Annotated in this window: 48 protein-coding genes (1 of these 48 running past the window's edge); 36 read left to right on the top strand and 12 right to left on the bottom strand. The window is 52.2% G+C overall.

From position 1 onward, the window contains the following. The 23 genes from flhB to ACVB80_RS19505 form a co-directional block, all read left to right on the top strand. Positions 1-400 carry the end of a flagellar biosynthesis protein FlhB gene (gene flhB / locus ACVB80_RS19615; RefSeq protein ID WP_481082973.1) on the top strand. Its footprint begins 731 nt before the window's first position, so the window shows 400 of its 1,131 coding nt (coding positions 732-1,131); its start codon lies off the left edge, out of view; it ends in the stop codon at positions 398-400. A gap of 251 nt (positions 401-651) precedes the next feature. Further along, positions 652-2,745 (top strand): flagellar biosynthesis protein FlhA, encoded by a 2,094-nt coding sequence (flhA, locus tag ACVB80_RS19610; protein WP_481082972.1) that lies wholly within the window; start codon positions 652-654, stop codon positions 2,743-2,745. A 27-nt stretch (positions 2,746-2,772) separates the two neighbouring features. Continuing rightward, complete coding sequence (gene flhF, locus ACVB80_RS19605; protein ID WP_481082971.1) at positions 2,773-4,272, top strand: flagellar biosynthesis GTPase FlhF; 1,500 nt, start codon at positions 2,773-2,775, stop codon at positions 4,270-4,272. A gap of 13 nt (positions 4,273-4,285) precedes the next feature. Continuing rightward, positions 4,286-5,173: a MinD/ParA family protein gene (locus tag ACVB80_RS19600; RefSeq protein WP_481082970.1), complete on the top strand. Its 888-nt coding sequence runs from the start codon at positions 4,286-4,288 to the stop codon at positions 5,171-5,173. Next, positions 5,166-5,900, top strand: coding sequence for an RNA polymerase sigma factor FliA (locus tag ACVB80_RS19595; RefSeq protein WP_481082969.1), 735 nt, complete (start codon positions 5,166-5,168; stop codon positions 5,898-5,900). The genes ACVB80_RS19600 and ACVB80_RS19595 overlap by 8 nt, the downstream gene beginning before the upstream one ends. A 44-nt stretch (positions 5,901-5,944) precedes the next feature. Further along, positions 5,945-6,313: a chemotaxis response regulator CheY gene (gene cheY, locus ACVB80_RS19590; protein WP_232767174.1), complete on the top strand. Its 369-nt coding sequence runs from the start codon at positions 5,945-5,947 to the stop codon at positions 6,311-6,313. Positions 6,314-6,372: 59 nt separating this feature from the next. Beyond that, positions 6,373-7,095: a protein phosphatase CheZ gene (locus ACVB80_RS19585; RefSeq protein WP_481082968.1), complete on the top strand. Its 723-nt coding sequence runs from the start codon at positions 6,373-6,375 to the stop codon at positions 7,093-7,095. 9 nt (positions 7,096-7,104) lie between these two features. Next, positions 7,105-9,366 (top strand): chemotaxis protein CheA, encoded by a 2,262-nt coding sequence (locus tag ACVB80_RS19580; RefSeq protein WP_481082967.1) that lies wholly within the window; start codon positions 7,105-7,107, stop codon positions 9,364-9,366. A gap of 12 nt (positions 9,367-9,378) precedes the next feature. Further along, positions 9,379-10,515 (top strand): protein-glutamate methylesterase/protein-glutamine glutaminase, encoded by a 1,137-nt coding sequence (locus ACVB80_RS19575; RefSeq protein WP_481082966.1) that lies wholly within the window; start codon positions 9,379-9,381, stop codon positions 10,513-10,515. A 9-nt stretch (positions 10,516-10,524) separates the two neighbouring features. Next, entirely contained in the window at positions 10,525-11,301 is a 777-nt protein-coding gene (locus ACVB80_RS19570; protein WP_481082965.1) for a ParA family protein, read from the top strand. After that, entirely contained in the window at positions 11,294-12,451 is a 1,158-nt protein-coding gene (locus ACVB80_RS19565) for a chemotaxis protein CheW (RefSeq protein WP_481082964.1), read from the top strand. Before ACVB80_RS19570 ends, ACVB80_RS19565 begins: the two co-directional genes overlap by 8 nt. Before the next feature lie 64 nt (positions 12,452-12,515). Next, a complete protein-coding gene (locus ACVB80_RS19560) occupies positions 12,516-13,010 on the top strand; it encodes a chemotaxis protein CheW (protein WP_481082963.1) in 495 nt (164 codons plus the stop codon). Then, positions 13,010-13,516, top strand: a complete 507-nt coding sequence (locus ACVB80_RS19555; protein WP_481082962.1) for a DUF2802 domain-containing protein — start codon at positions 13,010-13,012, stop codon at positions 13,514-13,516. Before ACVB80_RS19560 ends, ACVB80_RS19555 begins: the two co-directional genes overlap by 1 nt. Before the next feature lie 217 nt (positions 13,517-13,733). Next, positions 13,734-14,351 carry a cytochrome c biogenesis heme-transporting ATPase CcmA gene (ccmA, locus tag ACVB80_RS19550; RefSeq protein ID WP_481082961.1) on the top strand — a complete coding sequence of 206 codons (618 nt, stop codon included), beginning with the start codon at positions 13,734-13,736 and terminating at the stop codon, positions 14,349-14,351. After that, entirely contained in the window at positions 14,352-15,020 is a 669-nt protein-coding gene (gene ccmB / locus ACVB80_RS19545) for a heme exporter protein CcmB (protein ID WP_481082960.1), read from the top strand. It abuts the gene before it with no gap. A gap of 60 nt (positions 15,021-15,080) precedes the next feature. Continuing rightward, positions 15,081-15,827 (top strand): heme ABC transporter permease, encoded by a 747-nt coding sequence (locus ACVB80_RS19540; RefSeq protein ID WP_481082959.1) that lies wholly within the window; start codon positions 15,081-15,083, stop codon positions 15,825-15,827. Between the two features lie 3 nt (positions 15,828-15,830). Next, a complete protein-coding gene (ccmD, locus tag ACVB80_RS19535; protein WP_481082958.1) occupies positions 15,831-16,037 on the top strand; it encodes a heme exporter protein CcmD in 207 nt (68 codons plus the stop codon). Next, on the top strand, positions 16,034-16,519 hold the full coding sequence (ccmE, locus tag ACVB80_RS19530; RefSeq protein WP_481082957.1) for a cytochrome c maturation protein CcmE: 486 nt from the start codon (positions 16,034-16,036) through the stop codon (positions 16,517-16,519). Before ccmD ends, ccmE begins: the two co-directional genes overlap by 4 nt. Further along, the gene (locus tag ACVB80_RS19525) at positions 16,516-18,501 is read left to right on the top strand and encodes a heme lyase CcmF/NrfE family subunit (RefSeq protein ID WP_481082956.1); all 1,986 of its coding nucleotides are present in this window, start codon (positions 16,516-16,518) and stop codon (positions 18,499-18,501) included. The genes ccmE and ACVB80_RS19525 overlap by 4 nt, the downstream gene beginning before the upstream one ends. Beyond that, the gene (locus ACVB80_RS19520; RefSeq protein WP_481082955.1) at positions 18,491-19,045 is read left to right on the top strand and encodes a DsbE family thiol:disulfide interchange protein; all 555 of its coding nucleotides are present in this window, start codon (positions 18,491-18,493) and stop codon (positions 19,043-19,045) included. Before ACVB80_RS19525 ends, ACVB80_RS19520 begins: the two co-directional genes overlap by 11 nt. Then, positions 19,042-19,527 carry a cytochrome c-type biogenesis protein gene (locus ACVB80_RS19515; protein WP_481082954.1) on the top strand — a complete coding sequence of 162 codons (486 nt, stop codon included), beginning with the start codon at positions 19,042-19,044 and terminating at the stop codon, positions 19,525-19,527. The genes ACVB80_RS19520 and ACVB80_RS19515 overlap by 4 nt, the downstream gene beginning before the upstream one ends. Beyond that, positions 19,520-20,734, top strand: a complete 1,215-nt coding sequence (gene ccmI / locus ACVB80_RS19510) for a c-type cytochrome biogenesis protein CcmI (RefSeq protein ID WP_481082953.1) — start codon at positions 19,520-19,522, stop codon at positions 20,732-20,734. The genes ACVB80_RS19515 and ccmI overlap by 8 nt, the downstream gene beginning before the upstream one ends. Positions 20,735-20,811: 77 nt before the next feature. Further along, on the top strand, positions 20,812-21,564 hold the full coding sequence (locus ACVB80_RS19505) for an MlaA family lipoprotein (protein ID WP_481082952.1): 753 nt from the start codon (positions 20,812-20,814) through the stop codon (positions 21,562-21,564). Positions 21,565-22,658: 1,094 nt separating this feature from the next. Here ACVB80_RS19505 and ACVB80_RS19500 read toward each other — a convergent pair. The 3 genes from ACVB80_RS19500 to ACVB80_RS19490 form a co-directional block, all read right to left on the bottom strand. Continuing rightward, a complete protein-coding gene (locus tag ACVB80_RS19500; RefSeq protein ID WP_481082951.1) occupies positions 22,659-23,927 on the bottom strand; it encodes an outer membrane protein transport protein in 1,269 nt (422 codons plus the stop codon). Between the two features lie 264 nt (positions 23,928-24,191). Continuing rightward, positions 24,192-24,926, bottom strand: a complete 735-nt coding sequence (locus ACVB80_RS19495) for a DUF3379 domain-containing protein (RefSeq protein WP_481082950.1) — start codon at positions 24,924-24,926, stop codon at positions 24,192-24,194. After that, a complete protein-coding gene (locus tag ACVB80_RS19490; protein ID WP_481082949.1) occupies positions 24,919-25,494 on the bottom strand; it encodes a sigma-70 family RNA polymerase sigma factor in 576 nt (191 codons plus the stop codon). The genes ACVB80_RS19495 and ACVB80_RS19490 overlap by 8 nt, the downstream gene beginning before the upstream one ends. A 564-nt stretch (positions 25,495-26,058) precedes the next feature. Here ACVB80_RS19490 and fadI point away from each other — a divergent pair. Both fadI and fadJ read left to right on the top strand, forming a co-directional pair. Beyond that, the gene (gene fadI / locus ACVB80_RS19485; protein WP_481082948.1) at positions 26,059-27,366 is read left to right on the top strand and encodes an acetyl-CoA C-acyltransferase FadI; all 1,308 of its coding nucleotides are present in this window, start codon (positions 26,059-26,061) and stop codon (positions 27,364-27,366) included. Further along, on the top strand, positions 27,366-29,477 hold the full coding sequence (gene fadJ, locus ACVB80_RS19480; RefSeq protein WP_481082947.1) for a fatty acid oxidation complex subunit alpha FadJ: 2,112 nt from the start codon (positions 27,366-27,368) through the stop codon (positions 29,475-29,477). Before fadI ends, fadJ begins: the two co-directional genes overlap by 1 nt. 206 nt (positions 29,478-29,683) lie before the next feature. Here the strand turns inward: fadJ and ACVB80_RS19475 are convergent, their stop codons facing one another. Beyond that, entirely contained in the window at positions 29,684-32,461 is a 2,778-nt protein-coding gene (locus ACVB80_RS19475; RefSeq protein WP_481082946.1) for an insulinase family protein, read from the bottom strand. Between the two features lie 215 nt (positions 32,462-32,676). Here ACVB80_RS19475 and sixA point away from each other — a divergent pair, with 215 nt between their 5' ends. After that, positions 32,677-33,147: a phosphohistidine phosphatase SixA gene (gene sixA / locus ACVB80_RS19470; RefSeq protein ID WP_481082945.1), complete on the top strand. Its 471-nt coding sequence runs from the start codon at positions 32,677-32,679 to the stop codon at positions 33,145-33,147. Positions 33,148-33,154: 7 nt separating this feature from the next. Here sixA and smrB read toward each other — a convergent pair whose 3' ends face one another. Continuing rightward, positions 33,155-33,682, bottom strand: a complete 528-nt coding sequence (gene smrB, locus ACVB80_RS19465; RefSeq protein WP_481082944.1) for an endonuclease SmrB — start codon at positions 33,680-33,682, stop codon at positions 33,155-33,157. A gap of 52 nt (positions 33,683-33,734) precedes the next feature. On the opposite strand from smrB, the gene prmB reads away from it, so the two are divergent. Together prmB and aroC are read left to right on the top strand one after the other, a co-directional pair. Then, positions 33,735-34,667 carry a 50S ribosomal protein L3 N(5)-glutamine methyltransferase gene (gene prmB, locus ACVB80_RS19460; protein WP_481082943.1) on the top strand — a complete coding sequence of 311 codons (933 nt, stop codon included), beginning with the start codon at positions 33,735-33,737 and terminating at the stop codon, positions 34,665-34,667. 155 nt (positions 34,668-34,822) lie between these two features. Continuing rightward, entirely contained in the window at positions 34,823-35,908 is a 1,086-nt protein-coding gene (gene aroC / locus ACVB80_RS19455) for a chorismate synthase (protein WP_481082942.1), read from the top strand. A gap of 46 nt (positions 35,909-35,954) precedes the next feature. Here aroC and ACVB80_RS19450 read toward each other — a convergent pair whose 3' ends face one another. Then, positions 35,955-36,581, bottom strand: coding sequence for a DUF3592 domain-containing protein (locus ACVB80_RS19450; protein WP_481082941.1), 627 nt, complete (start codon positions 36,579-36,581; stop codon positions 35,955-35,957). 478 nt (positions 36,582-37,059) lie between these two features. On the opposite strand from ACVB80_RS19450, the gene ACVB80_RS19445 reads away from it, so the two are divergent. Beyond that, positions 37,060-38,130, top strand: a complete 1,071-nt coding sequence (locus ACVB80_RS19445) for a formylglycine-generating enzyme family protein (protein WP_481082940.1) — start codon at positions 37,060-37,062, stop codon at positions 38,128-38,130. 33 nt (positions 38,131-38,163) lie between these two features. Here the strand turns inward: ACVB80_RS19445 and ACVB80_RS19440 are convergent, their stop codons facing one another. Then, entirely contained in the window at positions 38,164-39,003 is an 840-nt protein-coding gene (locus tag ACVB80_RS19440; protein ID WP_481082939.1) for a hypothetical protein, read from the bottom strand. Positions 39,004-39,512: 509 nt separating this feature from the next. On the opposite strand from ACVB80_RS19440, the gene ACVB80_RS19435 reads away from it, so the two are divergent. Further along, entirely contained in the window at positions 39,513-40,586 is a 1,074-nt protein-coding gene (locus ACVB80_RS19435) for a formylglycine-generating enzyme family protein (protein ID WP_481082938.1), read from the top strand. 33 nt (positions 40,587-40,619) lie between these two features. On the opposite strand, the gene ACVB80_RS19430 is transcribed toward ACVB80_RS19435, so the two are convergent. The 4 genes from ACVB80_RS19430 to ACVB80_RS19415 form a co-directional block, all read right to left on the bottom strand. Continuing rightward, positions 40,620-43,148 (bottom strand): LysM peptidoglycan-binding domain-containing protein, encoded by a 2,529-nt coding sequence (locus ACVB80_RS19430; protein WP_481082937.1) that lies wholly within the window; start codon positions 43,146-43,148, stop codon positions 40,620-40,622. Further along, positions 43,145-43,747 (bottom strand): DUF4123 domain-containing protein, encoded by a 603-nt coding sequence (locus ACVB80_RS19425; RefSeq protein ID WP_481080365.1) that lies wholly within the window; start codon positions 43,745-43,747, stop codon positions 43,145-43,147. Before ACVB80_RS19425 ends, ACVB80_RS19430 begins: the two co-directional genes overlap by 4 nt. Then, positions 43,729-45,957, bottom strand: a complete 2,229-nt coding sequence (locus ACVB80_RS19420; protein ID WP_481080364.1) for a type VI secretion system Vgr family protein — start codon at positions 45,955-45,957, stop codon at positions 43,729-43,731. Before ACVB80_RS19420 ends, ACVB80_RS19425 begins: the two co-directional genes overlap by 19 nt. 331 nt (positions 45,958-46,288) lie before the next feature. Continuing rightward, positions 46,289-46,912 (bottom strand): trimeric intracellular cation channel family protein, encoded by a 624-nt coding sequence (locus tag ACVB80_RS19415; protein WP_481080363.1) that lies wholly within the window; start codon positions 46,910-46,912, stop codon positions 46,289-46,291. Positions 46,913-47,082: 170 nt separating this feature from the next. Between ACVB80_RS19415 and ACVB80_RS19410 the strand changes: the two genes are divergently transcribed. Both ACVB80_RS19410 and ACVB80_RS19405 read left to right on the top strand, forming a co-directional pair. Beyond that, the gene (locus ACVB80_RS19410) at positions 47,083-47,613 is read left to right on the top strand and encodes an elongation factor P hydroxylase (protein WP_481080362.1); all 531 of its coding nucleotides are present in this window, start codon (positions 47,083-47,085) and stop codon (positions 47,611-47,613) included. A 9-nt stretch (positions 47,614-47,622) separates the two neighbouring features. After that, a complete protein-coding gene (locus ACVB80_RS19405) occupies positions 47,623-47,886 on the top strand; it encodes a YfcL family protein (protein WP_481080361.1) in 264 nt (87 codons plus the stop codon). 244 nt (positions 47,887-48,130) lie between these two features. On the opposite strand, the gene mnmC is transcribed toward ACVB80_RS19405, so the two are convergent. After that, positions 48,131-50,146 (bottom strand): bifunctional tRNA (5-methylaminomethyl-2-thiouridine)(34)-methyltransferase MnmC2/FAD-dependent 5-carboxymethylaminomethyl-2-thiouridine(34) oxidoreductase MnmC1, encoded by a 2,016-nt coding sequence (mnmC, locus tag ACVB80_RS19400; protein WP_481080360.1) that lies wholly within the window; start codon positions 50,144-50,146, stop codon positions 48,131-48,133. Positions 50,147-50,275: 129 nt separating this feature from the next. On the opposite strand from mnmC, the gene fabB reads away from it, so the two are divergent. From fabB to ACVB80_RS19380, 4 genes are all read left to right on the top strand, one after another. Continuing rightward, the gene (fabB, locus tag ACVB80_RS19395; RefSeq protein WP_481080359.1) at positions 50,276-51,487 is read left to right on the top strand and encodes a beta-ketoacyl-ACP synthase I; all 1,212 of its coding nucleotides are present in this window, start codon (positions 50,276-50,278) and stop codon (positions 51,485-51,487) included. Positions 51,488-51,686: 199 nt separating this feature from the next. After that, the gene (locus tag ACVB80_RS19390; protein WP_481080358.1) at positions 51,687-52,832 is read left to right on the top strand and encodes a 4-phosphoerythronate dehydrogenase; all 1,146 of its coding nucleotides are present in this window, start codon (positions 51,687-51,689) and stop codon (positions 52,830-52,832) included. Beyond that, positions 52,816-53,829 (top strand): aspartate-semialdehyde dehydrogenase, encoded by a 1,014-nt coding sequence (locus ACVB80_RS19385; RefSeq protein WP_481080357.1) that lies wholly within the window; start codon positions 52,816-52,818, stop codon positions 53,827-53,829. The genes ACVB80_RS19390 and ACVB80_RS19385 overlap by 17 nt, the downstream gene beginning before the upstream one ends. Positions 53,830-54,052: 223 nt before the next feature. Further along, a partial coding sequence (locus ACVB80_RS19380; RefSeq protein WP_481082936.1) for a FimV/HubP family polar landmark protein occupies positions 54,053-57,671 on the top strand: 3,619 nt, incomplete at its 3' end.

Below are 57,671 nucleotides of genomic sequence, written 5' to 3'. Positions count from 1 at the left end.
CCGTATGCTCCAGCGTGAAGCTGCCCAGCGCCGGATGATGGCAGACGTACCCCAGGCAGATGTTATCGTCACCAACCCGGAACACTTCTCGGTTGCGCTGCGTTATGACCAGAAAAAAGACCGGGCACCAATCGTGGTTGCCAAGGGTACCGACCATATTGCGCTTAAAATCCGTGAAATCGCCCGGGAACACGATATCTATGTTGTCCCGGCACCGCCTTTGGCCCGTGCTCTTTACCACACCACCGAGCTGGAACAGGAAATCCCTGACGGCCTGTTCGTTGCTGTGGCTCAGGTCCTCGCCTATGTCTTCCAGCTTAAACAGTTCCGCCGCCGCGGAGGCGAACGTCCAACCCTGAAACCGGAGAACATGCAGATCCCGCCGGAGATGAGGTACTAACGGAGTTCGGGGTAAGAGATGATGTTCAAGGCAAGGTGTGGCTTGACACATGGCCTGGGGTATCAGACTTCGGGCTCTGGGCTCTGGGCTCTGGGCTCTGGGCTCTGGGCTCTGGGCTCTTGGCCCAGCGCCGCGTGCCCAGTGCCCAGGGCCTTTCCCACCCGCCACTTTTTTGACTCGCTATTGGGCTCAAAAATTGCATAATTAAGCCCAATGTGATTTTCTCCCAATAAATCTGATACTTAAGACGTATGAAACTGAGCCTGCCTTTTGCGGATAAGCTGCCAAAACTGCCCGGACGTTCGATGCCGGCGATTGGTGCTCCGGTAACCGTACTTGCGACCCTGGCAATGGTGGTATTGCCAATGCCGCCGTTCCTGCTCGATTTGATGTTTACCTTCAACATCGCGCTGGCGATGGTGGTGCTGCTGGTCACCGTGTATACCCGCCGTCCGCTCGACTTTGCGGCTTTCCCGACGGTACTGCTGATTGCGACGCTGCTGCGTCTGGCGCTGAACGTGGCTTCAACCCGTGTGGTACTGCTGTATGGTCACGAAGGGGGCAACGCCGCCGGTAACGTGATTGAAGCGTTTGGTAGCGTGGTGATAGGTGGTAACTACGCCGTTGGTCTGGTGGTGTTCCTTATCCTGATGATCATCAACTTCATGGTGGTTACCAAAGGTGCCGGCCGTATTTCTGAAGTAAGTGCCCGCTTTACCCTTGATGCCCTTCCAGGTAAGCAGATGGCGATCGATGCTGACCTGAACGCCGGTCTTATTGACCAGGAGCAGGCGCGTACCCGCCGCTTTGAGGTAACCAAGGAAGCGGATTTCTACGGTTCGATGGATGGTGCGTCCAAGTTCGTAAAAGGGGATGCCATTGCCGGTATCCTTATTCTGTTTATCAACATTCTCGGTGGCCTTTCTATCGGTATGATCCAGCATGATGTCGGTTTTGGGGACGCGGTGCAGATCTATACCCTTCTGACCATCGGTGATGGTCTGGTTGCTCAGATCCCGTCACTGCTGCTCTCTATCGGCGCAGCGATCATGGTGACCCGTCAGAACACCGATGAAGATATGGGTGAACAGGTGGTCTTCCAGCTGTTCGACAACCCCAAAGCCCTGATGATCACCGCGGCTATCCTGGGTGTGATGGGTATTGTTCCGGGTATGCCACACTTTGCTTTCCTGCTTCTGGCAACACTGGCTGGTGGCGGTGCTTACTTTATGACTAAAAAGCAGAAGGATAAAGACGATCCGAACAAGCTTCCGGCCAAAACCGATGCCGAGCCGGTAGCGCAGAAAGAGCTCTCCTGGGATGACGTGCAGCCGGTTGATGTGATTGGCCTGGAAGTGGGTTACCGCCTGATCCCGCTGGTGGACCGTGAGCAGGGTGGTGAACTGCTTGAGCGGGTCAAGGGGGTGCGTAAAAAGCTGTCGCAGGACTTTGGTTTTCTTATTCCGGCCGTTCATATCCGGGATAACCTGGAACTGCCGCCAAACAGCTACCGTATTACCCTGATGGGCGTCGCAGTCGGTGAAGCCGAAATACGGGCGGACAAAGAGCTGGCAATCAACCCGGGCCAGGTCTATGGCATGGTGGAAGGTGAACCGACGATTGATCCGGCATTTGGCCTGGAAGCGGTCTGGGTGAGCGATGATCACCGTGAAACGGCTCAGGCGCTCGGCTACACAGTGGTAGATGCATCAACGGTGCTGGCGACTCACATGAGTCAGTTGCTGACCAACAACGCCTCTCAGCTTATTGGCCACGAAGAAGTGCAGAATCTGCTGGAAATGCTGGGCCGAAGCTCACCGAAACTGGTCGAGTCTTTTGTGCCGGATCAGCTGCAGTTGGGTGTGGTGGTGAAAGTGCTGCAGAACCTGCTTAATGAAGCGATTCCAATTCGGGATATCCGCACGATCGTTCAAACCCTGTCGGAGTACGCGAGCAAGAGTCAAGAACCTGACATCCTGACCGCGGCTGTCCGTATTTCACTTAAGCGACTAATTGTTCAGGAAATCAATGGTATAGAGCCAGAGCTTCCTGTGATAACTTTGATTCCAGAGCTGGAACAAATCTTGCATCAGACCATGCAGGCGTCAGGAGGTGAGTCCGCAGGCATTGAGCCCGGGCTGGCTGAACGGCTTCAGGCCTCCCTGAGTCAGGCGACTCACGATCAGGAACTGAAAGGCGAACCGGCGGTGTTACTGACGTCAGGTGTATTGCGAACCACACTTGCCAAGTTTGTGAAAAACACCATACCTAACCTGAGGGTACTCTCATACCAGGAAATCCCGGATGAGAAACAAATCCGGATAGTTCAGGCCGTTGGAAACTAAGCTATCCCGTAACAGTGGAATACGATTTTGAAGATTAAACGTTTTTTTGCCAAAGACATGCGCACTGCCCTGATGCAGGTGAAAGAAGAGCTCGGCTCTGATGCGGTGATCATGTCAAATAAGCGCGTCTCCGGCGGAGTCGAGATCGTCGCTGCGGTTGATGGCGAATCAGCGGCTTCAGGGCAGGGTGCCCGTACCCAGCAGGCACGCGCACCACAGGCACAGTACTCTTCTGCGCCACGCAGCCGCACAGACCAGGCCGGGCGCAGAGAGCTTCAGGAAGACAAAGTCAGCCTTGGTGGTGCCGGTGGCTCCATGACCAAACGTTTTGCCAGCATGCTGAAGCAATACAGTAGCGGCGTCGAAGAAGAGAAAGAAACCGAAGCAGATTCACTGGCAGCGCTGCTGCAGCGCCAGTCACCCCGTGAAGGTGGTGCCCGTACTCAGCAGCCACAAAGCCGTTATGGCTCCGCACAGTCAGGATCGCTGGCAGAAGAGTCAGGGCTGGCGAAGCTGCTGGCCCAGGACGCGCAGCCCGCGCGCAATAAACCGCGCCTGGACCCGACCCGTTTTGATAAAGGCCAGCCTGCCCAGTCATCCGGTTCGGCTGAAGAGCTGGAAAACATGCGCGAAGAGATGACCTCTATCCGTCGCCTGCTGGAGCATCAGGTCTCCGGCCTGATGTGGCAGGAAGTTGAGCGCCGTGAACCGCTCCGCGCCATGCTGATCAAACGTCTGGAGCGCATGGGTGTTTCTCAGACCCTGGCCGATCAGATGGCCTGTTATATTCCGGAAGAAACCCCGCCGGTCCACGCATGGAAAGCCCTGCTGGGACTGGTATCTGACCAGATCACCACGCCAAGGGAAGACATCCTGCGCCGCGGTGGTGTGGTAGCACTGCTTGGCCCGACCGGTGTGGGGAAAACCACTACCATCGCCAAGCTGGCTGCCCGTGCTGCCATGGAGTATGGCTCTGACAATGTAGCCCTGGTAACGACAGATACCTACCGGATAGGTGCCCATGAGCAACTGGCCATTTATGGAAGAATTATGGGTTGTCCGGTACGGGTTGCTAAAGATTCTGATCAGCTGGCCGAAGTAATATATCAGCTTAGAAATCGAAGACTTATCTTAATTGATACTGCAGGGATGGGGCAGCGTGATGTAAGGCTGTCCGAGCAGTTGGAAACCCTGATGCAGGAGAGCGGCGAAGCCATCAGCAGTTACCTGGTGTTGCCGGCCACTGCTCAGCGCAAGGTATTGCAGGAAACCATTGACCACTTTAAACGGATTCCGCTCAGTGGCTGTATTTTAACCAAGCTGGATGAATCCCTGAGTTTGGGGGAAGTGATCAGTGTGGTTATCGAGAATGCACTTCCGGTGGCATATATTGCCAACGGGCAGCGCGTACCGGAGGACATAGTGATCGCACAACCTAAGTACATGCTCGCAAAAGCAAATGAGTTACTTGAGAAATCAACAGAAGATGAACCTCACTACTGGAACAGCGACAACCAGGAACTCTAGGCGGCGGACGATAATGAACAAAGATATGATACATGATCAAGCCAGCGGCCTCCGCCGCTTAACTCAGCCAACCCTGACCAAGGTTATAGCCGTGTCCGGGGGTAAAGGTGGTGTCGGTAAAACCAACGTGACTCTGGGAATGGCGATGTGTATGGCCAGACAGGGTAAGAAAGTCGTGGTACTGGACGCTGACCTTGGTCTTGCCAATGTGGATGTCATGTTGGGGATCCGGGCTAAACGCAACCTGGGTCACGTACTGGCCGGGGAATGCAGCCTGCAGGATGCGATGGTAGAAGGGCCTCACGGGGTTAAAATCATTCCTGCGACTTCCGGAACCAAATCCATGACCGAACTGACACCTGCGCAGCACGCCGGGCTTATCCGTGCTTTTGGCAGCCTGGAAGAAGAGATGGATGTGCTGCTGGTTGATACTGCAGCCGGCATTTCAGATATGGTTGTGAGTTTTTGCCGCGCTGCTCAGGATGTAGTGGTAGTAGTTTGTGATGAACCTACGTCAATTACCGATGCGTATGCTTTAATTAAGCTGTTGAGTCGTGAACATCAGGTTCAGCGCTTCAAGATTGTGGCCAATATGGTCAGAAGTTACCGGGAAGGACGAGAATTGTTTGCAAAGTTGACCTTGGTCACAGAGCGATTTCTCAATGTGAGCCTTGAGCTCGTCGCATGTATCCCGCTAGATGATAAAGTTAGGCAAGCGGTTAAAAAACAAAAAATTGTCGTTGATGCTTTCCCTCGCTCGCCTGCTGCATTAGCATTAAGCTCTTTAGCGAATAAAGCTCTCACATGGCCAATTCCGAAAACGCCAAGTGGACATTTAGAGTTTTTTGTAGAACGCTTACTGAATAACACAGAAGTAGCAGGAGAGCCTTTTAGTGAATAAGGCGCTGACATATGATCAATTTGGGAATCCCGGCAACCAATCGGCGTTCTTGGAACGTTATTCCGATTTGGTCAAGCGCATCGCACACCATTTGATTGGCCGTTTGCCCCCGAGTGTACTGGTTGAGGACCTCATCCAGGCTGGCATGATTGGCCTGATTGAGGCTCAGCAGAACTATGATGGCTCGAAAGGGGCCAGTTTCGAGACCTACGCGGGTATCCGTATCCGCGGGGCTATGCTCGATGAAATGCGCCGGGGCGACTGGGTGCCCCGTTCAGTGCATAAAGTGAACCGGACTATCAGCAGCGCAATAAATGAGCTGGAATCGCAACTGAATCGTGACCCGACTGATGCAGAAGTAGCCAAACACCTGAATATGTCGCTGGATCAGTACCATAATGCGCTGACTGATATAAACTGTTCCCGTCTGATAGGGATAGAAGACCTTGGCGTCTCTGAAGATGCCATTTCTCCTCACGAATCATCGGATGATCACTCTCCTTTCAAAGGGGTTGCTGACGACTCATTCCGCCATGCGCTGATTGAGTCAATCAAGACCCTGCCGGAAAGAGAAGCTCTTGTTCTTTCACTTTATTACGATGAAGAGCTAAATTTAAAAGAAATAGGGGCTGTGTTGGACGTAAGCGAATCCCGCGTAAGTCAGATACACAGCCAGGCAATGCAACGTCTGCGTGCTAAGCTTAGAGCGTGGACAGATAATGAGTAATAACACTGACTTTGACCTCAGTGGAGGCGATTTTGAATAAAAATATGAAGATCCTCATTGTTGATGACTTCTCAACAATGCGTCGTATTGTCAAGAACTTGCTGCGTGACCTGGGTTTTAACAACACCCAGGAAGCGGACGACGGTTTGACTGCGCTACCTATGCTTAAAAAAGGTGAGTTTGACTTCGTAGTCACTGACTGGAACATGCCGGGAATGCAGGGGATTGACCTTCTGAAAAATATTCGCGCGGATGAAGAACTGAAGCACCTCCCTGTACTGATGATCACAGCGGAAGCAAAGCGTGAGCAGATCATTGAAGCTGCTCAGGCTGGTGTAAACGGCTATATCGTTAAACCGTTTACAGCGGCGACTCTGAAAGAGAAGCTCGACAAAATTTTTGAGCGTCTCTGAGTCGATTGTCACGCTGATTACATCGTCACCGATTAACAGGCGAAAAGGGCATTCTAAGCATGATTTCATTAGAGCAGGCGAAGCAACTTGTTGAACTGCTGGAGCAGGAGCGCCAGCAGGAAGCAAATGATCTTGTCAGAAGCATCGTCAGGCCCGTGGATAACCCGGTTATCCAGGAGGTTGGACAGCTGACCCGTGAACTGCATGACTCGCTGCAACAGTTTCGCTATGACCACCGTCTGAGCGAGATCGCCAAGGATGATATTCCTGACGCGCGTGATCGCCTGGAATACGTTATTGAGAAAACGGAATCGGCTGCCAACCGCACTATGGATGCGGTGGAGCGTTCACTGCCGATGGCGGATAACCTGCACGGTCACCTGATGAAGGTTCGTCCTCAGTGGAATGAACTGATGAAGGGGCGAATTGAGCTCAGTGAGTTCAAGGCGCTGTGTCACAGCATTGATGCTTTGATGGTTCAGGTTGAAGGTGACAGTTCTGAGCTTCGCAGTCAGTTGACTGACATTCTGATGGCTCAGGATTTTCAGGACTTAACAGGTCAGATCATACGACGCGTAATTACGCTGGTTCGTGAAGTTGAAGACCGGCTTGTCGAAATTTTGACAGCCTTTGGTGTTGAGCAACAAGAAGAGCAAAAACAAGAGGCATCGGGTAAGAGTAAAACGGAACCGGAAGGTCCGATTATTAACCCGCATGAAAGGGATGACACAGTTTCTTCACAAGACGACGTCGATGATTTGCTGTCGAGTCTTGGCTTCTAGGGGTACTATATGAGCTACGATTTAGACGAAGATATCCTACAGGATTTTTTAATTGAGGCCGGAGAGATTCTGGAGCTGCTTTCTGAGCAGCTGATTGAACTGGAAAATAATCCGGATGACAGGGATCTGCTTAACGCTATCTTCCGCGGTTTCCATACCGTTAAAGGTGGTGCTGGCTTCCTTGCACTGACTGAGCTGGTTGATGCCTGTCACGGTGCGGAGAACGTGTTTGACATTCTGCGTAACGGGCAGCGTGAAGTAACCGCCGACCTGATGGACACCATCCTTCAGGCTCTTGATGCGGTGAACATCATGTTCGCAGCCGTACAGGAGCGTGAGCCTTTGACACCGGCAGACCCTGCACTGCTCGAAGAGCTGCACAGGCTGAGTAAGCCAGCTTCGGCAGACGAGCAGGCTGCAGCCGAGCCAGAACCAGTCGTTGTCGCACCAGAACCTGAGCCAGTGGTTACCCCTGAACCTGTTGTTGAGACTCCGCAGCCTCAGGCGGGATCTCAGGCTTCGTCTATCGACGAAATCACTCAGGATGAATTCGACAAGCTGCTTGATGAGCTGCATGGGGCGGGTAACGCACCAAGTGCAGCGGCAGCACCAGCTGCTGCTCCAGCTCAGCCAACTGCGCCTGCCGCGCCTGCCGCCGGTGGTGATGACATCACTGACGATGAGTTTGAAAAGCTGCTCGATGAGTTGCATGGCAGCGGTAAAGCGCCGGGCGCCGGAGCTGCGGCTCCAACGCCACCACCTGCAGCGCCAACACCACCGCCAGCGGCACCAGCTGCTGCCGGTGACAGCGATCTGATGACCGACGACGAGTTTGAGAAACTGCTCGACGAATTGCACGGTCAGGGTAAAGGCCCTTCAATCGAAGAGCTTGAGATGGCGACCAGGCCAGCTGAGCCTAAGCCGGCCGCACCTAAGCCGGCGGCAGCAAAACCTGCCGCACCTAAAGCTGAAGCACCTCAGCCGGCTGAGCCAGCCAAACCTGCACCGGCTCCTGCGCCGGCAGCAAAAGCGGCGCCACCTGCCAAAGCAGAAGCGAAAGCACCTGTGGCAGCGAAAGATACCAAGAAACCTCAGGCTGAAGCGACCGTACGTGTTGATACCTCTACTCTTGACGACATCATGAATATGGTCGGTGAGCTGGTTCTGGTACGAAACCGTCTGGTGAGCCTGGGCCTGAACAGTAACGACGAAGAAATGTCGAAAGCGGTTGCCAACCTGGATGTGGTAACGGCGGATCTGCAGGGCGCGGTAATGAAAACCCGCATGCAGCCAATCAAGAAAGTCTTTGGACGCTTCCCGCGGGTTGTACGTGACCTTGCGCGCAGCCTGAAAAAAGACATTGTGCTGGAAATGCGCGGTGAAGATACCGACCTGGATAAAAACCTGGTTGAAGCTCTGGCCGATCCATTGATTCACCTGGTACGTAACTCGGTAGACCACGGTATTGAAATGCCGGATGCCCGTGTTGCGGCAGGTAAGTCCCGTACCGGTAAGGTGATCCTTTCTGCGTCTCAGGAAGGTGATCACATTCAGCTGGCTATCGTGGATGACGGTGGCGGTATGGACGCAGATAAGCTGCGTGGTATTGCAGTTAACCGTGGTCTGATGGACGCTGATGCGGCTGCAAGGCTGACACCAAAAGAGTGTTACAACCTGATCTTTGCGCCAGGTTTCTCGACCAAAGAACAGATTTCAGATATCTCCGGACGTGGTGTGGGTATGGACGTGGTGAAAACCGCGATTAACACCCTTAATGGTTCGATTGATATCGACTCTGAGATGGGTAAAGGTACCCGTATCACCATCAAGGTACCACTGACTCTGGCGATTCTGCCTACCCTGATGGTTGGTGTATCCGGACAGCCGTTTGCGCTGCCACTGGCAAGTGTGAATGAGATTTTCCACCTGGATCTGAGCAAGACCAATGTGGTGGATGGCCAGCTCACGATTATTGTGCGTGAAAAGTCGATCCCGCTGTTCTATCTGCAGAAGTGGCTGGTGCCACGCAAACCGTTTGATGAGAAGCAGAAACTGGGCCACGTAGTGATCGTCCAGTTGGGCAGCCAGCGCGTTGGTTTCGTGGTGGATACTCTGATCGGACAGGAAGAAGTGGTGATTAAGCCTCTGGATGAACTGTTGCAGGGAACGCCAGGTATGGCGGGTGCAACTATCACCAGTGATGGTCATATCGCACTGATTCTGGATGTTCCGAATCTGTTGAAAAAATATGCGACCCGTTCGCGCATCTGATAAAGGAAATATATGGCGGTTAGAGTACTAGTTGTTGATGACTCAAGTTTTTTCCGACGTCGAGTAAGTGAGATTATCAACTCAGACCCGCGCCTTGAAGTAGTGGACATGGCGGTCAACGGTAAAGACGCCGTCGAAAAAACGATCCGCCTCAAGCCAGACGTTATCACCATGGATATCGAGATGCCGGTTATGGACGGCATCACGGCGGTGCGCGAAATCATGAAAGCGCAGCCAACCCCTATCCTGATGTTTTCGTCGCTGACGCATGACGGAGCAAAAGCTACCCTGGACGCACTGGATGCGGGTGCGCTCGATTTTCTGCCAAAGAAATTCGAAGATATTGCCCGTAACCGTGACGAAGCGGTTGCCCTGCTGCAAAAGCGTGTTACTGAGATTGCCCGTAAGCGCGCCTTTATGCGCCGCCCTGTTACGCCACCTCCAACGCCGGCCGCTAAACCGGGCCGTCCTGCGGCGGGTGGTTTGCAGCGTCCTGTAACGGGTACGGCAGCGCGTCAGACTGGTGCGCCAGCTGCCGCGCGTCCGGCTGCCAAATTTAAGGCATCAGGTAAGAAGTATCAGCTGACGGCAATTGGCACTTCGACCGGAGGCCCGGTTGCCCTGCAGAAAATTCTGACTAAGCTGCCAGCTAACTATCCGCACCCGATCGTGCTGATCCAGCACATGCCTGCGACTTTTACCGCGGCATTTGCTTCCCGTCTGAACTCCCTGTGCAAAATCCAGGTGAAAGAGGCCGAGGATGGCGATGTGCTGCGTCCGGGACATGCCTATCTGGCACCTGGTGGTAAGCAGATGATGATCGATGGCCGTCCGGGTGCTGCAAAACTGCGCATTATCGATGGCGGCGATCGTATGAATTACAAACCTTGTGTCGACGTAACATTCGGTTCAGCCGCTAAAATTTACCAGGACAAAGTGTTGTCTATGGTGTTGACCGGTATGGGCGCAGATGGCCGCGAGGGTGCACGTATGCTGAAAACAGCGGGTGCGACCATCTGGGCGCAGGATGAAGACAGCTGTGTGGTTTATGGTATGCCGCAGGCAGTCGCCAAAGCGGGAATTTCAACTGAAGATCTGCCTCTTGAGCGAATTGCCGAGCGCATTTTGGTTGAAGTGGGCATGGCGTAAGGAGTCATTGTGATAGTTTGGAGTGTCGCTAACCAAAAGGGCGGAGTAGGTAAAACCACCACTACCGTGACCCTGGCTGGCCTGCTGAGTCAGAAAGGTCATCGTGTGCTGCTGGTTGATACTGACCCGCATGCGTCGCTGACCACTTATCTCGGCTATGACTCTGATGAGGTGCCATCGAGCCTGTTTGACCTGTTTCAGCTGCCTAAGATCGACCGCGCCGGTGTGACATCCATGATTCTGGGAACGGATATTGAGAACATCGATATCATCCCGGCTCATATGTCGCTGGCGACCCTTGACCGGGTGATGGGTAACCGCAGCGGTATGGGTCTTATTCTGCATAAGGCGCTTCGTTCGGTTGCTGATACCTATGATTATGTCCTGATTGACTGTCCGCCTATCCTTGGCGTCATGATGGTGAATGCACTGGCAGCCTCTGACCGGATCCTGATCCCGGTGCAGACCGAGTTCCTGGCAATGAAAGGCCTGGAGCGGATGATCCGTACCCTGGCTATTATGCAGAAATCACGGCCAACGGCGTTTAAGACCACCATAGTCCCGACCATGTACGATAAGCGTACCAATGCTTCGCTGCAGACCCTGACTCAGCTCAAAAAGAGCTACTCAAAGCAGGTGTGGCCATCGGCAGTGCCTATCGACACCAAGTTCCGTGATGCCAGCTTAAAACATTTACCTGCCTCTCACTTTGCTTCCGGGAGCCGGGGCGTGTTCGCTTACAAGCAGTTGCTGCTTTATCTCGAGAGGTTGGCTTTCGATGATTAAAGACGCCGTACTGTCGAGTGAACAGGCATTAGACGAATATTTTACCGCGTTGCTTGGCGAGGAGATGCTTCCGGAGCCTGAGCTGGAAGCGCAGGCTGATGAAGAAACAACGGCTGAAATTGCAGTGGCGGAACAGGCCCCTGTACAGGAAGCGGTTGCAGCCGAATCTGAAACTGCCGCTGAACCGGCGTCAGAAGCGAAGGTTTCTGCCGAAGATATGATGCCGGAAGCTGGTTTTTCTGCAGAGCCTCAGTTGCAGCCACAGACAGACTACAGCCCGTCGTACAACGAAACCGTATTTAACGAGTTTGAGGTGCCGGATCTTGAGGACGTTCAGCGCCTGCTGAGTCAGCTTGAAAACAGCAGCTTTGCCGATACGGAAGAAATCGACCAGCTTCTGGAGCAGAATACCGCAGAGATTGCAGCCGCTGTTCATGAACCTGAAGCAGAAGTAGTTACCGAAACGGTAACTGAAACCGTTGAAGTGGTGACTGAGCCTCAGGTTGAAGAAGTTGTTGAAGAAGAGGTTCAGGAGTGGGATGTTGAAGCCTTCGCTGAACCTCAGGTTGAAGAGCCGGTTGTTGAAGCCCAGTCAGAAGTGGCAGCAGCAGAACCGGTGGAAGAAACAGAGACCGAAGTTGAGCCTGAAACCCTGGCCGGAGAAGATCTGGGGCAGGAATGGCAAAATGTTGCTAGAAATGAAGCCTTCCAGGTGCTTTACTTTGATGTAAACAGTGTCACTTTCGCAGTGCCGCTTGATGAGCTCGGTGGTATACACCGTAAAGCGGATGAGCTGAATCACCTTATTGGTCGTCCGGACTGGTATCTGGGGCTTCAGACCAATAAAACTGATCAGCTGGATGTGGTAGATACTGCCCGCTGGGCAATGGCCGAGAAACTGGCTGACAATGAACACCGTGACAAGTACCAGTATGTGGTCATGCTGGGAGAAAGCAACTGGGGGCTGGCCTCTGACCAACTGAAAGGGACAGAGTGGCTGGATCCCGACAAAATTCGCTGGCGTCAGAGTCCGGGTAAACGTCCTTGGCTGGCAGGGATGGTAAAAGAGAAGATGTGCGCTCTTATCCATGTTAATGCCATGGTTAAGATGCTCAAAGCCGGACTGGATGTAAAAGCACTGGATAACTGAGTAAGGCACGTAACCTTGCTGCAAATATAAGAATTGTCGGCTACGACAGAAATGAGGATAAGATATGTCTCAAACCAATGAACTAGAAGTGAGAAAAGAGCAGGTCAACGATGAGATACTGCAGTGGGTGACCTTCCAGCTGGAAGACGAAACCTACGGTATCAACGTGATGCAGGTACGTGAAGTGCTGCGTTACACTGAGATCGCGCCGGTTCCTGGTGCGCCTGACTATGTTCTGGGTATCATCAATCTTCGTGGTAACGTCGTGACTGTTATCGACACGCGTTCACGCTTTGGCCTTATGGAAGGTGAAGTGACCGACAACACCCGTATCATTGTGATCGAATCTGAGCATCAGGTGATCGGCATTCTGGTCGACAGCGTGGCTGAAGTGGTTTACCTGCGCACCTCTGAAATCGATACTACGCCGAGCGTGGGCACCGATGAAAGCGCCAAGTTTATTCAGGGCGTGAGTAACCGCGACGGTAAGCTGCTGATCCTGGTGGATTTGAACAAGCTGCTTACTGACGAAGAGTGGGAAGAAATGGCTCACCTGTAATGCCTGAACAGTTGTTTACCTACTTGCCCCTGATTGCAGGGGTAAGTGTGTTAGTTTTTGCCCTGATCCTGCTGATTTTTGTTCGTGGCCGTCGCCAGCTGAGCAGGCGTTTTGACGCTCAAAGGCAGCAGAGCCGGGCGCTGGAAAAAGAGCTGCAGAAAACCAACAAGCAATTGATGGAAGTGCGCTCTGTGATGGTTGGTCTGGGACAGAAAGTCGCAGAGCAGCAGGATGTCATCCAGCACCTTAGCGACAGGGTAAATGAGCTGGAGCATTCCGACTCAGACAGTCGCCTCTACAGCCGGGCCAGCAAAATGGTACAATTGGGTGCAGACCTCAATGAGCTGATTGAAGAGTGCGAGCTGCCCAAAGCCGAAGCGGAACTGATGATGTCTTTGCAAAACAAAATTGCAGGCAGGCAGAAGGTCCCGCCACTAAACAGCCACCCGGACAAGGCCGCACGAAAACCCACGGCAAAAGTTAACAAAGGCCCGGGCAAGCGTTGAGAATTACCCCTGAAAAGAGACCAAAAGGTCTCTTTTTTTATGTGTGTTTACAACAGAATATGAAGTGTCTCTACCCCTTTATGATAGTTTTTTCTGAAATGTGATAAATGGTTAACAGAATTTTACCTGAATTCGCTTTTCCTTAAGCTGTACTTCTGTTTTGAGGCAGATCCACTGTGTTAAGATAAGTTTTCGTATAAGGAGACAGATACAGAAGATGTTAGAAGTTTCAGGCCTGACCGCGATACGTGATGAACGGATTCTTTTTGAAGACCTTTCATTTAGTGTCAGCAGCGGTGAACTGGTTCAGATTGAAGGACGTAACGGAACCGGCAAGACTACCCTTCTGCGTATTATCGCAGGCCTGGGTGACCGCGAGCAGGGTGAGATCTGCTGGAAGCAGGAAAACATTGCTGCCGCCCGTGACCTTTATCATCAGGACCTTCTGTTTCTTGGTCATCAGACCGGGGTTAAACGCGAGCTGACCGCCTTTGAAAACCTTCATTTTTACCAGCAGCTCCATCAGCAGCGCAGCGAGCCACAGGTTATCTGGGATGCGCTGACTCAGGTGGGACTGGCCGGACGCGAAGAGGTCCCGGTTGCCCAGCTTTCTGCCGGTCAGCAACGCCGCGTGGCACTGGCCCGCCTCTGGCTGAGCTCTCATCCCTTGTGGATCCTCGATGAACCCCTGACCGCGATTGACAAGCAGGGCGTTAAAGTTCTTGAGCAGCTTTTCTTACATCACGCAGAGCAGGGTGGGATGGTTATCCTGACGACTCACCAGGATATGTTTGCGGATAATCCGCTGCTGCGAAAAATACGACTGGGGGACTAGATGATCAATGCCATGCTGACCATTGTCCGCCGTGAACTCCTGATAGCGTTTCGTCGCCAGGCGGACATTCTTAACCCGCTGTGGTTTTTCATTATCGTGGTGACTCTGTTTCCGCTCAGTATTGGCCCTGAGCCGAACCTGTTGGCACGTATCGCGGCGGGTATTGTGTGGGTAGCGGCGCTGCTTTCTGCACTGCTGTCACTGGAGCGGCTGTTTCGCGATGACTATCAGGACGGCGCGCTTGAGCAGATGATGCTGATGCCGGTTCCCCTGCCACTGGCGGTGATAGCGAAAGTGATTGCTCACTGGTTGCTGACTGGCCTTCCCCTTATTTTGATAAGTCCATTGCTGGCTGTTTTGCTGTCGCTGGACTTTTCCACCTGGCTTGCTGTAGTGCTGACCCTGGTGATTGGTACCCCTACCCTGAGTTTCATCGGCGCAATAGGTGTTGCACTGACCGTCGGACTGCAAAAAGGTGGCGTGCTGCTGAGCCTGTTGATCCTGCCGCTGTACATTCCGGTACTGATCTTTGCTACCTCAGCCATTGATGCGGCCAGCCTGGGCATGCCATATAACGGACAACTGGCGATTTTGGGGGCGATGCTGGCTGGTGCCGCTACCCTGACCCCATTTGCGATCAGCGCGTCTCTGCGCGTAAGTGTGAACTGATTAATTACTGTATGACTTTCCCAGAAGAGGAAAGGAAGCAAGCAAGAGTGAGATAAGACGATGTGGAAATGGCTCCATCCTTTTGCCAAACCCGAGCGGGCATATCAGCTGAGTAACACCCTGTTGCCCTGGTTTTCCCTGCTGGCGCTGGGGTGTCTTGTAACCGGAACCGTGTGGGGGCTGGCGTTTGCGCCGTCCGATTATCAGCAGGGTGACAGTTTCAGGATCATCTATATTCATGTGCCTTCGGCCATCTGGTCGATGGGCGCTTATATGTCTATGGCTATTGCCGCATTCATCGGTCTGGTGTGGCAGGTACGTCTGTCTGATATGGCTGCAGCAGCTATGGCGCCGGTTGGCGCGGTGTTTACCTTTATCGCCCTTGTGACGGGCGCGGTTTGGGGTAAGCCGATGTGGGGTACCTGGTGGGTATGGGACGCACGCCTGACTTCTGAACTGATCCTTCTGTTTCTATACCTTGGTGTTATTGCTCTTTACCACGCATTTGATGACCAGAAAACTGCTGCTAAAGCGGCCGGTATCCTGGCGATTGTCGGGGTGGTGAATCTGCCAATTATCCATTTCTCTGTGGAGTGGTGGAACACCCTGCATCAGGGCGCCACCATCACCAAATTTGAGAAGCCGTCCATTGCCGCAGATATGCTCTGGCCACTGCTGCTGAATATCTTTGGTTTTGCTTTCTTCTTTGCCAGTGTCACCCTGGTACGGTTTAAAAACGAAATTATCGCCAGAGAGAGCCACCGCCCGTGGGTGGAAAAGCTCGCTAACCCACAACAGGAGAACTAAAGCATGCATTTCGATTCTTTCAGTGATCTTCTCGCTATGGGGGGCTATGCAGGCTATGTCTGGAGCGCTTTTGGTATTACCTTCGGCTCTATGCTGATGCTGGCCTGGCTGAGTAAGCGCCGTCACCGTCAGCTGTTGAATGATGTTCAGAACAAACTGGCCCGTCAGGCCCGTATTGAGGCAGCAAAAAACATGGAGAACACCCTATGAACCCAAGACGTAAAAAGAGGCTCGGACTGGTTCTCGCCCTGGTGGTGGGTATTTCTGCCACAGTGGGCCTGATGCTGTATGCCCTCAATCAGAATATGGACCTGTTCTATACCCCTACCGAGCTGGTGTACGGTAAGCCGGACGGTACCAAACCTCATGTCGGTCAGCGCCTGCGTATTGGCGGTATGGTCGTGGCCGGCTCCGTTTTCCGTGACCCTCAGTCACTGAAAGTGAGCTTTGATCTGGCTGATGTCGGTCCGAAAGTGACTATTGAGTATGAAGGTATTCTGCCGGACCTGTTCCGTGAAGGGCAGGGCATTGTGGCGCAGGGCGTTCTGAAAGACGCAACCACAATTGAAGCGTTCGAAGTGCTGGCCAAGCACGACGAAGACTATATGCCGCCGGAAGTGGCTGAAGCGATGGAAAAAGTTCATGCGCCGCTTGAGTATACAAGGGATCAGAAAGAAGGAAGCAGCCAATGATCGCTGAACTCGGTCACTTTGCCCTGATCATCTCGCTGGCGTTTGCGGTTCTGCTCAGCGTGATCCCGCTGTATGGTGCTTCGAAAAACCATACCGGGATGATGAGCTTTGCCCGGCCACTGTCGTGGGGCATGTTTGTACTGCTCAGCATCTCGTTTGCTGTGCTGCTGTACGCGTTTTATACCAACGATTTTACCCTGACTTATGTGGCGACCAACTCCAACAGTCAGCTGCCCTGGTACTATCGCCTGACCGCTGTTTGGGGTGCGCATGAAGGCTCCCTGCTTCTTTGGGTGCTGATCCAGGCAGCCTGGACAGTAGCCGTTGCGACTTTCAGCCGGGGGATGCCACAGGAGTCAGTAGCCCGTGTGCTGGCCGTTATGGGCATGATCACCGTTGGTTTCCTGCTGTTTATCATCCTGACCTCTAACCCGTTTTTGCGTACGCTGCCGTTCTTCCCGATAGACGGCCGTGACCTCAACCCGCTGCTGCAGGACCCGGGCCTGATTATTCACCCGCCGATGCTCTACATGGGCTATGTGGGTTTCTCGGTGGCGTTCTCGTTTGCGATCGCATCACTGATGACCGGCAGGCTGGATACCGCCTGGGCGCGCTGGTCCCGTCCCTGGACGACAGCGGCCTGGCTGTTTCTGACCCTGGGTATCGCACTGGGCTCCTGGTGGGCGTATTACGAGCTTGGCTGGGGCGGCTGGTGGTTCTGGGATCCGGTTGAAAATGCCTCCTTTATGCCATGGCTGGCCGGTACTGCCCTGATGCACTCACTGGCGGTAACGGAAAAACGCGGCACCTTTAAAGCCTGGACTGTACTGCTGGCGATTTCAGCGTTCTCGCTTAGCCTGTTGGGTACTTTCCTGGTGCGTTCGGGCATTCTGGTTTCGGTGCATGCGTTCGCTTCTGATCCGGCGCGCGGCATGTTTATTCTGGCGTTCCTGGTGTTTGTGATTGGTGGTTCGCTGCTGCTGTTTGCCCTTAAGGGCAGCTCGGTGCGGGTTCGCGGAAATTTCGACCTGGTATCCCGGGAAAATGTGTTGCTGGCTAACAATGTACTGTTGGTGGCGGCCTTGGTAGTGGTGCTGGTGGGTACCCTGCTGCCGCTGGTTCATAAGCAGATTGGCCTTGGCTCTGTTTCTATCGGCGCGCCGTTTTTCAATATGCTGTTTACCTGGCTGATGGTGCCGTTTGCCTTCCTGCTTGGTATTGGCCCGCTGGTCCGCTGGAAGCGCGATAATCTCTCCACCCTGATGAAACCAATGCTGGTTTGCGGTTTGCTGTCACTGGCATTGTCGGGTGTTGCTGTTGTGATGCTTGGCGCCCACTTCTCGGGTCTGGCATTCCTTGGCTGGGTGATGGCGTTGTGGATCATTCTGATGCACGGAGTGGAACTCTATCAGCGCGCTACACACCGCCACAGCTTTGGCGAGGGGGTGAAAAAGCTTCAGCCAAGCCACTGGGCGATGATGCTGGGTCATATCGGCCTTGCTGTGACCGTTATTGGTATCGCCATGGTGCAGAACTATTCAATCGAGCGTGATGTCCGCCTTGCACCGGGCGAGCACTTTCAAATCGAAGGTTACGATTTTTACTTCTCCGGCCTGCGTGACAAAGATGGCCCGAACTACGACGGCTATATCGCTGATTTTGAGATCACTGAGAACGGCCAGTACGTTAATACCCTGCACGCAGAGAAGCGTTTCTACCGCACTGCGCGCTCCATGATGACGGAAGCGGCAATTGACCGCGGTGTTACCCGGGACCTGTATATCGCCATGGGTGAGCGTCTGGAAGGAACGGATGCCTGGGCGGTACGGATTTATTACAAGCCGTTTGTACGCTGGATTTGGGCGGGCAGTTTGCTGATGTCCCTGGGTGGCCTGATTGCCATCAGTGACAAGCGCTACCGTTTTCGGAAAAAGCAGGCAAAAGCCGGCAAACCGGTAGAGGAGACAGTCAGTGAATCGTAAATTGTTATTTGTGCCGCTGGTCCTGTTTATTGGCCTGGTGGCGATTTTTGCAACCCAGCTTAACCGCAATGCAGAGGGTGATGACCCGACCAAACTTGAATCCGTGCTGGTCGGTAAGCAGGTACCTGAGTTTAAGCTGGAAGATCTGGCAGAGCCGGGGCGTCTGTACGACCAGGCAATTTTCAAAGGTGAACCCCTGCTGCTCAATGTATGGGCTACCTGGTGCCCGACCTGCTACGCAGAGCATCAGTATTTGAACGAACTGGCCTCCAAAGGGGTGAAGATCATCGGACTGAACTATAAAGATGATCGTGCCAAGGCGACTCAGTGGCTGGATCAATTAGGTAATCCATACCTGATCAGCCTGTTTGATGGCGACGGTATGCTGGGGCTGGATCTGGGCGTTTATGGCGCGCCGGAAACCTTCCTTATCGATGCAGACGGTATTATCCGTTACCGCCATGTGGGTGACGTAAATCCGAATAACTGGAAAGAGACACTGGAGCCTATGTATCAGAAGTATGTGCAGGAGGCGAAGCAATGAGATTAATCAAATGGCTGGTGCCGTTCGCCCTTGCTTTTGGCCTGACCGCTCATGCCGCAATTGAGGTACATGAGTTTGATTCAGCAGAGCAGGAGCAGTTGTTTAAAGAGCTGAACTCAACCCTGCGCTGCCCGAAATGTCAGAACAACTCGATTGGCGACTCTAATGCACCACTGGCGCAGGACCTGCGTCAGAAAGTGTACGAGATGCTGAAACAGGGCAAGTCGGAACAGGAAGTCGTGGACTACATGATCGCCCGTTACGGCAACTTTGTGACCTACAAACCGCCGGTGACGGCCGCAACCTCTGTACTGTGGCTGGGGCCACTGGCCGTAGTCGTGTTTGGCTTTGGTTTTATCATATTGCGCAGTCGCAGGAAAAAGGCTTCTGAACCGACGCCGGATGAAAGCTGGAATGAAGAGAAAGAAGCGCGCCTGAAAGCGCTGCTGGATGATGAGCAGGGAGACAAAAAACATGACTGAGTTTTGGCTTGCTACCCTGGCGCTAATCGTTATCTCGGCAGTATTCCTGCTTTGGCCACTTATTCGTCGCAAAGAGTTTGATGATGAGGCCCGTCGCGATGAGCTCAACAAAGCATTCTATAAAGACCGTCTGGCTGAACTGGAAGAAGAAACCCAGGAAGGACTGGTGGAAGATCAGCAGGAACTGATTGCGGACCTTAAGCAGACCCTGCTCGATGACATTCCTCAGCAGCAGAGCAGTGCTGTAAAAGCCGATGTTCCACGCAGCCTGGTTGTGTTTTCTCTGGTGCTGCTGGCAGCTATCTCTTATGGTGTCTATTTCCAGTTTGGCGGAGCGGAGAAAGTGGCCAACTGGCAGCAGGTGAGTGACAACTTACCGGCACTGACCAAGAAGCTGCTGAACTCTCAAAACGTCTCTTTGACTGAAGACGAGATGCAGGATCTCACCCTGGCGTTGCGTACCCGTTTACATAATGAACCCAATGATGCCACCGGCTGGCTGTTGTTGGGAAGAATCGGTCTGTCTAACCGCGATGTCACCACCGCCACCGGCGCTATGCACAAGGCCTATCAGCTGGAACCTGATGATGCCGACGTGCAGCTGGGTTATGCCCAGGCCCTGATGCTTTCATCGGATGAGTTCGATCAGAATAAAGCGCGTTCGCTGCTGGTGGGTCTGCTGCGTCAGAACCACATGGATTTGCGGGTATTCTCCCTGCTGGCGTTTGATTCGTTTGAGCGTCAGGACTACGCGGCAGCGATCCGTTACTGGGGGGCGATGCAAAAGCTGATCTCTCCGGATGACCCGCGTTACCCGATGCTGGAGCGCAGTATTGAGAATGCACGTAAGAAAATTGATCCGGGCCAGGCTCCAGGCAAAACGGTCGCGGTCTCGGTTGAGCTCGCACCAGGCGTTAAGCCAGCTCCGGATTCGGTACTGATTGTCTCGGTACACCGCGCCGATGGCAGCCCGATGCCACTGGCAGCGGCCCGTTACCCGCTGGGCTCATTCCCGCGTACCGTGGTGCTCGATGACCGGAACAGCATGATGGAAGGGCAGAATCTGTCTTCCCTGACTGAGCTGATGGTACGCGCCAGAATTGACGCCGATGGTAATGTCGCGACAAAACAAGGCGACTGGTACGGTGAAAGCAATGCGGTGAAAATGGGTGAAGCGGTTGCGCTGACCATTGATAAACGCTATTAATACCCTAGCGGTTAGTCAATTATTATAATAAACAAACAAAAACCAGCTGCGGCTGGTTTTTTTGTTGGAACGGATGCATGGCACTTAAACAAACAAAAAAAGCAGTGGCTCTATTTACGCTTGCAACTCTGGCCGGCTGCAGCAGCGTACCGGATGATGCCGAAGAGCACCCAAACGACCCGTTTGAAAGCTTCAACCGGACAATGTTCGATCTGAACTACGACTATATCGACCCATACCTGGTCCGTCCGGTCTCCGTCGCTTACGTGGAAAACGTCCCCGTACCGGTACGCACCGGTGTGGCCAATTTCCTTTCTAACCTGGATGAGCCCGCCAGCGTGGTCAACAATCTCCTGATGGGCAAGGGTGAACGCGCAGTCACTCACTTTAACCGCTTCTGGATTAACTCCACCATCGGCCTGCTGGGCCTGATTGACATCGCCTCAGCCGCTGGTATCAAGAAACACAATGAGCGCGAGTTCGGTGACATGCTTGGCTATCACGGCGTCGGCCACGGCCCGTACGTGATGGTTCCCGGTTATGGCCCCATCACTCCGCGTAAAGCCACCAGCTTTGTCGACAGCTCCTACGTGCCACTTTCCTACCTCAACTTCTGGGCAGGCCTTGGTAAATGGGCTCTGGAAGGGATGGAAACACGCTACATGCTGATCCCGCAGGAAGGCACGCTGGAAACCTCCCCGGATCCTTACGCGCTCAGTCGTGAAGTTTATCTGCAGCGCCGTGATTATACGGCCGGTCTGACGGATGAAGAGCAGATCGATGAGGAGCAGGAAGATATGCTTGATGAGTATTTGGATGAGTTTGAGTAGGGACGCCGCAGGCGGGTTGCGTGGGGCGTGATTGCGTGGGTTGAGGGGCATTCTTTGTTCTCTTGATGTCGCAGAGTGTTTTGTGAGATGACGACTTGGGTTTAATGTACTTAATCTTTTGAAATTAAAGTAAAAATTTGTCATCCCGGAAGCGCTCCACTGAACTCGTCACACACTCGCAGGCAGGCGCTATCCGGGATCTTTCTCCAGTAGTGCCGGTACAGATTTTTGTGTTTGAGATCGCGTCACGAGGTCCCGGCCCGGAGGCCGGGATGACGGTAGTTTGTTGAATTTAAAATGAAATCTGTCATCCCGGAAGCGTTCCACCGAACTTATCACACACTCGCAGGCGGGCGCTATCCGGGATCTCTCACGGGTAGAGCCTGTGCAGATTTATGCTCTGGAGGTTGCGTTGCGGGGTCCCGGCTCAGGGCCGGGATGACAGTAATTTGTTGAATCTTAAGTCGAATTTGTCATCCCGGAAGCGCTCCACTGAACTTGTCACACACTCATTGGCGGGCGCTGTCCGGGATTTCCCGCCAGTAGTGCCTGTGCATAGTTATGCTCCTGAGATCGCATCACGGGGTCCCGGCTCAGGGCCGGGATGACAGTAATTTATTGAATCTTAAGTTGAATTTGTCATCCCGGAAGCGCTCCACTGAACTTGTCACACACTCACTGGCGGGCGCTATCCGGGATCTCTCACCGGTAGTGCCGGTGCAGATTTTTGTGTCTGAGATCGTGTCACGAGATCCCGGCTCGGAGGCCGGGATGACGGTAGTTCATTGAATTTATGTAAAATTTGTCATCCCGGAAGCGCTCCACTGAACTTGTCACACACTCGCTGGTGGGCGCTATCCGGGATCCCGCAAAGCGATCCGTACCTTCAAATCAGGCACCATCCATCCAGCGGTCATCCCGAACGCGCTCCCGTTAACTGCCCATGAATGCTGCAGGTAAAGCGCGATTCGGGATCTGCTCTCAGTACATACGAAAGTCACCTCGCGTGGCGACAGCTCAGCACTGACAGCGAACCCGAAATAAAAAAAGGGCTGGCAAAAGCCAACCCTTCATCAATGCACTTGCTCAGTCTCTTAGAAAGAACGGCTGTACTGCAGACCAACCAGGATTGCATCAGCACGAGTTGTTCCTGAAATAGAGGAAACCTCAAACGGATTACCTGAGATTGGGTTCACCCCCATTGTGGTTTCACTTACGGATACATCATGTCCAAGCAGGTACGTGAAGCCAAAGTCGATGTTTGACTTCTGGTCCAGGTGGTAAGTAAAGCCACCTGAGAACCAGTTACGGCTTGAGTCTGGAACTGATACTGAAGTCAGTTCGTTTTGAGCACTGGTATCGTGCATGTAACCAGCACGCAGGGTCCAGCTTTCGTTCATGTAGTAAGTACCACCAACAGAGTAGTGCATACCGTTTTGCCACTTGTACTCTTTTAGTGTATCGGTAGTCTCGCCTTTTACTTCCAGCTTGTCGAATGCAGACCAGCCAATCCACTGCACGCTGTAGTGAACTGCAAATTTTGTGTCTGTGATTTTATGGAAGCCAGAAAATTCTGCCATATCAGGTAGTGGCATCACCAGAGTGTCATACTTTGTGTCTGATTTGGTGATATCACCCTTAGCATTGATAGTTGGGCTATAGCGGTAGGACAGACCGAAACGGTTGTTCTCATCCAGCTCGTAAACGGTACCCAGGTTGAAACCCAGAGCCCAGCCATCAGCTTCTGCTTCAAGTGCAGTTTCCCCTCCACCAACAAGTGCAGGTAGTTTTGAGCTTAGTTTGCGCTCCATTTTTCCCTGGCCATAAATGATATCCAGGCCTGCACCAAAGCTCAGTTGCTCATTAACTCGGTATGAGCCTGCCAGGCCAATGTTGGCACTTTTTACGTCTGTCAGGCCGCCGTACTCAGCTCCCACAAAAGTGTCATCAAATTCGGTTTTGGTACCAAAGTTAGAGTATGCGTTTACACCCCAGGCAAACTTCTCGTTAACAGGAACAATCAGGTGGATATTTGGTGCAACAGAGGTGCCGCCTGCGTTGTCGTAATCTGACTCACCTTCAAAGCCTGTAAAAGTTTTGTATTCAGTATCTTTCACAGAAATCTTAGTCTGAATAGCAACAAAACCCAGAGACATAGAAACATCATCAAACAGCGCCATAGCAGCCGGGTTACGCGCCATTACAGAAGCATTATCCGCAATTACCGCATCACCCGCGAACGCGCGGCCAAGGCCGGTGGCTGACTGGGCATTAAGCTGGAAACCAGCAGCGAGAGCTTGTGAAGAGGCCAGTGCCAGAGTGGCAGCGATAGCCGTTTTTTTAAACAGACGCACGTTTTTCATGTGGTTACTACCTATTTTTTTAATATGAACGCCGTAAGAAGTATGTTTTAAAGGAGACTTACGGGGTGAGTAAAAACTCAGTGGCGCTGATACTAATACCCAGGCATGAGATGAGAAATCCGACCATTGAAAAAATTGGTGATAAAATTCATGAAATGGGCGCCAATTAACAGTATATGTCGCTAAAATGCAGTAAATTAGAGTTTGTGCTCTACTTTGCCCGTTTGGGGATATGAAAAGCTCCGCACATGCGGAGCTTTTTGATTAACTGGCTGGTTTGATGATTGGCCGCAGTTTTTCGGCGATTTTAGCAACATCTTCGCCTTTTTCTCCAACCAGTATCATGCTGGCGTCGCCAAGAGGAGTGATGCTGCCTTTCAGGCCCTGTTTGTCGAACACTTTGCTGTCACTACTGGCAAGATTGGTGACAAACAGCGTGACCTTACCGGTTTCTCCTTCAAAGACCATGTGCAGTGCGTTGGAATCACCAAAACCGCAGTGGTTCAGATAGTACACGTGGTATGGGAAGTTATCAGTAAACTGATAAGCAAACGGCTTCATCTTGGTGTTGATCTGCCGGGAGCTGACCTTCTCATCGAGTGGATCGATAAACGGAGACTCATCGATCACATGCTGAACTGCAGTATCAGCCAGGGAGGCGTAGGCCGGAGTGATAATACCGGGAGACCAGTTCAGCTGACTCACCAAAATACCCGCCACAAATGCGACAGAAGCGGCGAGGGCGGTAAGTCGCCGCGCTTTGCGTCGGGTAAAGGGCACCACACTGGATTCCTGCTGCGTGCTCTGATTGAACAGAATACGGTCAGCAAGATCATCAGGCACATCGACATTCATTGCCTGTTCAATCTGGCTGTCGAGTTTGAGCACTTCGTCCAGAAAGTTACTGTTGGTTTCACTTTGTGCGGCGGCCAGTGCTGTATCCCGGTCCCTGGTCCGGGGATCCGACATAATGCGACGGCGAAACTCTAAATCATCCATTATGTACCCCCTTATCGGTTTGTGTGTTATCCAGCAACTCTTTGAGCTGGTTCCGGGCCCGGAATAGCCGGGTCATGACGGTATTGGTGTTCAGTTCAAGAATCTGGCCTATTTCATCGCCACTGAATCCGCCCACAACCTGCAAGAATAAAGGCTCGCGGTAGTCCTGGTCCAGTTTCATTATCTGATTGTGCAGCCATTCCTGCTGGTGGTGGCCATCATCGCTGACTTTGGCGTCGTTGCCGTGGTCATCGATATCGACCAGATCCAGCTGTTTGCGTTCAAATCTGCGTGCGTTTTCCCGCCGCAGTATGGTGATCAGCCATGACTTGGCTGCCTTTTCATCCTGCAGGCTGTCGAGTGCTTTCCAGGCACGCAGGCAGGTTTCCTGCACCAGATCTTCGGCAACATGTCCATCTTTACACAGCCAGTAGGCGTAACGGTAAAGATCCCGGTGATAAGCTCTTACCAGAGCTTCGTACTTTTTTTGCTTGTCCATATCCGAGTTGACCGGCCCCCCGGGACTTTTCTTTCCAAACATCCTGAATATCGACCTGGGTCGCTCCATCTGTTTTATGAATATAAGGAATGGTCCTCGTCAAACTTGGTTTAACCTCATGAGTATTAGGCTTAAATTGGGCTTGAGTGGTTAGAGGTGCGTTGTCTGACATTCCTTCCTGTTAACAAATAAACCGGCGTATCGGGCTGTATATTGATATAAAACTACAACTAAATTGATCTAGTTCAAATTTCTGTAAGGGGAAAGCGCTATAGTACCTCATGTCATCTCGTTGGTTTTTTCCAACATGTTGAGCAAGATGACACTTCCTTTTGAAGGCTGACTTTACTTTCTCCTAATCAGGAAACTGATTTTTTGAATTTGGCGATACGCTATATATCGATTCCAACCACACAGTAATGTGTGGTTTTTTTTTGTCTCTTCCATCATAGCAGTAAATACCACTCTGTTAATTATTTGTTTTACCGTGCAATTACACTCTTCTTTTTCCCGGCTATGACATATCCCCTGCGTCACTTCACGCTCTGGCACAAAAAGTGATTCAAACATGTGTTTAGGTCTGGTAACATTTTCGTTACATTACAGGTCTGACCTCTGTCAAAAGGAGATATGATGGGCATTCAGGATTTAACCACCCGCAATGGCGAGCGGATTGCGGTGGTCGCGGGGCTTCGAACCCCTTTTGCCAGGCAAAGCACTGAGTTTGGCCAGGTTCCGGCGGTTGATTTAGGTAAGATGGTGGTCAGCGAGCTGATGACCCGGGCGGACATCGACCCTGCCATTATCGATCAGGTGGTATTCGGCCAGGTGGTTCAGATGCCTGAGGCGCCGAACATTGCCCGGGAAATTGTGCTGGGCACCGGAATGAACATTCATACCGATGCCTACAGTGTCACCCGCGCCTGTGCTACCAGTTTTCAGGCGGCGGCCAATGTGGCAGAAAGCATCATGTCCGGCACCATTGATGTGGGCATTGCCGGCGGTGCGGACTCCTCCTCTGTTTTACCCATCGGCGTATCAAAGAAGCTGGCTTCTTCTTTGCTGGCTCTCAGCAAGGCCAAAAAAGCAGGGCAGAAGTTGTCCATTCTGAGCAAGCTTGGCTTTAAAGACCTGATGCCGGTTCCCCCTGCGGTGGCTGAGTATTCGACCGGGCTTTCAATGGGGCAGACGGCAGAGCAGATGGCCAAAACCCATGGTATCTCCCGCGAAGAACAGGATGCACTGGCGCACCGCTCGCATACCCTGGCCGCAAAAGCCTGGGATGAGGGCAGGATCCGTGATGAAGTGATGACGGCATTTCCTGAGCCCTATAAACAGTGGATAGACAAAGACAACAATATCCGCAGTGACTCTACCCTTGAGGGGTACGCCAAACTCCGCCCGGCGTTTGACCGCCAGTACGGCTCTGTGACGGCGGCGAACAGCACGCCACTTACCGATGGTGCAGCAGCCCTTCTGCTGATGCGCGAAGGTAAAGCCAAAGAGCTTGGTCTTGAGGTGATGGGTTATATCCGCTCTTATGCGTTTGCGGCAATTGGTGTGGAGACCGATATGCTGATGGGACCATCTCACGCGACGCCGATAGCGCTCGACCGGGCGGGTATCAGCCTTTCTGATCTGACGCTGATCGATATGCACGAGGCTTTTGCCGCTCAGGCGCTGGCGAATGTGAAGATGTTTGCCTCGGATAAGTTCGCCCGCGAAGTACTGGGGCGGGATAAAGCGATTGGTGAAATCGATATGGATAAATTTAACGTGCTGGGTGGCTCCATTGCTTATGGTCACCCGTTTGCCGCGACTGGCGCACGAATGATCACTCAGACTTTGCGTGAGCTTAAGCGGCGTGGTGGCGGACTGGCACTGAACACGGCCTGTGCGGCCGGTGGCCTTGGCGCAGCAATGGTATTGGAGGTGGAGTAATGGAAGGGAAAAGCGCTTTTCAGTTAACCATTGATGACAACAATCTGGCCTGGCTGGCTATTGACGTGCCGGGGGAGAAGATGAATACCCTCCAGGCGCAGTTCAGCGAAGAGATGCAGGCTATCCTGCTGGAGCTTGAAGCTAAACAAAACGAACTGTCCGGATTGGTTATTCATTCCCTTAAGCCGGACAACTTTGTCGCCGGTGCCGACGTACGCATGCTTGACGCCTGCACAACGGCCGAAGAAGCGCAGGGTCTGGCCACACAGGGCCAGCAGATGTTTGCCAGGCTCGAAGCGCTGCCGTTTCCTTCGGTAGCGGCGATCCACGGCCCGTGTCTGGGCGGCGGTCTTGAACTGGCGCTGGCGTGTGACTACCGGGTGTGCAGCGACTCTGATAAAACCCGCATCGGCCTTCCGGAAGTGCAGCTTGGCCTTTTGCCTGGCTCAGGGGGCACCCAGCGTTTACCAAGGCTTATCGGTCTGGTTCCGTCGCTGGATATGATCCTGACCGGCAAACAGTTGCGGGCGAAGAAAGCTAAAAATCTTGGTGTGGTGGACGCCAGCGTGCCTCACAGTATTCTGCTCGATGTCGCCAGAGAGATGGCGAAAAACAAAGGCAAAGCCAAACGTAAGCTGGCGGCCAAAGAGCGGATGCTGTCGGGAGTGAAGCTGGGGCGTAATTTTGTCCTCGACCAGGCAGCGAAGAAAACCCAGGCCAAAGCGCGGGGTAACTACCCTGCGACCACTGCAATCCTGGAAGTGATCGGTTATGGCCTTGAGCACGGTCTGGAAAAAGGTCTGGCAGAAGAAGCGCGCCAGTTTGGCAAACTGTGCATGACTCCTGAGTCCAGAGCGCTGCGTTCGATTTTCTTTGCTACCACAGAGATGAAAAAAGAGCACGGCAGTGATGCTGCGCCGCGTAAGCTCACTAAGGTGGGTGTGCTCGGTGGTGGTCTGATGGGGGCGGGGATCGGATTTGTTTCTGCGACCAAAGCCAAATTGCCGGTGCGGTTTAAAGACGTTTCAAACGACGGCGTGCTGGGCGCACTGAACTACAGCTACAAGCTGCTGAGCAAACAGAAAAAACGCCGCATTCTGACCAAATCTGGCCTGCAGCATAAAATGGCGATGCTTTCTGGTGGCACGGATTACACCGCGTTTCAGCATACCGATGTGGTGGTGGAAGCCGTGTTTGAGGATCTGGGTCTGAAGCAGGCGATGGTCAAAGATATTGAGCACTATGGTAATGCTAATACCATTTTCGCTACCAACACTTCATCACTGCCTATTCACCAGATCGCCGCTCAGGCTGAACGTCCTGAGAACGTAGTGGGTCTGCACTATTTCAGTCCGGTTGAGAAAATGCCGCTGGTGGAAGTCATTCCGCATGAGGGTACATCGGATGAAACGGTTTCAACGGTCGTTGAGCTGGCAAGAAAACAGGGCAAGACACCGATTGTTGTGGCCGATAAAGCCGGTTTCTACGTTAACCGGATTCTGGCGCCCTATATGACGGAATCTGCCCATCTGCTGCTGAGTGGTGAACCGATCGAAGGGCTGGATGAAGCGCTGCTCAACTTTGGTTTTCCGGTCGGCCCAATCACCCTGCTCGATGAAGTCGGCGTGGATATCGGCGCGAAGATCATGCCAATCCTGGTGGAAGAGCTGGGCCCGCGTTTCAGCGCGCCGCCGGTATTCGATACCCTGCTGAATGATGGCCGCAAAGGCCGTAAGAGCGGCAAAGGTTTCTACCAGTACAAAGGTAAGAAGAAAGAGGTCGATAAGAGCGTATACAAACTGCTTAAACTGACCCCTGAAGCCCGCATTCCGGAGCGTGATATGGCACTGCGCTGCGTGTTGCCAATGCTTAATGAAGCCGTCCGTTGCCTGGACGAGGGCATCATCCGCAGCCCACGTGACGGTGACATCGGCGCCATCTTCGGCATCGGCTTCCCGCCATTCCTCGGCGGCCCGTTCCGTTACATGGATCAGATCGGCCTGAAAGAGCTGGTCAGCCTGATGAACGAGTTCGCTGAGAAATATGGAGACCGTTTTGCGCCGTGTGATGGGTTGTTGACAAGGGCGGGGGAGGAGAAGAGTTTTTACTGATTTTCTAAGGGGCTCTGGGCTATAGGCCCTGGGCCCTGGGGGGCGTTTGCGGTTACTTTGTGAGACAGGGTCGTAATTATCTCTTTACCTGCCAGTTTATGAGATGCAATATCTTGCAGCGCCCAGCGCCCAGCGCCCAGCGCCCAGCGCCCAGCGCCCAGCGCCCAGCGCCCAGCGCCCAGCGCCCAGCGCCCAGCGCCCGGGCGTTAGCCCAATTCCCCGTCCTTCGGCAACAACTGAAACTCATGCACCGAGCCGATTTCCAGCCCTACATCCAGTGGCTCTGCGTCCAGGTGGGCGTTGCCTTTGGCGTGCATGATCAGGCGGTTGGAGGTGCGTGGCTTCAGAATGTTGACCACAAAGCGGATCATTTCTGAGCGGCTGAGTTTCTTCAGCTCTTCCAGAACCACTTCTTTCTGATTGAAGCTGTGGTCTTTATTACCGATCGCGACCCACAGGCGCTGGGCGCGTGTGCGCAGGTTGGTGTCCGGTGTGGCGATTTGATTCCACAGGCCTTTTTTACTGCTCTGCCACTGGTATTCGTTCAGCTCCAGCAACACCATATAGAAAGCATTCAGGAACTCATCGATAGCTGACAACAGTTCACCCGGCGCGGCGTTTGGAGACTGTACATACAGCACCATACCCGGATGGCGGTTGAGCGGCATATTGCCGGTGCCGACCATGTAACCGAGCTGCTGTTTGGTGCGGATTTCATGGAAGAAAGTTGCTGACATCAGGTGATTGGCAAGTGAGTACAGCGCGATGTTTTTCGGCTCACAGCTCTCTGACTGGTAGTAAATCACAATGGCGGAATCCGCCTGGTCAGGAAAAACTTCGTGCTGGAAGGTGCCGTGCTCCCCGATCATCACCAGCGGCCTCAGCGTCTCTTCGTAGCGCTGGTTCTGAACTTTCAGCGCATCTTTAATCGTATTGCCCAGCTCAATAGCCTGCGCTCTGTGCCAGTCACCGTAAACAAACAGTTCAACGTGCAGTTCGGCGATGATGCTTTCTACAAAGCTCGCCAGCTCATCCACCTCAATGGTTTCCAGTGCTTCCAGCAGAACCTCATGCGGTGGGTTGTTTGGCTGCAGCAGACCGGTCAGGCCGTTAAACAGCTGGGATACCGGGCGGTCTTTGGAGGCGTTTTGCCAGTTACGCAGCATCTGCTGCTTGATGGTATCAAAGCGCTGCGGGCTGAATTCGCGGGCGGCAAAGCGATCCAGGATCACTTTCAGCAGCTGAGGCTGTTTCTGGGTAAAGCCGCTCAGGGAGAGGGTAACCCCGCCCTGGTGGGCATACATGTTGTAACCCATACCGGCAATCTCGGCCTGGTAGGTCTCTTTGATCAGTGAGTCGAGGAACAGCTCGACGCACAGCCGGGTTTTGACGATATTGCGGGGAGTGGCCACCGCATGCGGGCTGTCGATGGCGATATAGATAACGCCTTTGGGTACCCGGAAATCACGCTCCTGAAGGTGCCAGAGGCGAAAGCCTTCCTGCTCTTCAATCAGCTGAGGCGTGGTGTGATCAGACTCCAGCGGCAGCGGATCCAGGTCGTAACAGATGTACGGGTTAACCGGGGGCAGTGTCATGTCTTCAGCGGGTGCCGGCGCATTCCAGCGGCGGTTTTGCTCTTCGCTGATCGGTTGGACCGAATATGGGGTGTGATACCAGCGCGCGGTTTTATCGCACTCCAGCCCCTGGGCGATAACCGTCAGGCGAAGGTTTTCCGGGCAGAAATAGCGCTGAATGTCAGCGAGCAGTGCCGGGTCAAAATGGCTCATCCGGTAATCGCCGTAGATCACATCCTCTTCCGGGTAGTGATGCAGGTTCATCACCAGATGGCTGACCAGATCCAGCGGACGAACCGATTCCTGGAAACGAAACGCCGATTCCAGAACCGCCTGTTTCTCTTTATAGCGCCACTCCTGGTATCCGCCTGCACGGATCAGCTCCATATATTCAAAGGTGGCCTGAACGATGTCATCAATGTGTTCCAGACCTTCCGGTGTGAGGTTACAGCTGACTGTAAACTCACGGTAGTTGCTGCCGCTCATGCCACCGCCTGCGCCCAGGCTGTTGATCCAGCCTTTGTTTTTCAGGTGCAGCATCAGAGAGCCCTTGCCCTCATAACCGAGCAGGTGGGCAAAATAGGAGAGCGGTTTGGAATCGTAATACTGATCCATTTCCGGCAGGGTGAAGGCCATCAGAAGTTTGCGGCTGTCTTTCACCGGCTCGACCTGAATGTATTGCCCTTTGTGCTCATCAAGAGTAAGGGGAACGGTGATTTTCTTGCCGGCCAGCTGGTTGTTTCTTACCGGAGAGAACAGGCTCTGTACCCAGCCCTCCATCTCATCGAGCGGATGGTTACCGGCGATAGCCAGGGTCATTAAATCTGCGGAGTAATGGCTTTCATAGAAGTCGATCATCTCATCGCGGAGTGATATCCCGTCCCGGTCGCCGAGGGTCTCCAGGTTACCGACCGAAAATTTGGCAAACGGGTGCGCCGGATTAATCACCTCTTTTTGTACCTGATACAGACGGCGCATGTCGTCTTTGAGCTTGAGTTTGTACTCAGACTCAACCGCCTCGCGCTCTTTTTCCAGCGCTTCGGTATTAAACAGCGGGGAAACAAAAAACTGGCTGAAGCGTTTCAGGCCCCGCTCAAACGCAGCGGGAGAGACATCGAAGAAAAAGCAGGTGTGTTCGGTGCCTGTCCAGGCGTTGTTGTTACCGCCGTGCTGGCTGATAAATGACTGGAACTCACCGACTTTAGGGTACTTTTCAGTGCCGAGAAAAAGCATGTGCTCAAGAAAGTGTGCCAGCCCTTCCCGCGGTTGCGGATCATCGAAGTGGCCGACGTTGACCGCCAGTGCAGCGGCGGATTTCTGCGCATTCGGGTCCTGGACCAGCAGAACTTTCAGCCCGTTGTCGAGTTGCAAATAGCGGTATTTGTTCTTATCGTTCGGGCTGACATGCACAGGCTTATCTCCATAAAAGCTATTGATTTAATTATGACTGGCTAAAGGCGTGCTGCAAAGCGGAGATCACAAAAAAATTAATGCTTTGTTACCAAAGTCGAAGTCTGATGACATCAAGTTGATATACTCGGCTTGTTGAGTGCGGTTACACTAGGCGGTTATCTGCCCTGAGGGCTTCCCGTCCACAGCTGTAATTTTAGATAACGGGTACAACAATGAAAATTTTTATTATGCGCCATGGTGAAGCGGAAACGTTCGCTGCCAGTGATTCAGAAAGAAACCTGACCAAAAGGGGTGTCAGCCAGTCGCGTCTGGTTGCCAGAGCCTGTTGTGAGCAGGGCTTTTCTGAGTTCGATTTGGTGCTGGTCAGCCCTTATGTGCGCGCTCAGCAGACCTGGCAGGAGATCAGCGGGAGTTTTAACGTGGATCCGGCCCGGGTTGAAGAGTGCGGGGACATTACCCCATACGGCGATTCTGAAGAAGTGTATCACTATGTGAAAGCACTGGCTGAAGTACGAGGGCTTGAGAGTGTATTGCTGGTTTCGCACCTGCCGCTGGTGGGCTACCTGACCGCTGAGTTTGTCACCGGTATGGCACCACCTATGTTCCCGACATCGGGACTGGCGTGTGTGGAGTTTGATGTGGAGAAAGAGCAGGGCGAACTGCTCTGGCATATTCACCCTTAAGCAACGGTTATTTTTCCGGAATACTGAGCAGCACCAGCAGAGCGCCATCACCACCAAATTCCAGCGGAGCCTGGTGGTAGGCCATCACATCCGGATGCTGCGCCAGCCACAGCGGAACCTTTTGTTTAAGGATATGTTTGCCGATCCCGTGCATCACACAGGCACAGTGAACACTCTCCTTCACGCAGTGGGCGATCATCGCGCCCAGTTCGCGTTTGGCTTCCTGCTGGGTCATGCCATGCATATCCAGATACACATCCGGCACGTACACGCCCCGTCTCAGACGTTTCACTTCGTATTTGGAGACATCTGAGCGTGCGTAGCGGGTCGGCCCTTCATCATCCAGGTGAGGTTCAAACTCGTCTGAGAAGTAGAATTCGTTGTCACTCGCTTCGCGGTTAGAACGCAGGATTTCTTTTTGTTTGGTGTTTCTGTTTAGCTGCCGGACTATGGTATCCTGTTGCAACTTTTTTACGCCTTTGACGGCATCCCTGAATAGGGAGAGTTCATCTTGTTCGGTGTCTTTCTTGTTCATGGGATTAAAAAACAAATTGGAATAGCCGTATTGTAGCTATTCGGAGGCAAAATTGGATAAGATTTTCGTAGAAGAAGCGGTGTCAGAGCTTCACACCCTTCAGGATATGATCCGCTGGACGGTCAGCCGCTTTAATGCAGCCGGTCTTTTTTTCGGTCACGGTACAGACAACGCATGGGATGAAGCGGTTCAGCTGATCCTGCCAACTCTTTATCTGCAAATTGACGTACCGCCGCATGTACTCAATTCACGCCTGACCAGCAGTGAGCGTCTGCGCATCGTTGAGCGCGTAGTTCGTCGTATCAACGAGCGGACTCCAACCGCCTACCTGACTAACAAAGCCTGGTTCTGTGGCCTTGAGTTCTTTGTTGATGAGCGTGTACTGGTGCCCCGTTCGCCAATCGGTGAACTGATCCAGGCTGAGTTCCAGCCATGGCTGACTGAAGAGCCAACCCGTATCATGGATATGTGTACCGGCAGCGGCTGTATCGCGATTGCCTGTGCGCACGCATTCCCGGAAGCGGAAGTCGATGCGATTGATATTTCAGCTGACGCGCTGGAAGTAGCCGAGCAAAACATTCAGGACCACGGTATGGAGCAGCAGGTGTTCCCAATCCGCTCTGATCTGTTCCGCGACCTGCCAAAAGACAAGTACAACCTGATCGTGACTAACCCGCCATACGTGGACGAGGAAGACATGAACAGCCTGCCGGAAGAGTTCACTCACGAACCTGAGCTGGGCCTGGCAGCCGGTACCGATGGTCTGAAACTGGTGCGCCGCATTCTGGCTAACGCGCCGGATTACCTGACCGACAAGGGTATCCTGGTGTGTGAAGTGGGTAACTCAATGATCCACATGATGGAACAGTACCCGGAGATCCCGTTCACCTGGATCGAGTTTGAAAACGGTGGCCACGGCGTATTTATGCTGACCCGTGATCAACTGGTCGAGTGCGCTGAAGAGTTTAAACTGTACAAAGACTGATACAGCTTTTGAGTGATGATTTAAACGCCGGCTTTTGAAGCCGGCGTTTTTTTATGGTACGGGGTTTACATCGTACCGGGTTAACGACAATATGAAAGGCACCAACAATGAGCATTCCGCCGGGATTATCAGGGCCCGGCGCTACAGAGGAAGTAATGGCAGGAAACAGCATAGGACAACATTTTCGCGTCACCACATTTGGTGAGAGTCATGGTATTGCACTGGGGTGTGTGGTGGATGGCTGCCCTCCGGGATTAGAGCTTACCGAAGCCGATCTTCAGGGCGATCTGGACCGCCGCCGCCCGGGCACTTCCCGTTATACCACCCAGCGCCGCGAACCGGATGAAGTGAAAATCCTTTCCGGCGTATTTGAAGGCAAAACCACTGGTACCTCTATCGGCCTTCTTATTGAAAACACCGACCAGCGTTCAAAAGATTACTCAGAGATCAAAGACAAGTTCCGTCCTGGTCATGCTGACTATACCTACCATCAGAAATACGGCATTCGTGATTATCGTGGCGGCGGCCGCTCTTCGGCACGGGAAACCGCTATGCGTGTAGCCGCAGGTGCGATTGCCAAGAAATATCTTAAAGACCAGTTTGGTGTGGAAGTGCGCGCTTATCTTTCTCAGATGGGTGATGTGACCATCGATAAAGTGGACTGGGATGAAATCGAAAATAATGCCTTTTTCTGTCCGGATGTCGACAAAGTTGAGCAATTTGACCAATTGATCCGCGATCTTAAGAAAGAGGGTGACTCTATCGGTGCGCGCCTGACTGTGGTGGCTTCAAAAGTACCGGTCGGTCTCGGTGAGCCGGTGTTTGACCGTCTGGACGCCGATATTGCCCATGCACTGATGAGCATCAACGCAGTGAAAGGTGTCGAAATTGGTGACGGTTTTGATGTGGTAAACCAGAAGGGCAGCCAGCACCGTGACCCGCTGACGCCGGACGGTTTTACCAGCAACCACGCTGGTGGCATTCTCGGTGGCATCTCTACCGGCCAGGATATCGTCGCCCATATCGCGCTTAAGCCGACTTCAAGCATTACCGTACCGGGTGACACCATCACCAGACAGGGTGAGCCGACTCAGCTTATTACCAAAGGCCGTCATGACCCGTGTGTGGGTATCCGCGCAGTGCCTATCGCAGAAGCTATGCTGGCGATTGTATTGCTTGACCATCTGCTGCGTCATCGCGGCCAGAATCAGGGTGTGACGACGGAAACGCCGGTGATTTAGTTTGAACCTCCCCGAATGGGGAGGTTTTTTATATCAGTATTATCGCTTAAGTGTTCGGAAGGAATGAAATATCAACGTAGTATGTTTTCGGATTTCCTTCCTCAATCAGTACCGTGATGTCATCAGTACCGATGTGCTCAGTTGGGTCGAACCATATATTGTCACAGATAAATGTCATCAGCTCAGAAGTGGAAGGGTTTTCCCAGTCTGCGTGGATTTGGTATGGGTGTTGACCGTTGACACTCAGTGAGGTGTTGATTTGAATGCCCCTGACTTTTGCTTGTACCGGAACTCCTTTCTCTTTCAGCTTGTTCATTTTCTTAGAACTGGCTCTCCCGATTAAGATGATAATCAGGCCGACAGAAAAGAATACAATACCTAGAGAGCCGAAAATGAGAGTCCCTCCCCACAGAGTAAGGAAACTGTTAATTTCCGCTTCTTCGGGAGATGACGGCTGATACAGAACTTCTACTTGTTCCCCTCTTGAAAAGCTGGGTGGATTGGATCCGGTTGATGAAATAAACTCTGTGATTGTGCCATCAAGTGTTTCAAATACGACAACAGGTCGGTAGGTGTATGAGCTTCCTGACCTGATGCTGGCAAGGTCTACAACTGTTCCTTCAGTAGTATAAGAGTTGTTCAGAAAATTCCGGGTATCTGAAATAAAGAACAAAGCTGTTAAAATCAGCCCAAGTCCTGCAACGGTGAATGTGTATTTTACTTTTTATATTATTTTCATTTAATCCCCTGGTTATGTTCCTATATCTATTTTCATTGTCCTGCTCTAAAGTATCTCGAACTGGTGGTGAAGGCATTTTGGGTTGATACGTTCTGGGATTCTATCACTACACTATGAAAGTTCACTGTTTCAGAATTAATAGTGATTTGGTGGAATTAGTTCACCTTGTGGTTATTTTTACTTGTCTCCCTGCAGTTAATTTGAGTGCTGTTTTGGAAAAAATGAAAGTCCGGAATGAAAAGACTTAATACTGGGCAGAAAGGAAATTGTTGCTGGCGTGATCTTTGTCCCATTTTCTCTCTGGGAAAGGTTGGTGTTATTATATTTTCAAATGAAGTTCAGTTGTTTCTGTTCTACTAAAATCCTTCAGGATTGAGTAGAATACTCAGGTGACGATAAAAAAGGAACTACAATGAAAAACAGTTGGTTAGGTCTGGTTTGCTTGCTGCCGGTGGTCAGTGGCTGTAATAGCACAGGAACCGATATCAAAGTCACCAGTGAGACGGTGTCGCCGGAGCAGATAAAGACAATTATCGCCAATATCAATAAAGCGTATCCGGATGCATCAAATGAGTTAAAGCAGAAAGCTGCAGGCACAGCGGTTCGGGCTATTGAAAACCTGGTGTATGTGGAAGGTGGCAGCTTTGAAATGGGGGATTTTCGTGCGCCCTGTGAAATTCCCAGTCGGGCAATTGAACGGATTGACTGGACTCCGGACGCCCAGTGTTTAAGTTCCCCATCCAGTGTCAGGACCGGAGCCGTTCATCTGCATAAAGTCACACTGGACTCTTATTCTATCTCCAGATTTGAAACGGGTTTTTTAGATATGGAGTGGATGAGGCAGATTAATGGGTTGCCGGTGGCTGATAATAAAACAAAGGATTATCAGGTTCTTGAAGGGCAGCACATAAGCAGAAGTAGCTCAGACTATAAGCGTTTGCTGGAGTATCGTGCAAATAAAGTTGCTCCAATAAAAAAATGGCAGGAAGCGAAGGATTACTGTTTATGGCTTGGAGAGATAACGGCACTGCCGTTTGATTTGCCTACTGAAGCGCAATGGGAGTATGCGGCGCGCAGTCGCGGGCAAAAGTACTATTTTGCTACCAATACTGGTTATTTGCAGTTGCAGGGGGGGCATTACTTCGATCCAGAAAGTGGTTACTATATTGATTATTCAGACGATGAAGTTAATGCGCCCAAAGGAGCTGATGATCTCGACAAATACCCACCCAATCCATTGGGAGTTTATGGAATGAGCAATCAGATTAGTGAGTGGGTTAATGACTGGTATTCGCCAGATTATTATCAACGCTCGCCGGAGCTTAATCCTCAAGGTCCGGAAAAAGGAACTCAGAAAGTGAAGAGGGATGCTGCCGGGGTAACGATGACATTTTCCCGTATTCCATCGGAACCAGAGAGAGACAAGTATTATCCGGGTGATAGCTTTCGTTGTTCATTGCAACAGACGACTCCCGTAAATTGATAGTGTACAGCCCCTGCATTCAGGGGCTGAGTTTTATACATAGTATTCCTGTCTGCCGGTATTCAGGCTGGCAATTTGCAGCTGTATCTGACTGCGTTTGTTCGCGAAGTCCTGACCAGAAAGTGGAGTAAAGGGCTGAGCCGGAGAGGTTTGCTCTGGTTTCTTATTCGCCAACTGGTAAACCCAGAGGTTGAACTGGGCTTGCTGGGAGTTGTCCAGTATGGCGTTGATCCGTTTGATATTATCAAACAGGACTTTATCTCCGGATTGTTTGCTGCCATTGCTGTCTATCCGGGCCAGTACTTCTTCAAATTTACGCCAGCTTGTCACGCTTTGTTCCAGTAAGTGACAGATGGCCTTTTCCTGTTGCTCATTGAAACTGAAGAAAAATTCTTCGACCAGGGTATTGAGCATCATTCCTATCGCTTCGGGTAATAATTGTTCGTAGGGAATGCCTTTGATTACATTGCTATCCAGCAAGCGCTTAGAAAGAATTTCTGCTTCTTCCTGTCGCTTGTTCGTTTTTTTAAGCTCATCCCACCATACTTTAATTTGTTCGCTTCCGGAGTTTATTGCGAGAAATAGAGCTAGATTTGGGCTGGTGATAGCGGTTGTAGCAAGTGCCAGGTAACTGGCTTTAACGAGATATTCGTACGCCAAATCATTGATATTTTCCAGGTGACGATACTCAACATATTGAAGCCCTTCCAATATTACTTTAGCCAGCTCCCAGACCTGTTCCATATCCAGTGTGGCACCAAAGCCACCGCTGCCACCGACGCCCCAAACGATTCTGCCGGAGCATACAAGATAGAAGACACCGTTCTGCAAACGGAGTTCGAAATCCCCCCCCCAGTCCGGCTCCGGCTGCAATGTTTCCTTCGGCTGAGACTTCAGTCAGAGTGGCAAAATCAAGGGTGTTCTCTTTATCCGGGTGTTGCCACTCTATGGCTCCGGCTATCTTTCCGCCTGCCTGGGCCCCGGCAAATCCTTCCGCTTTAATGCCGACCTGGCCTGTTGCGCTGGTGTTGACTTTGACCTTTGGGGTAAACATAGCGCCGACAGCCGCTCCGTTGGCGCCGGTGTCGTTTTTATTACTGATTTGCGCTGAGCCCTGAGCCATTAAACCCGCAAAGCAGCTAAGGGTAATTTGTCCTTTACAGCGAAAGCGGCCAAATGAATGGACGGCGTCTTTTTTGTTGGCGTCTTTGTAGCTGAGGGATACAGGAAAGCCCTTTTCATACGGAATAAACACTTGCGCAGTGACGGAGGCTTCAGCAAGAGATATTGCCGCATCGGCGGCGATGCCGATATTGATTTTGCCCTGTAAAAAAACACTTCAATTAAGTAAAATAGCCAGACGTCATAAAGAAGGAACTACAATGAAAAACAGTTGGTTAGGTCTGGTTTGCTTGCTGCCGGTAGTCAGTGGCTGTAATAGCACAGGAACAGATATTAAAGTCACCAGTGAGTCCGTGTCGCCGGAGCGGATAAAGACAATTATCGCCAATATCAATAAAGCGTATCCGGATGCATCAAATGAGTTAAAGCAGAAAGCCGCAGGCACAGCAGTCCGGGCTATTGAAAACCTGGTGTATGTGGAAGGTGGCAGCTTTGAAATGGGGGATTTTCGTGCGCCCTGTGAAATTCCCAGTGGGACACGAAACCGGATAGACTGGAGTCCGGAGGCGGAATGTCTGACGTCCTATTCCAGCGTGGAAACCGGTATTGACCATCTTCACAAGGTCACACTTGATTCCTATTCTATTTCTAAGTTTGAGACTGGATTTTTAGATATGGAGTGGATGCGCAAGATTAATGGTTTGCCGGTGGCTGATAATAAAACAAAGGATTATCAGGTTCTTGAAGGGCAGCACATAAGCAGAAGTAGCACAGACTATAAGCGTTTGCTGGAGTATCGTGCAAATAAAGTAGCGCCAATAAGAAAATGGCAGGAAGCAAAAGATTACTGTTTATGGCTTGGAGAGGTCACGGCACTGCCGTTTGATTTGCCTACTGAAGCGCAATGGGAGTATGCGGCGCGCAGTCGAGGTCAAAAGTACTATTTTGCTACCAATACAGGGTATCTACAGTACGCTGATACCTGGTACTTCGACCCGGTTATTGGGGAGGATGTTTATTACACTCAGGAGCAAGTGAATAAACAGACGGGGCTGGAAGAACATATAGGTAAATACCCTCCCAATTCTTTGGGGGTTTATGGTATGAGCAATGGTATTAGCGAGTGGGTTAATGACTGGTATTCGCCAGATTATTATCAACACTCCCCGGAACATAATCCCCAAGGCCCGGAGAAAGGATCGCAGAAAGTGATGAGAGATGCCTCTGGCGTAACATTCACTTTTGATCGTGTGCCATCAATACCAGAGAAAGACATGTATTATCCGGGTGATAGCTTTCGTTGCTCATTGCAACAGACGACTCCCGCAAATTGATAGTGTACAGCCCCTGCCTTAAGGGGCTGAGTTTTATACATAGTATTCCTGTTTGCTGGTATTCAGGCTGGCAATTTGCAGCTGTATTTGACTTCGCTTATTTGCAAAGCTCTGACCTGAGAGCGGAGTAAAAGGCCGAGCCGGAGAGGTTTGCTCTGGTTTCTTGTTCGCCAAATGGTAAACCCAGAGGTTGAACTGGGCTTGCTGGGAGTTATCCAGTATGGCGTTGATCCGCTTGATATTATTAAACAGGACTTTATCTCCGGACTGTTTGCTGCCATTGTTGTTTATCCGGGCCAGTACTTCTTCAAATTTACGCCAGCTTGTCACGCTTTTTTCCAGTAAGTGGCAGATGGCTTTTTCCTGTTGCTCATTGAAACTGAAGAAAAATTCTTCGACCAGGGTATTGAGCATCATTCCTATTGCTTCGGGTAATAATTGTTCGTAGGGAATGCCTTTGATTACATTGCTATCCAGCAAGCGCTTAGAAAGAATTTCTGCTTCTTCCTGTCGCTTGTTTGTTTTTTTAAGTTCATCCCACCACACTTTAATTTGTTCGCTTCCTGAGTTTATTACGAGAAATAGAGCTAGATTTGGGCTGGTGATAGTTGTTGTAGCAAGTGCCAGATAGCTGGCTTTAACCAGATATTCATACGCTTCTTTGTTGATGTTTTCCAGATGACGGTATTCGACATATTGAAGTCCTTCCAGGATAACTTTAGCCAGCTCCCAGACCTGCTCCATATCCAGTGTGGCACCAAAGCCGCCGCTGCCACCGACGCCCCAGACGATTCTGCCGGAGCAAACCAGGTAGAAAACGCCTTTTTCGAGTTTGAGCTGGAAATCCCCTCCAAGCCCCGCACCGGCTGCAATGTTTCCTTCGGCTGAGACTTCAGTCAGAGTGGCAAAATCAAGGGTGTTCTCTTTATCCGGGTGCTGCCACTCTATGGCTCCGGCTATCTTTCCGCCTGCCTGGGCTCCGGCAAATCCTTCCGCTTTAATGCCGACCTGGCCTGTTGCGCTGGTGTTGACTTTGACCTTTGGGGTAAACATAGCGCCGACTGCCGCTCCGTTGGCGCCGGTGTCGTTTTTATTACTGATTTGCGCTGAGCCCTGAGCCATTAAACCCGCAAAGCAGCTAAGGGTAATTTGTCCTTTACAGCGAAAGCGGCCAAATGAATGGACGGCGTCTTTTTTGTTGGCGTCTTTGTAGCTGAGGGATACAGGAAAGCCCTTTTCATACGGAATAAACACTTGCGCAGTGACGGAGGCTTCAGCAAGAGATATTGCCGCATCGGCGGCGATGCCGATATTGATTTTGCCCTGTTTAACTTCACTCAGTTTCAGGTTGCTTTCCACGCTGGCCTGCGCGCCCCAGCGGAGCAGTTGTGCTTCAGCGCTGATGTTAACAACGGTTTCTCCGTCCTCATTGAGTACGTGGTTGGTGGACTTCCACTCCTGCCATTTGTCGCCGTCAAGTTTCCATTCTGCAAGCTTTGCTTTAAGCGTAGGATCTTTAAACTCGCTCCGGATATCTTTTGCAATATCTTTGGCAATGGCTTTGGCAAACTCCGTACTTTTCCCTGTTTTCAGGGCCTCCATAGCATGAGTTCTGCTTTTGGTTTTTCGCCAGTACTTTTTGTTTTTTTCCTGCTCGTAAAAATGGAAGCGGATATAAATATACTTATTGCGCTTAACGGAAAAGACTTCAACCACATGCTGCCTGGCTTTTTTTGTTGCCAGTGTTTTGCTTTTGGTATTGAAGTTATCCAGTTTCACACTCAGTTTATTAGGGAATTCTGGCTGTCTGGAAGGCGTTTGCAGCGCAGTCCAGTACTCGATTTGGCTGTTAATGTCAGACAGAACTTTGGCTCTTAACTGGTTGGTCGAGATCTCGCTGGTAAACCAGCCATCTTCTACGTCTTCAACAAAGCGTTTACGCTGATCCAGCTCTTTCAGTTTCGACGACACCATGTTCTGATTGGGATCGGTTTTTGGCCCCATAGCCTGAGCTGTGGCGATTTTTGCTGTCAGGTGTTGAGGGCGGGAGTCTTCTTGGGCAATAAGACCGGCGTAGGTGGCTTCATCAAACCAGGCCTGCCGTTTTTTGGCATGTTGTTCAAGTTGCTGTTGTGTCGCGTCTTTGCTGCCGGGGGCTTCCTCCAGAAGTTTTTTATAACCATCCAGAAGTTGCTCTGTATAGCCGATTTCTTCTTCAAGCAGAGCAGCAGACTCTTCATCGATACAAAAGTAATCGGTGGGGCTGTCACCCGTGACAAAAAGAATGTCGTGAACTTCCATGGGTTTACAGTCAGGGTCACCCTCAAGGCATCCCTCTTCTTTGGGCGGGCGGACTTCCCCAACTGGTTCGACAGGGTAGGTGGGCTCGATCTGTTCTGGCTCTTGCTCATCCGGGAGCGTAATTTGCTCACCAATCTGAATGTAGTCAGGGTTTGGCTGAAATCTGGGGTTCAGTTCCAGCAGGGTGTTGAAATCCACGTTATGGTCGATGGCGATCTGCAATAGCGTATCGCCTTTGGTTACGGTATAGGTTTTACTCATGATGCGTATTGCTCTGCGATAGACTGCATCGCTTCCAAATGATGCGGGGTCAGATGTAAAGGATGATTTTGAAGTTGAGAATGCGCGGCCACAGCGCCAATGTCTGCGCACAGCCACTGTTTGTGATGCCAGACAATCTGCCTGATACCAGAAAACAGCTCTGCCCGTTCGGGGTCTGATATCGCACCGAGCAGTGGTAACAACATTCTGGGTTCGTAGTACCTGAGAAGGACTTCTGCTTCTCCTTTACTGGCTATGAGACTTTTGCGAAGAGTCTTAAGCAGCGTTCTGTCCCGTGTTTCCGGGAATGAGTAAAACAGGCATCCACAGGGTTTCGCCTGCATTTGTGTGGAGCAGGCTTTTAACAGGCTTTCAGAATCAGCGATACGAACAAGTACCGGCCCATTGTGAGCAGTCCGGAACCGGGTTGCCTGAAACAGTTGGTGAAAGGACAGCTCCGGGTCCAGGGCCAGAAGCTCATCCTGCCACTCTGGCCAAAGAGCTGGCTCTATGAGTGCGAAAATCTTTGATTCTGGCTCAGGGGAAGGAGCGCCAGCGCTGTTAACGCGCCACTCTGTATTTATTTGTGCAGCTGACATGTTCCATCCTCCCCACATTGACATATTTCCTGCATCAAAGCGCCGACTTCGACCAGTCCGGCGTATGCTTCCGGAGACAGCCCCTTAGGTGCACTAACAATAGGGCGTGTGTTTACTACCTTGTTCAGACCCGGGTTGATATCCACGACTCCTCCCTGGACCGATATTTCACTTTGACCGTCTATTGAGATACTTGAGCCGTACAGAGATATGTTTCCACTGTTGCTCATCACCAGTCCGGAGAAGCCGACCTGGACTTTGATTTCATCCGCGCTGACTATGGCGTGTTTCCCGTCAGACTGAATCGTGATGTTTCCGCCTGCCTGAACATCCAGGTGGTTTCCAACGGTAAGTGAATCACCGGTGCCGATCTCACAGGTGTTTGAAGAAAGCATGACAACAGACTGCTCTCCTTCTACAGAGAGTTCCTCGCTTTGGCTGATCCTGGTGGTGCGGTTCTCAAGGATAGTGGTATCCGTGTCTTTCGCTGTCTCATTACTTTGGTTAGCGTTGTGGCGAACAGTGACATCCCTGAGGACTTTTTCCTCAAAGGTTTGCTCCGTAACGGAAGACTTATTCCCACTAATGCTTTCCTTGCGGTCAGCCATGATCTCATTGGTTTGGTGCTGATGAACTTTCAGCTCTTCATCCTGCCCAATCTCCCGGTAGCGGTTGCGGAGCACTTTGGTTTTCATATCGCGCTGGGCGCGGAGGTGGATCTCTTCCTGGTTGGCTTCATCTTCAAAAAACAGCTCGTTATGCCCTTCGGCCTTGTGGCTCTGGGTGCGGAGTACTGTGCGGGTTTTGTTTTCCGGCAGGGGGTAGGGAGGCTGATGAAGGCCGTTGTAGACTGCGCCGGTGATCATTGGCTGATCCGGATCGCCTTCCAAAAAGTTGACCACGACTTCATGGCCGATTCTCGGCAGGCAGACCGCCCCCCAGTTTGGTGCCGCCATGGCCTGGCTGACCCGTAACCAACAGCTGGCGTGTTCGTTGTTTTTGCCATAGCGGTCCCAGTGGAACTGAACTTTGATTCGCCCCATTTCGTCGGTGTAAATCTCTTCGCCTTCCGGGCCCACAACGACAGCGGTTTGAGGGCCATCAATGACAGGAGCAGGCAGGGCCTCAACTTTAATCTCCGTTTCCCGTGGGACAGAAACAAACTGGTTGTAATAGCTGGCAGGTTCTTCGCCGGATTCCTCCTCGTGTACCTGAGGGTTCTGACCATAGTGAGTGACGGACAGCATGGTGTACTGCTGGTTGAGGGAGGTGCGGGGATGCTCGCCGATATAAAACGAAAAGCCGGGGAGCAGACGCATTATATTGCCCGATGCACAAACCTGATGGCTGTTTACGACATGACAGGCTACCTGCTGCCTGGCTTTCAGGTCGCCTTCACCCGGGTTGGTGTAACGTCCCGGATAGTCGAAAGTAGCCAGATCGCTGTTGGTTGCAGTGTAGTTGACAGCATGTTGGGGAATATTTGGGTGATGGTAATTGTAGTCAGTGTGGCTGACCTGGCCCGTTCTTACCCTGTGTATCTGCTCCAGTTCAGTAATGTGCTCTTTGTCAGCCATGCCTCCGCCATCGGCATGGAAGACCAGAGGTCCCATGTAAGAGGCGTTTGCCGGGGTGCTGCTTAGCTTCGGTATAGCATCATTGTTGTCTGTGATGACAAGGGTATGTCCCGTAACAGAATGCTCGAAGTAGTACCACATACCATGTTCTGCCAGCAGGCGCTGGATGAAGTGGTAATCCGACTCACGGTATTGCAGAAGGTACTCTTTTGCAGGGTGACTGGCTGACAGCTCAAGACGATAGTCTGTGACATACGCTTCGTCCAGAACTGTACTGATGATGTCAGGAATGCTCTGCTTTTGAAAAATCCGGCAATCTTGCCTCTGGGTTAAAAACCACAGCTGAGGAACCAGTACGATCTGATAGCGGCTAAACCGGCGGCCCTGACCCAGGTAGCGCAGTTGATTTATGACGCCATGAAATATGCGGGCGGCTCCAACTCCCTGACCGTGCAGCGTCAGGATCCCCGGCTTCCTGCTAAGATCGCTGAATTCCAGGTCCGGATTTTCTGAGATCACGGAGAGTGAGATCTCAAAAGGCCTGGAGATAGTTTCACTTGCCTGAAAGCTTTCAACTTTGAATGCCTCTGTTGTGCCCGGAACAACAAATAGGAATTCTGTGGCATTAACCATAGTGTGGTCCTGTCAGAATATTCAAAACAACGTAAATTGATGATAATCCCCTATCATATCAATCGGTTGTGCTGGTGGCATTGTGTGAAAAGCACTGGCTTAAGTGACGGAATGCTGGTGGAAAGATGCAAATTGACGGGGAGGACTGGAGGCAGGCAAGAGAAACAGGACGGTTGTTCCAGTTGTTTTTACGGTTAGCGGAGAAATTAATTATAGGAAAGTGTGATCTGGATCGTGATGTAAGTGGCTTCTCGGGCAGAGTGTCTGAAGAACAGGTGAGAAAAAGCCGGCTCTGTTGGCCGGCCAGTCGTCAGGATACAGTTCCCTGCTGTCAGTGCAGTGACCCTTCCGCTTCCAGGTGAAAGGAAGGCAGGCGCCATTTAAAGCGTACCGCTGCGATACGCAGTGTGTAGCCTGTTACCAGGGTTGCTACCGTTGCAGCCACATCATTGATGCCAAAGTGCAGCAGCGCCAGGTAAAGCACACCGGCTACCAGAGAAACCGAGGCATACAGCTCTTCGTGCAGAACCAGCGGAGTCTGACGGCAGATAAGGTCGCGCAGCAGGCCGCCGAACACGCCGGTCACGATCGCAGAGACCACACAGATCACCGGGTGCAGGCCCATCGACATACCTACTTTGGTACCGATGATGCTGAACACGATAAGACCCAGCGCATCCAGGTGGATAAACAGGCCACGGTATTTAATCACCCATTTGGCGATACCGGTCGTCAGTACGCCGGCCAGACAGGTGATGATCAGGTATTGCGGGCTCTTAACCCAGGTCAGCGGATAGTGACCCAAAAGAATGTCGCGAACCGTACCCCCACCGATGGCCGTAGCACTGGCGACAAACATAACCCCAAACCAGTCCATTTTCTTACGTCCGGCGCTTAGTGCGCCGGTCATGGCTTCAGCCGTGATGCCGATGACATATAGTACGCTTAACAACATTATTTAAACCCAACCAGAAGTCGAAAGCCGCATTCTAAGGGGGATAGAGTAATAAATCGAGTTGAATATTAATTAGAAAATCTAATGGTTAAAATCGCAAACGATAACGCTTTACAAATTATGCCAGCCAAGCACAATAGACAGCCCGTGTTTATTAGCCTGAGAGAGTCATGGAGCACAACTACCAGGACCTGATCCGCCTCTTTGATGCCACCTTTTTTGAGCCGTTTAACACCCGGCTGGAGCCAGGTGGGGATGAGCCCATTTATCTTCCGGCAGGAGAGGAGTGTGATTATCACCGAATCATCTTTGCCCGCGGATTTTACGCCTCAGCGCTGCACGAAATTGCTCACTGGTGTGTGGCCGGGCCTGAGCGCCGGTTACTGGAGGATTTTGGGTACTGGTATCAGCCGGATGGCCGCAGTGAAGCGGTGCAGGCGGAGTTTGAGAAAGTGGAAACCCGCCCGCAGGCGTATGAGTGGATTCTGGCGGTCAGCGCAGGCTTTCCATTTAACGTCAGTTGTGACAACCTTAACGGCGACTTTGAACCTGACAGAATCGCGTTTATGACCAAAGTTCACGCTGAGGTGATGACTATCCTTGAGCAGGGGCTGCCGCCAAGAGTGAAGATGCTCTCACAGGCGCTGCGCGACTTTTATCAGCAGGCCCCGTTAACGGTGGCCGATTTTACAGTGAAATAGAGAGAAACCATGATTATTGAGTTTGAAGAAAAGCTGCTGGATTTGATCGACGAGCGTATTGAAAGCGCGTCTGAAGATGAGCTGTTTGCTGGTGGTTACCTGCGTGGTCATATCTCTCTGTCCGCCGCCGCGTGCGAAGAAGAGGGCGTCACAGACCTGGAGCAGTTTAAAGCCCGCATCGAACAGAGCCTGGAATCAGCCCGTTCAGAACTCTCCCCGGCAGACCGGATTATTGTTTCTGACCTTTGGCAGTTGTTGTTGTCACAGGCTTAAAAAAACGCCCGGTTGGGCGTTTTTTTTTACAGGTGCTGGGTATAAGGTCCTGGGGGAGTTTGCGATAAGTTTAGTGAGAAACGAAGCTAAAGTGTTGACGGTAAGCCGTTAGTCAGAAATCCTGCTTACCTAGAACCTAGAACCTAGAACCTAGAACCTAGAACCTAGAACCTAGAACCTAGAACCTAGAACCTAGAACCTAGAACCGAGAACCGGCTTCCTCCCCCCTCTCGTTTCTATAACTCTAGCCTTCTGTAACCGCTTTCCCTTTCCTCAACTTCCTCACCCACATCTTCGCCGGATGGATTGTCTCAAGCACATCAACCGGCAGCGGTAGTGGCTGGCTACAGATCAGTGATGCCAGGGTTTCTGCCATCAGCGGTGCTGAGCTCAGGCCGCGGGAGCCAAGGCCCAGCATGCAGTAGAGGTTGGGTGCCAGTGGTGCTGGTTTGGCGCTGGTCTCGTCTTTGAATACCAGGTCCTGGTACTGCTCAACTAACTGTTCGAACTGGGCCACGTTGCCGACAAACGGGGTGTGGTCACGGGTGACGCAGCGGATCCCCTGGCGGGACTGGTTATCGCTGGTATCAATCTCATCCACCCAGCTCTGATCCGGCACGCAGCGTTTCAGTTTCTCACTGTTATCCTGCTGTGCTGCAGGGTCAAACTCAGTGTCGATATGAGTGCGGTCGTAACTGGCGCCGATGCAGTGCTGCTGGTTGTTGGGGTTTACCGGAGTCATATAGCCGTCGTAGCAGAGCACATTGTTAATTTTGCTCAGTGCTTCCGTAGTCGGGATATGGCTGACCTGGCCTTTCACCGCTGCCAGAGGCAGGGTTTGGGTTGGCTCCAGCTGGTTAAACTTGTGGCCGTTGGCTACCACTACGACCGTGTGGTTAAACACTTTGTCACCACTGGTCAGCTGCCACTGTTCGCCATTGTGGCTCAGTGCATCGATGCGGGTTTCGTAATGTGCGCTGAGTTTGTCCTGTTGTTCCAGGGAATCAAGCAGACCCTGAGTTAACTGCTGAGGGCACAGCCAGCCGCCAAGCGGGTAGTGGACAGACGGCATACCGGCGTTCTGGCCGATACTCTGATTAGTCTGCTCTTCATCCAGCCAGTGCACCAGCTGAGGGTCAAAGCCGCCATCGGCCATTTTTCTCAGTTTGGTGTGGGAAGCTTCATCCCAGGCAAGCTGGGTGACGCCGCACCAGCTGTGGTCGAACTGAATGCCGTTTTCCGTTGCCTGATCAGCAAACTGACGGGCAAACAGGAATGCAGGTGCAAACAGACGGGAAACGCCCTCGTGATTGCCGTTCAGCAGCGGATAAACCGCGCCCTGTCGGTTACCCGATGCGCCCTGAGCCGCCTGGTTGTCTTCACAGTAAAGAGTGACGTTTACGCCGCGTCGTGCCAGCGTAGTTGCCAGCGTCGCGCTGGCGATACCGCCACCGATGATCGCGACATCCTGCGGCTGCTCTGCGGACTGGGTGAAATACCATGGCTTGATATTTGTGTGAGGCTGTTTTTCTGCAATATGGCCGACGATCATATCCCGTTTGGTACCAAAGCCTTTGGTTTTCTTCATTTCAAAACCGGCTTCAATCAGGCCGCGGCGGACAAATCCGGCCGCGGTAAAGGTGGCACAGGTACAGTCCTGACGTGCCAGTTTCGCCATGCCGTTGAACAGATCCTGATTCCACATCTCCGGGTTTTTGCTTGGGGCAAAGCCGTCCAGGAACCAGGCGTCAACGATACCTTCGGCAGGCGTCGGGACTTTTGGCATGCAGTCTTTGATATCGCCAAACCAGAGGTCCAGCGTGACTGCGCCGTCAGCCAGCACGATACGGTGACATTCCGGTACGGCAACCGGGTAGTAGCGGCGCAGCTGCTCTGCATATTCGGCCAGTTCCGGCCATGCCTGGTGCGCTTTTTCCAGGTCTTGTTGAGTGACCGGGAACTTCTCAAAGCTGATAAAGTGCAGCTCTTTCAGTGCTGCGTTTGGGTTATCGCGGCGAAATGCGTCGAACCACTGCCAAAGTGCGAGAAAGTTAAGCCCGGTACCAAAGCCGGTCTCACCGACCACAAAGCGCTGTCGCTCAAAGTTTTCCCAGCGTTCAGGCAGGTGGTTTTTCTCCAGAAACACGTACCGGGTTTCGGCCAGGCCATCCACATTGGAGAAGTAAACATCGTCAAACTGGTCGGATACCGGGGTACCGGCGTCGTTCCATTCCAGTACGGCATTCTTAATTGTGGTCATAGTTGCTTTGATCTTTGGGGTGATTCGCTTAAAGTTAGCCGCGATTGTACGGATTTCCGGGAAAGCTGACCACTTCTGGTTATCATCCTGGTTATTATTCTACGGATTTTTGAATTATAGGAATGTCACATGAAACGTGTCGTAATCACCGGTATGGGCATTGTTTCCAGTATCGGTAACAACGTCGAAGAAGTTCTAGCATCACTTAAAGCAGGTAAATCAGGCATCAACGCGTCTGAGCAGTTCAAAGAAAAAGGTCTGCGTTCACAGGTTTGGGGTGATCTGAAAATCAACCCGGCAGAGCACATTGACCGCAAAAAGATGCGCTTTATGGGTGATGCGGCAGCCTATGCTTACCTGTCAATGGAGCAGGCGATTGCTGATGCAGGCCTGTCTGAAGACCAGGTTTCTAATGACCGTACTGGTATCGTTGCCGGTTCGGGTGGCGCTTCCTCTCTTAATCAGGCTGTGGCAGTTGACACCCTGCGTGAGAAAGGCGTGAAGCGTATTGGTCCATACATGGTTCCACGTACCATGTCTTCTACAGTTTCTGCGTGTCTGGCGACTCCGTTTAAGATCCGCGGCGTAAACTACTCAATGAGTTCTGCGTGTGCGACTTCTGCACACTGTATCGGCCACGCGATGGAGCTAATCCAACTGGGCAAACAGGACATCGTATTTGCAGGCGGCGGTGAAGAGCTGGACTGGACTCTGACCATGATGTTCGACGCAATGGGCGCACTGTCTACCAAGTACAACGAGACGCCTGATCAGGCATCACGTACTTATGATGCGGACCGTGACGGTTTCGTAATCTCTGGCGGCGGCGGCATGATGGTTATCGAAGAGCTGGAGCACGCTCTGGCACGTGGCGCGAAGATCTACGGTGAGATCGTAGGTTACGGCGCAACTTCTGACGGCTACGACATGGTAGCACCATCAGGTGAAGGCGCGGTTCGTTGTATGAAGATGGCGATGGAAAGCGTAGACGGCGTTGATTACATCAACACTCACGGTACTTCAACTCCGGTTGGCGACGTGAAAGAGCTGGGCGCTATCCAGGAAGTATTCGGCGGCAACAGCCCTGCGATCTCTGCAACCAAGGCGATGACCGGTCACGCACTGGGCGCAGCAGGCGTACACGAAGCAATTTACTCAACCCTGATGCTGGACAACAACTTCGTTGCACCAAGCATTAACATTGAAAACCTGGACGAAGCAGCACAAGGCCTGGATATCGTATCTGAGCTGCGTGAGCAGGAGCTGACAACAGTAATGTCAAACAGCTTCGGCTTCGGTGGCACCAACGCCACTCTGGTTATCAAGAAGTACCAGGGTTAATCCTGCTTTCCAGAGCTGATCAGGCCGGCGTTGACGTTATGGCCTGATCGAACAGACGCAGGCAGTTCCCCAAGGAGAGCGGGGTTCAGTCCTTTTGTTCTGGAGCTTACCGGCCTCATCTGAGGCCGGTTTTTTATTTCCAATTTCCATCGGTTAAGGCACAATCATGGCCTCTTCCAACAATGAATTCCTCTTTCCCATGAAAATTCTGATCGATGAGAACATGCCTTATGCCCGCGAGTTGTTCAGTCAGCTCGGTGAGGTGATCGCCAAACCCGGCCGCACGCTTTGCGCTGACGACCTTGTGGGTATCGATGCCCTGATGATCCGCTCGGTGACTAAGGTCAGCCAGGCGCTGCTGGAAAAAGCAGATAAGCTGAAGTTTGTAGGCACCGCGACCGCCGGAATGGACCACGTGGACCAGCCACTGCTGGCTGAGCGCGGTATCGCATTTACCAATGCCCCGGGCTGCAACAAGGTCGGTGTGGCCGAGTATGTGATAAGTGTGCTGATGGTACTGGCTCAGCAGCAGGGCTTTACCATCTTCGATAAAACCGTGGGCATCGTTGGTGCGGGGCAGGTTGGTACCTACCTGGCGAAATGTCTTGAGGGGCTGGGCATTAAGGTTCTGCTGAATGATCCGCCGAAACAGGCTGAGGGTGATACGCGCAGCTTTACTGAGCTCGATACCCTGCTTGAAGAGGCAGATGTTATCACTCTGCATACCCCAATCACCCGTGATGGCGACTATCCTACCCACCACCTGATGGACAGTGACCGGCTGAACAAGCTGCGTGGTGACCAGATCCTGATTAATGCCGCCCGCGGCCCGGTGGTGGACAACCAGGCACTGAAAGCACGCCTTGAGCGGGCAGATGGTTTTACCGCAGCGCTGGACGTATTTGAGTTTGAGCCTCAGGTAGATATGAACCTGTTGCCTCATCTGGCTTTTGCCACGCCGCATGTAGCGGGGTATGGCCTTGAAGGAAAAGCACGCGGGACCACCATGGTGTTCAACTCACTGTGTGAGTTTATGGAGCTGGAAAACCGGGCTCGGGCAGCTGAGCTGTTACCGGTTGCGCCTGTTCCGAAAGTCATGCTGGATCGTGAATGGGATCACACAACACTGCACAATCTGACTCAGTTGATCTATGATGTGCGCCAGGACGATGCCCTGTTCCGGCGTGAAATTGCCAAACCCGGTGCATTTGATCAGATGCGTAAGCAATACTGGGACAGAAGAGAATACAGTGCCATTACGCTGGTGGGCGATGCCCTGTGCAAGCTTGAACCACTGGCGAAATTAGGTTTCAAAATTGAGGTAAAAGATGAGCCAAAAATTTAACGTTGCAATCTTTGGTGCGACCGGTGCGGTCGGCGAAACCATGCTGGAAGTACTGCAGGAACGTCAGTTTCCGGTCGATGAGCTGTACCTGCTGGCCAGTGAGCGCAGCGAAGGTAAAACTTACCGTTTTAACGGTAAAACCATCAAAGTGCAGAACGTAGAGAACTTTGACTGGTCTCAGGCTCATATTGCGCTGTTCTCCGCTGGTGGTGAGCTGTCTGAGAAGTGGGCACCAATCGCGGCAGACGAAGGCGTGGTAGTGATCGATAACACCTCTCAGTTCCGTTACGAGTACGACGTTCCGCTGGTTGTGCCGGAAGTGAACCCGGAAGCCATTGCTGAGTTCCGTAACCGCAACATCATCGCGAACCCGAACTGTTCTACCATTCAGATGCTGGTCGCGCTGAAACCAATCCATGACGCAGTGGGTATCGAGCGTATTAACGTATCGACCTACCAGTCAGTATCCGGTGCGGGTAAATCAGGTATCGATGAGCTGGCAGGCCAGACTGCGCAACTGCTGAACGGTCGTCCGGCAGAAACGAAAGCCTTCAGCCAGCAGATCGCGTTTAACTGTATCCCGCAGATCGACAAGTTCATGGAAAATGGCTACACCAAAGAAGAGATGAAAATGGTGTGGGAAACCCAGAAGATTTTCAACGATCCATCCATCATGGTGAACCCGACTGCGGTTCGTGTGCCGGTATTCTACGGCCATGCAGAAGCTATCCACCTGGAAACCCGCGCACCGATCGATGCGGAAGAAGTGGTTCAGATGCTTGATCAAACTGACGGTATTGAAGTGTTCCACGGTGAAGATTTCCCGACTCAGGTACGTGACGCAGGCGGTAAAGACCATGTCATGGTTGGCCGTATCCGTAACGACATCAGCCACCACAGTGGCGTGAACCTGTGGGTTGTGGCGGATAACGTACGCAAAGGCGCGGCAACCAACGCAGTCCAGATTGCAGAAGTGCTTATCCGCGATTACTTCTGAGTCAGAATTTAGTGATGTTTTTATAAAGGGCTCCTTCGCGGAGCCCTTTATTTTTGGGGCAACTCATCGGATTTCGCTGTCTTTTTCTCCATATCCCGGAATTTTTTTGTTCCGGTCACACATTTTTTGCCTGCCAGCCTACAGTTTTGCCGTGAATATCCGATATATTAAGGAGATCACAGTATTATTCATATAATAGAAAGCAGGTAACGCAGAGCCTTTTATGCACCAATTTTTCAAGCGTCTGTTAACGCCCTTGCTTCTGGTGGCCGCCAGCCAGATTTCCACAGCAGAAGCGGAAGCCATCAGAATCGTCGGTTCAGACGGGGAAGTCATCACTTCTCCGCAATTCTCTGAGCAGTTCAATCAGGCCCTGGAAGCTGATGAGCCCTCCCTGTTTTATGGCCCAACCGGTCGTGAGGAAACCCTGTGGGCGATTGCCACCACATTGCGTCCGGCTAACAACCTGACCGTGCAGCAGACCCTGCTGGCGATCTACCGTCTTAACCCTCAGGCGTTTGAAAATCAAAACATCCATCTGCTGATCCCTGGCAGTACCCTGCGTATCCCGTCACTCGAACAGGTTCAGGCTGAAAACACCAATGCCGCTGTTCGCCTGATGAATGCACACAACGCCCGCAAAAAGCAGGACAAAGGGACGGAAAAACCGGTACGCATTGCGGTTAAACCGGTCGCCAAACCGCAGTCACAAACTAAGCCTGTTCCGGCCGCAGAGACCAGCCAAAAACAAGAAGTGGTCAAACCGCTGGTACAGATTAAGCCGCAAACAGAGCCAAAACAGGTCAGCGATCTTAAAGAGCAGCTCGAAATGTCGGAAACTGAGCTGTCCACACTGGAAGAGAAAAATCATCAGCTGCGTCTGATGCTGTCTAAAGTACAAAACGAAGTTGAGACGCTGAAAACAGAACTCAGCGACGATGACCGTATCCGCTCAGAAGTCGAGAAACTGCTGGCAGCAGAGCGCATGCGTGAAATTGAAGCGGCACAAAACGCCCCGACTCTGATGGAAAAAATCATCGCCAATCCTCTGCTGCTGGGCGGCGTTGCGCTGATCCCGGGTCTGCTGCTTGGTCTGCTGGTGGTGATGCTGCTTAACCGTAAGAAACAAACCGCGGAGCCAGAGCAGCAGGCAACGCCTGAAATCACGCCTCCGCCGGTTATTCCGCCGCAGGACGAAGATATTGATGAGATCAACCTTGAAGATGATCTCATCGGCGAGTTGCCGGAAGAAGAGCTGGGTCTTGGCGACGAGCTGTTCTCTGATGATATGGGGCTGGATGATGACGAGCCTCAGCAGGAAGACAACCAGGAAGACATTTTCGGTAACCTGGATGAGGGCGAGCTCGACTTCAACCTGGACGATGAAGACGGCGAAGACCCATTTGCCGGTATCGGTGACGACGGGGAACTGGAAGCCGAAATTGCTGATCTTGAAGAAAGCAGCAATGGCATCAGCGTTGATGCGGATGAGAAGGCTCTGGGGCTGGATGAAATGTCTGCTGCGCTTGATTCGGTTGAGCCGGAAATCGATGACGCAGGCATTGGCAACGAGTTCGACCTTTCTCAGGAAGAGAGCCTGTCCAACGATGATATTGATGCGTTGCTGGAAGCGGATGGCCCGACTGAAGAGCTGGAGGCCGAATCCCTTGACCAGTCTATGCTTGATGACCTGTTTGCCGGTATCGACACCACAGAAACGGAAGACGACCTGGATTTTGGCACCCTGCTTGCGGATGGCGAAGCGCTGCCTGAGTCCGTTGAGGATGACAGCACTGAGCTGCTCGATGAACTGCTTGAAGAGTCGGGTGAACCTGCTCCGGATGCAGACAGCACTGATCTGTTGGATGAAGTGATTGAAAGCGGAGGCGATACCCTCAGCGACACTGACCTCCTTGATGAGCTTCTTGAAGAGCACTCAAGCCTTAAACAGGAAGATGAAGAGCTGGACTTTAACCTGGATGATGGTCTGGAAGCTGAGCTGCCTGAAATCCCGGCTCAGGATGGGAACGCTGAAGAAGAAGTCAAAGCCAGCATCGACCCTGACAGCACTGATCTGCTCGACAGCCTGATTGAAGAGAATGAGCATGCACCGGAGTTTGAACTTGATGAAGCCAGCACCGAGCTGCTTGATGATGTACTGGGTGACGGTGCCTCTGAGCATCAGGACTTTAAGCTGGATGAGGACAGCGTTGATCTGCTCGATGAAGTGCTGGCAGAGGACAGTAAAACCTCAGTTGAGCCGGACAGCACCGACCTGCTCGATACCCTGCTTGATGAGCATCAGGCCGCACCGGAGACTTCAGAGGAAGCACCTCAGGCAGAAGAGGCGTTTGATTTCGATGAGTTGATCGATATTGAGCCGGAAGAAGCTCTGGCAGAGCCTGAGGAAGAAACCCTGACTCCGGCAACTGAAGACGAGGTGCTGCCTGAAGCTGCTGATGCAGTGTTCGATGAAGTGCTGCAGGCTGAGCTTGCTGCCGGTGAAGCTGTACCGGAAGTCTCTGCCGATGAAGAGTCAGAGCCTTTGTCAGAAATAGCTGTGGAGGACTTGGAGCCGGAAACAGTTGCTGAACCAGAATTAATAACAGAACCAGATGCAGACGCTGAAGTGCCAGTGGTGGATGTAGCTGAAGAACCGTCTGAACCTGCGCCAGCAGTGGAGCCGGAACTGGCTGTGGAAGAACCACAGGAAGAGATTCTGTCGCCTGAAGAAGAACTGGCATCGCAGGCAGAAGCCATGCCTGAAATGGCAATGCCGGAGCAGGAAGCGGAAACAGCGGCGCAGGTGGAGGAAGAGTTTGAAGCCGCACCGGTGACCGATCCAACTACCGCTTTCTCTCTTCGCGGTCATGAAGATGAGCCGCTGGATATTCTGATGGGGGAAACTCCGGCCGATCTGGACGATGAAGAAGCCCTGATTGAAGACTGGCAGGCAGAAGCCCTGGCCGGTGACGAGCCTGAAGATGAGTCTGAACTGCAAATCCCTGGCACAGAAGGTCTGGATGAAGCCCTGGCAGAAGTTGACGCTGCTCAGGAAATGCCACAAGCTGCAGAGCCAGCAGAGCCAGCAGAGCCAGCAGAGCCAGCAGAGCCAGCAGAGCCAGCAGAGCCAGCAGAGCCAGCAGAGCCAGCAGAGCCGGCGCTGCCTGCTAATGAATTTGGTATTCCTCAGGACGAAGACTGGGAGTTCGACGACGTTGACCTTTCCGGCCTGGACGATGACCAGCCAGAAACCCCTGTCATTGAGGAAGCAGAACCTGAGCTGCCAGAAGTGCAGGCTGAGCCTGTAGCTGCACCAGAATCTGAAGCTCCTGTCGTTGAAGAACCAGAGTTCGAACTGCCGGAACACGGCGAGTTCAGTGAAGAGGACCCTCTTGCTGCACTTGATGCAGACTTAGCTGCGTCTCCAGAGGTGGAAGCACCTGTTGCTGAAGAGCCGGTAGTATCACCTGAAGCGGAAGCGCCAGCTGCAGAAGAACCAGAGTTTGAACTTCCTGAACCGGACGAAGCCGACCCTGGCGAGTTCAGCGAAGAAGACCCACTTGCGGCACTGGATGCAGACTTTGCTGCTTCTCAAGAGGCGGAAGCGCCTGTAGCAGAAGGACCAGAGTTCGAACTGCCGCAACTGGACGAAGCCGATCCTGGTGAGTTCAGCGAAGAAGACCCACTTGCGGCACTGGATGCAGACTTAGCGGCTGCTCCAGAGGCAGAAGTGCCTGTTGCAGAAGAACCAGAGTTTGAACTTCCGGAACTGGACGAAGCCGATCTTGGTGAGTTCAGCGAAGAAGATGCACTGGCGGCATTTGACGAAGAGCCAGTGG

The organism is Vibrio sp. 9-16B-A1 (assembly GCF_056726165.1).
This window is presented reverse-complemented; position numbering and strand designations above follow the sequence as displayed.

Excerpts from the sequence above, each read along its gene's own strand:
- flhA (WP_481082972.1), top strand. The coding sequence starts at position 652 with ATGAAACTGAGCCTGCCTTTTGCGGATAAGCTGCCAAAACTGCCCGGA.
- ACVB80_RS19600 (WP_481082970.1), top strand. The coding sequence starts at position 4,286 with ATGAACAAAGATATGATACATGATCAAGCCAGCGGCCTCCGCCGCTTA.
- cheY (WP_232767174.1), top strand. The coding sequence starts at position 5,945 with ATGAAGATCCTCATTGTTGATGACTTCTCAACAATGCGTCGTATTGTC.
- ACVB80_RS19585 (WP_481082968.1), top strand. The coding sequence starts at position 6,373 with ATGATTTCATTAGAGCAGGCGAAGCAACTTGTTGAACTGCTGGAGCAG.
- ACVB80_RS19580 (WP_481082967.1), top strand. The coding sequence starts at position 7,105 with ATGAGCTACGATTTAGACGAAGATATCCTACAGGATTTTTTAATTGAG.
- ACVB80_RS19575 (WP_481082966.1), top strand. The coding sequence starts at position 9,379 with ATGGCGGTTAGAGTACTAGTTGTTGATGACTCAAGTTTTTTCCGACGT.
- ACVB80_RS19565 (WP_481082964.1), top strand. The coding sequence starts at position 11,294 with ATGATTAAAGACGCCGTACTGTCGAGTGAACAGGCATTAGACGAATAT.
- ACVB80_RS19560 (WP_481082963.1), top strand. The coding sequence starts at position 12,516 with ATGTCTCAAACCAATGAACTAGAAGTGAGAAAAGAGCAGGTCAACGAT.
- ACVB80_RS19555 (WP_481082962.1), top strand. The coding sequence starts at position 13,010 with ATGCCTGAACAGTTGTTTACCTACTTGCCCCTGATTGCAGGGGTAAGT.
- ccmA (WP_481082961.1), top strand. The coding sequence starts at position 13,734 with ATGTTAGAAGTTTCAGGCCTGACCGCGATACGTGATGAACGGATTCTT.
- ccmB (WP_481082960.1), top strand. The coding sequence starts at position 14,352 with ATGATCAATGCCATGCTGACCATTGTCCGCCGTGAACTCCTGATAGCG.
- ACVB80_RS19540 (WP_481082959.1), top strand. The coding sequence starts at position 15,081 with ATGTGGAAATGGCTCCATCCTTTTGCCAAACCCGAGCGGGCATATCAG.
- ccmD (WP_481082958.1), top strand. The coding sequence starts at position 15,831 with ATGCATTTCGATTCTTTCAGTGATCTTCTCGCTATGGGGGGCTATGCA.
- ccmE (WP_481082957.1), top strand. The coding sequence starts at position 16,034 with ATGAACCCAAGACGTAAAAAGAGGCTCGGACTGGTTCTCGCCCTGGTG.
- ACVB80_RS19525 (WP_481082956.1), top strand. The coding sequence starts at position 16,516 with ATGATCGCTGAACTCGGTCACTTTGCCCTGATCATCTCGCTGGCGTTT.
- ACVB80_RS19515 (WP_481082954.1), top strand. The coding sequence starts at position 19,042 with ATGAGATTAATCAAATGGCTGGTGCCGTTCGCCCTTGCTTTTGGCCTG.
- ccmI (WP_481082953.1), top strand. The coding sequence starts at position 19,520 with ATGACTGAGTTTTGGCTTGCTACCCTGGCGCTAATCGTTATCTCGGCA.
- ACVB80_RS19505 (WP_481082952.1), top strand. The coding sequence starts at position 20,812 with ATGGCACTTAAACAAACAAAAAAAGCAGTGGCTCTATTTACGCTTGCA.
- ACVB80_RS19500 (WP_481082951.1), bottom strand. The coding sequence starts at position 23,927 with ATGAAAAACGTGCGTCTGTTTAAAAAAACGGCTATCGCTGCCACTCTG.
- ACVB80_RS19495 (WP_481082950.1), bottom strand. The coding sequence starts at position 24,926 with ATGGATGATTTAGAGTTTCGCCGTCGCATTATGTCGGATCCCCGGACC.
- ACVB80_RS19490 (WP_481082949.1), bottom strand. The coding sequence starts at position 25,494 with ATGGAGCGACCCAGGTCGATATTCAGGATGTTTGGAAAGAAAAGTCCC.
- fadI (WP_481082948.1), top strand. The coding sequence starts at position 26,059 with ATGGGCATTCAGGATTTAACCACCCGCAATGGCGAGCGGATTGCGGTG.
- fadJ (WP_481082947.1), top strand. The coding sequence starts at position 27,366 with ATGGAAGGGAAAAGCGCTTTTCAGTTAACCATTGATGACAACAATCTG.
- sixA (WP_481082945.1), top strand. The coding sequence starts at position 32,677 with ATGAAAATTTTTATTATGCGCCATGGTGAAGCGGAAACGTTCGCTGCC.
- smrB (WP_481082944.1), bottom strand. The coding sequence starts at position 33,682 with ATGAACAAGAAAGACACCGAACAAGATGAACTCTCCCTATTCAGGGAT.
- aroC (WP_481082942.1), top strand. The coding sequence starts at position 34,823 with ATGGCAGGAAACAGCATAGGACAACATTTTCGCGTCACCACATTTGGT.
- ACVB80_RS19445 (WP_481082940.1), top strand. The coding sequence starts at position 37,060 with ATGAAAAACAGTTGGTTAGGTCTGGTTTGCTTGCTGCCGGTGGTCAGT.
- ACVB80_RS19435 (WP_481082938.1), top strand. The coding sequence starts at position 39,513 with ATGAAAAACAGTTGGTTAGGTCTGGTTTGCTTGCTGCCGGTAGTCAGT.
- ACVB80_RS19430 (WP_481082937.1), bottom strand. The coding sequence starts at position 43,148 with ATGAGTAAAACCTATACCGTAACCAAAGGCGATACGCTATTGCAGATC.
- ACVB80_RS19425 (WP_481080365.1), bottom strand. The coding sequence starts at position 43,747 with ATGTCAGCTGCACAAATAAATACAGAGTGGCGCGTTAACAGCGCTGGC.
- ACVB80_RS19420 (WP_481080364.1), bottom strand. The coding sequence starts at position 45,957 with ATGGTTAATGCCACAGAATTCCTATTTGTTGTTCCGGGCACAACAGAG.
- ACVB80_RS19415 (WP_481080363.1), bottom strand. The coding sequence starts at position 46,912 with ATGTTGTTAAGCGTACTATATGTCATCGGCATCACGGCTGAAGCCATG.
- ACVB80_RS19410 (WP_481080362.1), top strand. The coding sequence starts at position 47,083 with ATGGAGCACAACTACCAGGACCTGATCCGCCTCTTTGATGCCACCTTT.
- ACVB80_RS19405 (WP_481080361.1), top strand. The coding sequence starts at position 47,623 with ATGATTATTGAGTTTGAAGAAAAGCTGCTGGATTTGATCGACGAGCGT.
- mnmC (WP_481080360.1), bottom strand. The coding sequence starts at position 50,146 with ATGACCACAATTAAGAATGCCGTACTGGAATGGAACGACGCCGGTACC.
- fabB (WP_481080359.1), top strand. The coding sequence starts at position 50,276 with ATGAAACGTGTCGTAATCACCGGTATGGGCATTGTTTCCAGTATCGGT.
- ACVB80_RS19390 (WP_481080358.1), top strand. The coding sequence starts at position 51,687 with ATGAAAATTCTGATCGATGAGAACATGCCTTATGCCCGCGAGTTGTTC.
- ACVB80_RS19385 (WP_481080357.1), top strand. The coding sequence starts at position 52,816 with ATGAGCCAAAAATTTAACGTTGCAATCTTTGGTGCGACCGGTGCGGTC.